Here is a 49,491-nt window from a genome sequence, read left to right on the forward strand (position 1 = left end):
TATGACAATTTTATATACTCCATAAACCCTTTAAATTAATTAGGTGGTTTATGTCGCACTTCAAGTTTTACTCTGCCGGGTTTATAAATCTTTCGTTTGTGTGGGATGTCCTAGCCGGGTTTTGTAGAGAATCTGATATTAAATTCTCATGTGATCTAGGTTGGGGGTGATTTGTAGATATGTAAACAATCTTTTGGCCAGGTTCATCAAGCTTAGTTAATAGACTTTCCTTCATGTAGCTCTCTTGATCCAAGAAATCTTTTTTTAAGTCCGTGTCAGTCGATAACCATTTATCTAAGGTTAAATGTGGTCGTGCCATTTTACAATTCATAAATATTTACTTAACATTTATATATCAGTAATTAAATATTAAGTAAATATTAATTATGCATTAACTGTTAAAAAAACAAATTTCAATTATCATTTCATGCCTATCATTATTGCTGTAAAATACATATACCCAAAGGAGAACTTGGTGTGTGGGAATTTTTAGCATGATTATTCAGGATTCTGAACAGCGCTTTTTGGCGCTATTTATGGCTTTCTATCAAAGGGTGGAGGGGCAAATTTCAGCCTATGCTTTTTGGGCATTAATCACGTTTATCAGAAATTTTGGAGTCGGAAGTACATCATTGCCACTCGGTGAATTATCAAAAGTGATCGGCATACAGGTTAAAAAATTACGGGGTGTATTGAATGAGTTGGAACAACAGGGAATATTAAAAATAGATTTTCCTGAAACTGGAAAAAGGTCTAGAGTTCGTCATTTACAACTTAATCTTACTTATATAAGGCTTGATTCAGCCACGTCTATTGAATGGTTAGAAAATAGTAATAAGCGTATGGTTAGGCAGATCCCTTTATTAAAATTAATTCAGACTTTATTTATAAAGAGTGATGGCATAAGTATTAGCAATTCACCTAAAAAAATAGAGATCGACTGCTATCTTGATTATCGAAGTTATCTTGTTTTATTACGGTTGCTTTACGGTGCAGACTCGTTTGGGGTTGTTATAGGGTGTGGAATTGGTGAAATTGAGCGAGCCACGGGTTTAAGCAAACAATCTATTTATCGCGCTATACAGCAGCTTAAAAAAAACGGATTTATCCGCTGCCAAGCGGATGGCGCAATTCGAAATAGTTTTATTCAAACAGAGTCTCCAATATACGCTTTAAACCTTTCGCATAGGTTTTGGGGGGATGCTGCGATCTACGGCAAATTTTATATTTTGAAGTACCCCCAGCCGCATGTTTTTGAAGTTCAGAAAGTGGCCTCTATTTTTACTATGCTGAATCCAAAGAGCGACTTGTTGTCAAACACTAAAAGTGAAGATTCAGGTGTTGGCTTGAAGGTGTTGAATTGCAAAAACTATTATTTGTTACATGATCCTTTGTGCTGGATGAAACCGTTTATTCTTCGGTCTCGTGATGCTGTAGGTTATGCAAATTATGTTTTGTTACAACAGCAGGAAATAATGAAGTTATATGATCATTATGTCGAGCTAAAGCGGTTACATCCAGAGAACCCATTATCAGCGACGTTTTATTTAAAGCCGCATGAAAATATTTTGAAGGATGAGGCGGTTTTGGGTCATTTAGCATCTATCCAGCATACTAAACTCAGCGGGATGAACAACCGCTTAGGTCTTTTTCAAAGCTTGCTTGAACAGTGGTGCTGCCAGATATACAGTCAGAATAAATCGCTTTTTAAAATGCTGAAAGAAGCTAACCCAGTAGTAATCGATGATGAAAGCTTTGAGCGTTTAGGGTGCACAGACTTTCTCTATCCGTATTCATTGCAAGCGACTCAAATCAAAACAATCAAAGAGGATATGACGCTAAAAAATGAGTCTGATAAAATTGAATCAATGATCACCTTCAAGTTAAATGCTGAGCAGTCCAGAATTCATCAGTTTTTAATGGCCCTTATGGATCTAATTGCATATAACCAAATTTATTTTTTTCAGCAATGTATGCGGAAACATTCTGATATTGACCAAAAGCTCAGTGCAACTAAAAGTAGTTTGGAAAGGGTGTTGGTAAATGCAACTGAAATAGTGACGCCTTTTAGGATTTTACCTCGGTCATTTATACAGAATACATACAGTTGTTGCTTTGTCCCTGATCAGCATGCGGAAACTAACAGGTATTTCTTAAGTGAATTGGCGTTTCAAGAACCCTTTCAGGATGGAACTCGCTTTGATTTTCCTACACAGCAAATAACAGAAACTTCACCAACACTGGCAGAACTTAAAGATTACGGACTGCTGCATCACCACTGTTTGTCATTATTCGAATAGTTTTTTGCGCTAAGTTTTTTTGAAAAAACCATTTTTCTGACCTAACTATCGTAACGTTAAACATATAAAAAGCCGAGCTTATCAGAAGGTTTGGAAATCGTGCTGATCGGCTGGGCTATCATTATTGCTTTTGCGCTAAGACGGTTTTATATATTATTAATATATAGAGATTAATACTAATAATAGATTAATGACTATACATCATAGAACTATAAATATTAAATATACCAATACAATTACTCATACAGATAACAAGAACCACGAGACATGTCATACAGATCTGAATACATATCCCAATATGGATGATGCTATGGATCAATAGTTCATGCAGGATGAGAGCACTATTCGATATATGCGGATAGTGGATGACTTGTCCTTACTTGAGATAAGGACTCCATTTAAAAAAATAAGTCGATTGCTTAACTATGACGTGAATCATAGTTAAGGAAGTTCAACGTGTTTCCATTAGATCTGGATCATCAAGCAGGGGTGATGTATACCATTCATCGCTTTGTAGATGTATGTCTTAATTTTGATATTTCAGACGAAGCATTCATTTTTAACTTAGAACGCTTGTATTGCGCATTTGAAGCGTTTAAACAAGAAGGGCTTGAGTATGCAGCATCAATTCGGGCCTTTATTGCAGTCACTGAATACGTCAATAGTCAGCGTGGCATGCTCAGCTTTGCTGAATATCTGACAGGGCTTTCAATAGGGGAAATTAAGGCATTAAGACGAATCCTGCATGCGCATCGAGGGCTGATACGTGATGAGATCAAAAGCTTTGCGAGACGGAAAGAATTGAATCGAGTGGCATTACTTGAGGAGTTCGAAGGCGCAATCAAGGGGTATTATTCGGTTCTAGTGATCAGAGTGGATTTGAGCTATAGCAAGGACAGCATGAGTGAAATTACAGTAAATGACTTCTATCAGCATATTGGAAAACTGCGTGATTTGATCACTGATAAGAATGGATATTTTGATGCACTTTTGACCTATGCGATCGCACTGGAGCAGGGTATAACCAAAGGCTTTCATGCTCATTTAACATTGGTGATTAATAGATCGAAGCATCAGAGTGATTATAAAATTGCTGAGGGAGTGATCGATAAGTGGAAGGAAATCACATTCGATAAGGGTTTTGGGCGGAACATCAACACGACAGCGAATAAAGACAACTACGAGAAGCAAGGTCGTTTAGGTATTGGAGATATTCGTCGAACGACACCCGAACAAGGCAACAATGCTTTGGGTGCAGTTGCTTATCTCAGTGACCCTGATAAATACGAGCAGACGTTATTGGTTAAACCACGAGGGCGTAAAACGTTTTATAAGGGGGATTATCAGCATCATGGTCGCCCAATACCTGATACAGAAGAAAATAGAAGAATCAAAGAATGGGATGCGCAGACCGCTTTAGCAAAGCTGGAAGAGGAGGTTTGGTTTAAAAAATTATGAATGTGCCAGTTCTATGAAATCAATTCATTCATAGGACAACACATGAGTCATTCAGAGTTAGAGTTTGTTACAGCACCGCGTTTAGAGCAGGATGTTTTAGAGTATTACCAAACGATTCGCTTTGCCCCGATTCCAGAAGGTGTTCATTACGAAGATCATCAAAAAAATATAGATCAGGAGTTTAAACGTAAGCTGTCTGGTTATTTTTCAGCATGGCGCAGAATGATGGCCGTTGGCATTCATGAGCATTTGTCTTTTTCCTTTTGGGCAGACAAGTTATTTCAGGCTTACTGCAGTGTATTACAGGAAGAGCAGATTCGGTTCTTTGAGGTCACGGCGCAAAGAAGCGCTGGTTTTTATATCGATAAGATCGTAAAGCGGCTGAGAGGGCTGTTTGAAAGCACCAGCTTAACTGAAGAAATGCATAAGCTGAATGAGCGCTACGAGAAGCGGATTGAAAAGCTGAGAGAATCCTACCGTAATACAAGCCAGATCTATCCCGATGCTGCGGATTTAAAGCTGGAACTAAGTCTAAATGAGGGTGGAAATGAAATTATCGATTTGCGACAGTTAGAGCGATTTTTATCAAATTTCCAAAAAAGTCTAGCGGCTGAGTATTGGTATAGAACACAAGCCATTTACCGCTTTTATCAAATTGTACGGGATGATGTTCAGCAGCGTTATGTGATCCACTTTTATCTGAGCTTTAACCGATCGCTCTATTCTGATCCTTTGGGATATTGCAATGATATCAATGAGCACTGGATGAAGGCGACTGGATATCTTGGCACATGTGTTTATCCAGAAATGCATCATCAGCTTTCCGATGCTGATGCACAAAACGCGCTGAGGATTGATCGGATCATGCAAGAAGAAGCGGGTTGTCCTTTGGGTGCATTAAATAGCATGCCGGAGAATCAAACGGGTCAGTTTGGGCTTCCGAATAGAATCTGCATTTACCCTAAAGGATTTAAATGGTTTGATGGAACACCTGTACGGCGCTGAAAATTTATATCAGAGTCCTGCACTTGCTTGACGCTCTACAGCGTGCAGATTATCCTTAGCCTGCTGACCTACATCGTCAGCGGGTTTTGACAGACCCTTACCTAAGAACATCAAAAAGTAATTTTTTGGTGGCGAACTCGTTCGTCCCTCCTGCGTTGCGGTAGGACGGGGGAGGGACGCCTTCGGGCGTGCTGATTCTTAGGTTCAGTCTGTCAACCCTTTCTCGTTCTGCCACCATCAATTGACAGTGGTTGTGGTTGAGCTCTATTACCTAAGGAGTACGCCATGCGCTTACATCAATACCGTCTTTTACATTTCTCTTTTTTCATGTTTGTGCCGTTGGGTGATTAGACCTGATGCCGTGCAGTCAATGCATAGCTGTGTCCATGACTTTCTAAGAATAAAACTTTTTCAAGTACATATTACCGATATGAAGATGAATCTCTCATGCTGTTTTGAGGGGCGTAGATTTGTGTGCTTTATCGTCTATAACACTTCAAAAAAACATAGATATTCATTCCAGCATTTATGACATGGGGAACACTGCGTCTGATTAAGACCAGTGATGCCTATAAAAAAGAGAAAATGATGATGTTTAAAACTTTCCTAAAAACGACTCTGATTTCATCACTACTTGCAGGCGCATCATTGGCGCAGGCAGGCTGGTTTGCACAAGCCAGTGAATCCTACCTTGTTCAAGCACGTCATACAGGTGGTGGGGTTTATCAATGTCTTTATAAAACCAATCCTGGCAACCGTGGTTGGCGTAATTTCACGGTGAACTTTCAAGGTGGTTGTCCACGCTTTGTTTACTTTAATGCGCAGAATGGTCAAGTCACTGTGCCCAACTAAATGAGGGGAACATTCAAATGACCCAAAAAACCATATTGGGCTTGGCGGCAATCTTAGCCCTGACCTTGATCAGCATCGCAGGCTTCTACTTCTTTAGCCCTAAACACGCAACTGAAAAAACGGTTCCAGCCAGTACGTCTGAGGTCAGCTCTGCACAACCTTTAGAATCCGCCAGTTCAGAAGCAGTATCCACTGAGATTGCAGCGGCAGAAGTGGATGGCATCGATGTCAAAGAATTGACCACGGGAAGCAAGCGTTTGAGTCCATCAGATCATGAACCTGAATTGCTGAGTTTTGAGTTTGATCAAAACCTTAAGGCGGTGGATACCTTACTGTCGATGCTGCCTTATGATGAACTGCCTGAATTTGAGCAGGACAATATAGACAAGTATCAGCGCTATATCTTTGCCAAAGCCGCAAAAGATACAGGCAAATCAGTGCAAGACTTTAGCTTGCAAGAACATGGCGCACTGGAGTCGGAGCAAGCGGGTAATCGCTACTACGTTTATAAATTTGATAACGGCACAGACTGTGAAATCCATTTGGCCAGCATTGATTTAAATACAGGCGATTATGGCGTGAGCTATAACTACTGCTAAGGATGAACTAGATGAAGCAACTTTTAAAACCCTTACTCATCGCAGTGACTACAACGACAGGCATCATGTTGAGTGGCTGTAATGCAGGTCTTGATCCAAACACGTTTACGGTCGAACTCGATGTAATTGATACCAGTAACTGGTATGCCCAAAATCAATCCGCTACGGTATTGACCATCCGTTCCAATATTGCAGAGCCTATCGATGTCAGCCATGTTTCTGTCAATCATGGACAATGTCGTTATGAAGGCTATCGTCGATCATTGGAATATCCGCAGCATTTTAAGATGGGGCAACGTTTAAGACTAAAATTAACAGACTGTAGCTACAGTAATGTGGTGCAGGTTGATGTCGAAACAGATAAAGGCACTGCAAGCTATAGCTTCCAATAGCGACTCTCCTCGACAAAGCAAAATTTAAATCAAACCGTGTCCTCAATGGGCACGGTTTTTTTATGTCCTCAATTCGCTCTTCGCACTGAATTCATTTCGCAAGGAATACCCATGTCTTTTATTCGATGTCCCTACTGTCAGTCTACCCAGGTCAGACAAACCGATTCAGGCAATGCGCATGCCAATTATTTTGAGCAACTACAACGTTGTATCTCACCAACACAGATGGCGATGTTTGGCATGCAACTTGCCAAAAAAGCAGGATTACCACCTTTTGCAGGTGCAGCCGTTGGGGTCGTGGTGGGAGGCGTACTGGTGGTGGTGAGCCAGTATGCCTTTGAAAAGTACTACAGCAATGCCGAGCAGTATCTCTGTTTGGATTGCCAACAAGCGTTTGCATGGGTGCCGTAATCGTATCTCTGACTTAACACGGTTACATCTTTCACTTTTATTTGAGGAATAATCAAAATGGCACATCAAATTGAACAAATGGCGTATGTCGGTCAAACCCCATGGCATGGTCTAGGCAATCAACTTAGCCAAAACCAACCGATTGAAGTCTGGGCACAACAAGCAGGTATGGATTGGCGTATCGAATCCTCTGATGTCAGTTACATGGCGAAAAACCAACGTGGACAAAACATCATCTTACCTTTTGAAGAACAACGAGTGCTGTATCGTTCTGATACCCATGCACCTTTATCTGTGGTGAGTCAGCGCTTTCAAGAGGTGCAACCCAAAGACATCTTAGAGTTCTATCGTGATCTGACTGAACAATCAGGCTTTGAGTTGGAAACCGCAGGCGTACTGAAAGGTGGGAAGAAATTCTGGGCATTAGCCAAAACTGGACAGACCTCAGCACTGAAAGGCAAAGATGTTAGCAATGGCTACATTCTTTTAGCGACGGCGTGTGATGGTACCTTGGCGACTACTGCACAATTCACTTCTATTCGTGTCGTGTGTAACAACACGCTAGCCATTGCACTAAAAGCACACAACAGTACATCGAATAATACGGGTGTGGTCAAAGTCCCGCACAGTACTCGTTTCGATGCTGAAAAAGTCAAACAGCAATTGGGCATTTCAGTCCGAGCATGGGATGAACACATGTATGAAATGAAGCAACTCAGTCAACGTAAAGTCACGCAACAAGAAGCAGCCGCTTACTTTGATGCAGTGTTTAATAACAGCAATCTCAGTATTGTTGAACAGGATGAAAGCATTATTCAGTTTTATCGAAATGCAGCCATGCCGAATCAAACAAACTCATCAAAAGCCGACAATAAAACCGAACCGAATGGACGCGCTATGTCTAAAGTGATGACCATGTTTAACGGACATGGGCGTGGGGCAGAACTCAGTTCAGCCAAAGATACGGCGTATGGTTTGTTATGCTCAATCACGGAATTCGTCGATCACGAAAGACGTGCCATGAGTACAGATCATCGACTGGATTCCGCATGGTTCGGAGCAGGGGCCGCGATTAAACAACGCGGTTTAGAACAAGCACTCAGAATGGTGGCATAAATTCAGTTTCAGTTAAGCACGCTATATTAGCCTAAGCAATAACACCCTTCGCCACATTCCTCAGATGTGGCTTTTTTTATGCCTGAAATTCAGCTTTTACATATTTCATAACGATAGGATCAATACACCATGCAGAGTCATACCCATATTCAGAACAGTTTAAACCATCCACCCTTATTGCCTTATGTACCTCAGCTTAATCCAAACCAAAACCCACCAACCCAACAGATCGAGGTAGGTACCCGAAGTAAACGTCATCCATCTAATCCAGCTCAAACTAAACAACCACGCAAAAGCAGAACACCTGTTGCTAAACGCTTAGTTAACACCAAGCAACTCAATTACCAGCAATGGCTTGAAGTCAGAAAGCAAGGGATTGGCAGCAGTGATGCTGCAACGGCCTGCGGACTGAATCCCTATATGTCGATGCTCGAACTCTGGATGATTAAGACAGGACGCATGCAACAAAACATTGAAGATGAAAGTGCAGGCTATGCACCACTTTATTGGGGTAAACAGCTCGAACCTTTAGTAGCTGAATACTACAGCATGCATACCAATCATAAAGTGCGTCGTGTCAATGCCGTGCTACAACACCCCGATGAAGACAAACACTTTATGTTGGCGAATTTGGATTATGCCGTGGTCGGTACCGATGAAGTACAAATTTTAGAGTGTAAAACCGTAGGGGAATATGGTGCAAAGCTATGGCGAGATGGCGTGCCTTTATATGTGTTGTGTCAGGTACAACATCAACTGGCAGTGACAGGCAAACAAGCCGCGCATATCTGTGCCTTGATCTGTGGACATGAAACCCGAATCTATAAAGTCAGTCGAAATGAAACCGTGATTCAGCACATCATCAATGCGGAACGTCACTTCTGGCAATGTGTTGAATCAGGTATTCCACCGAGTGTCGATGCTTCGGATTCCGCAGCCAAAGCATTGCAACAACTTTATCCAGAGCAGATCCCTTTAACCGTAGAAGACCTCAGCCAAAATGAACAAGCCAACTACTTATTTAATCAATTACTTGAGGAGCGGCACAAAGTTGAACAACACCAACAGTATTTCGATGAGTTAAAACATCAATTACAAATGATGATGAAAGATGCAGAACGAGCTGTGTTTACAGGTGGTTCAGTGACATGGAAGAAATCACAGGACTCAATCAGCTTAGACAGTAAAGCACTATTGAAACAACACCCTGAATACCTACAGCAGTTCCCACAAACTAAAGTAGGTACACGGCGTTTTCAGATTTATCCGAATGGTGGATAACTCATTCTTTATCCACATTTACTACCTAACACTACCAAACCAAAACCAATCGATCCCATACCCCAGCAGGTGTGGGATTTTTTATGTCCATTTTTTATTTAAAGGAATTCATTATGATTAAAGGTTTAGCAATTACACCACCCGTACTGGGTCGTATTAGTATCGGCAAGGTTGTCGAAAAGAATGGTAAACGTGTCCCTGAAAAAGATGATCAATTTACCATTACCAGCCAAATCCAAGGAAAAGATGGGTGGATTAAACACCCCTTGGATGAGCAATTGCGTAGTCAAGCACCGAATCAAAAGCTGCGTAGCATCCCTGTACGTATGATCTTCAATGACCCTGAACTCAATCTTCGAGCTGAATATAGTTTATTTGACCGACAGACAGGACGCCCGATTTGTGTGGGGAATGGTCAGACGTGTCAGCGTATGACATCACAAGGTGTAGAGCAACATCCTTGTCCATCCCCCGACTTATGCCCACTTGGACAAGGTGGACATTGCAAGCCTTATGCACGCCTGCATGTCAATTTAGGTGAAGCAGATGAGTTTGGGACTTTTATTTTCAGAACCACAGGCTTTAACAGTATTCGCACTTTGGCAGCACGTTTGAATTACTATCATGCGGCATCAAGTGGTTTGTTGTCGTGTTTACCATTGCAGCTCACCTTGCGTGGAAAAAGTACCACCCAAAGCTATCGTCAGCCCGTGTATTACGTAGATTTAACGTTACGGGAAGGTGTGGATTTGCAATCCGCGATACAGACAGCCAAGGAGATTGACCAACAAGGTAAGCAGGCAGGGTTTGATCAGGCGGCATTAGATCAGATTGCGCGGCAGGGTTTTGCCAATGCCAAGTTTGAGGTGCATGCAGAGGAGGGGATGGAATTGCTAGAGGAGTTTTATCCAAACAATGACAGTGCTGTAGATACAGAGCATTCAGCGCAATTGGGCTATGTGCATGAGATTCAGCAGGGGTTGCAGCGATCAGTCAGACCCGTCAACTAATCGATTGGTTGGAAAAGAGCAACTTTCTAGGTTGCTCTTTTCTTTACGACAGTATTAGTCGTGGGAGTTGTCAAAGTACTATTTTAGCTATAGTTATCCCGTTAAAATGATAAACCTGAATTAATCTCTATTTTTTTTGTTAAGTGCATGACTTTTAATAGGTCGTAGATATGCTAACTTAGCAACATTGTTTAACATTAAGTATAAAACCAAAGCGGTTGATCTTGGATTGAGGAAATAAAATGCATTCATTGGAACAAAAATTTCTAAATGACTTAGATGACAAGCTTTGGAAAGCCGCCGATAAATTACGCAGCAGTCTGGATGCCGCTAACTACAAGCATATTGTTTTAGGACTGATTTTCTTAAAGTACGTATCAGATGCTTTTGATGAACGGCAATCAGAACTCAAAGAATTGTTTGCACAAAAAGACGATCACAACATCTATTACATGCCGCGTGATCAGTACGACAGCGAAGAAGAATACCAACAGGCTATTGCTGATGAACTAGAAATACTGGATTACTACCAAGAAAAAAACGTATTTTGGGTGCCAAAAGCAGCACGTTGGTTAAGTATCCGTAATGCAGCAGCACAAGCGATTGGCTCTATCATTTGGCAGGATGAACAAGGGCAAGATGTCAAACTACGCTCTGTATCCTGGCTGATTGACAATGCCTTTGATGAAATTGAAAAAGCCAATCCAAAGCTTAAGGGCATTCTGAATCGTATTGGACAGTACCAGCTGGACAATGACAAGCTACTTGATCTGATCAACACCTTCTCTGACACCAGTTTTACTAATCCAGAATATAACGGTGAGCAACTCAGTCTGCACAGTAAAGATATCCTCGGGCATGTCTACGAATACTTTTTAGGACAGTTTGCCTTGGCTGAAGGCAAGCAGGGTGGACAGTACTACACGCCTAAAAGTATCGTCACCTTAATCGTTGAAATGTTGCAGCCTTATAAAGGTCGTGTGTATGACCCTGCAATGGGTTCAGGCGGATTCTTTGTATCCAGTGAAAAGTTTATTGAACAACATGCTCAGGAAAAGCATTACAAAGCCTCCGAACAGAAAAAGCATATTTCTATTTATGGGCAGGAAAGCAACCCGACCACATGGAAATTAGCAGCCATGAACATGGCGATTCGCGGGATCGATTTTAATTTTGGTAAAAAGAATGCAGACAGCTTTTTAGAGGATCAGCATCCAGACTTGCGTGCTGACTTTGTTATGGCCAATCCGCCTTTTAATATCAAGGATTGGTGGCATGCTTCTCTAGAAAGTGATGTGCGTTGGAAGTATGGTACACCGCCACAAGGCAATGCTAACTTTGCTTGGATGCAGCACATGCTGCACCATCTATCACCTACGGGCAGTATGGCATTATTACTTGCTAATGGTTCGATGAGTTCCAATACCAACAATGAAGGTGAGATCCGTAAGAACCTGATTGAAGCTGACCTGGTGGAATGTATTGTTGCATTACCAGGACAACTGTTCACCAACACGCAAATTCCAGCCTGTATCTGGTTTTTAACCAAGGATAAAAAGAATGGCTTGTCTTTAGATAAAAAGAAAGCCAATCGTGAAGGTAAAACACTGTTTATTGATGCTCGTAATTTGGGCTATATGAAAGATCGTGTGCTACGAGACTTCACTGATGCTGACATTGCCAAAATCACCCAGACCCTGCACGCATGGCAACAGGGAGATAATTTTGAGGGTGAAAAGTATCAAGATGAGAAAGGTTTCTGTTTCTCTGCTGAGTTAAAGGATATTCAGAAGCACGACTACGTACTGACTCCGGGACGTTATGTCGGTGCAGTCGAGCAGGAAGATGATGGCGAGCCATTCGCTGAGAAAATGCTACGTTTGACTGCCCAACTCAAAGAACAATTTGCTGAAAGTGCTGTCTTGGAAAGTGAGATTAAAAAGAATCTAAAGGGCTTGGGTTATGAGTTCTGATCATCCTTTATTGCAAGAAATTCAGAAGGGTGAAAGTCAAACCCTTGAATTTAAAGAGCAGTTACCGAAAGGACAACAGGTGGCAAAGACCTTGATTGCTTTTGCCAATACCAGTGGTGGTAAACTGGTAGTGGGTGTAAGTGATGACCGCCAGCTCATAGGCATCCAAGGTGATATTTTTGAGCTGCAGGATCAGATCACTTCGATGATCAATGAACTGTGTATGCCAAATATTCTGCCGTATTTCTATATCGAGAATATCCAAGGCATTGAGTTATTGGTGATTGAAGTCAGCCGTGGTTCATTGTTGCCTTACTATCTTAAGCCCCAAGGTAAGGCACAGGGAACCTATATCCGTCTAGGTGCAAGTAATCGTGTAGCATCGTCTGAGTATATCCAGCAACTTGAATTGCAGCGTCTGAACCAGACCTTTGATGAACAGCCGAATCCGCAATACAGTTTAGATGACATAGATTTACAGCCTTTAAAGCAAGCCTTTGCTGAGGTGGGTAAAGAGCTATCTTTGCAGAAGATGCGGAATCTCAAATTGATCATTCAGCAGAATGGACAGGACTACCCAAGTCATGGGCTGCTCATTTTGTTGGGGCTTTATGAGCAGGTTGAGATTAAATGCAGCCGCTTTAAAGGCACGACCATGACAGTATTTTTGGATAAAAAAGAATACCGTGGCGACTTATTTAGTCAGTTGAAGCAAACAGAGCAATTCATCAAAAACCATCTGCATCTACGTGCTGAAATTCTAGGGTTACAGCGTACAGAAAGTTATGAAATTCCAATCGCTGCTATTCGTGAAGCCTTGGTGAATGCAGTGTTGCATCGTGACTATAGCAATGCAGGGCGTGATATTAAGGTTGGCATTTATGATGACATCCTGAATATTGTATCGCCGGGTGGTTTGCCCAATGGACTGACTGAAGAAGATTTGGCACAAGGTCGTTCCGAGATCCGTAACCGTGTCTTGGCCCGTGTGTTTAAAGAGCTGGGTTATATCGAGCAGTGGGGCAGTGGTATTGCCCGTATTAAAGATCTTTGTTTACAAGCTGGTAATGCAGAACCTCAACTGAAAGCACAAGGTGATTTTGTCGATTGGGAATTTTACCGTCCTTCGATTGAGCAATTAGGTGGCCCAATAGGTGGCTCAATAGGTGGCTCAATCCAAGAAACTATGCTGACAGATCGTCAAAAAGAGATTTTAGTTTTAATTCAACAGAACCCGAAAATTTCCTATCGTGCTATGGCAGAGCAACTTGCTATTAATGAGTCAGCAGTGAAAAAGCATCTGAACCATTTAAAAAATGCAGGTTGGCTTGAGCGTGTTGGTGGTACTCGTGGCTATTGGGCGATTAAGAAAGAGTTTGGGGTAAAGTATGAGCATTGATTTTCCTAAAAATTGGAAGCAAGTAGTTTTAGAAGATGCTTTAGATGCCTTAATCGATTACAGGGGAAAGACGCCCAAAAAAGTGGATAAGGGCATTCCCTTGATTACAGCTAAGGTTGTCAAATCTGGTCGAATATTGCCAATGGATGAATTTATTGCTGATGAGGATTATGAAAGCTGGATGGTCAGAGGCATTCCTCAAATAAGTGATATTGTTGTAACGACAGAAGCACCATTAGGTGAAGTTGCACAAATTAAGAATGCAAATGTTGCTTTAGCACAGAGAATAGTTACTTTACGAGGCAAAGTTGATTTCTTAGAGAACGATTTTTTATTATTTTTAATGCAATCTGATTTTGTACAAAATCAATTAGAAGCAAGAGCGACTGGTTCAACTGTTAAGGGAATTAAGCAGTCAGAGCTTAGAAAAATTATTTTACCTATTCCTCCAATTGTAGAGCAAAAATGTATTGGAAAAATTCTTTCCGACTTAGATGACAAAATCCACCTCAACAACCAAATTAACCAAACCTTAGAATCCATTGCTCAAGCCATTTTTAAAAGCTGGTTTATCGACTTTGACCCTGTGCGTGCCAAAATAACAGCTAAGCGGGAAGGCAAAGACACTGAACTTGCTGCTATGTGTGTTATTAGCGGTAAAAGCCAAGAAGAGCTGAAGCAAATGTCTAAAGATGACTTTGCTGAGTTACAAGCGACAGCTACACTGTTTCCTGATGAGTTGGTAGAAAGTGAGCTAGGGGAAGTGCCGAAGGGGTGGGATAAATATTCGCTATCAAAAATGATCACACTAATTGGTGGGGGAACGCCTAAAAGATCTGAGCCAAATTATTGGAATGGTGATATTTTCTGGTTCTCTGTAAAAGATGTTCCAAATGAAGGTGAAGTTTTTGTTATTACTACACAAGAAAAAATTTCAGAACTTGGTTTAAATAAAAGTTCAACGAAATTACTCCCTGTAGGAACTACAATTATAACTGCTAGAGGCACTGTAGGAAAAATAGCATTGGTTGGTTATGAAATGGCTATGAACCAATCTTGTTATGGTGTTCAAGGAATAAATGGTGTAAGGCAATTTATGACCTACTATTTGATAAAAAATGCAGTAGAGGTTTTAAAGAAAAATACTCATGGTGCTGTATTTGATACCATTACTCAATCAACATTTGATACTGTTACTTCTATTAAACCAAGCATAGAAATGATGGACTTGTTTGAGTCTAAAGTTGAAAAAATTATGGGGCATATAAAAAATAATTTATATGAAAATAATAGCTTAATAGCTTTAAGGGATACCTTATTACCCAAATTATTGTCGGGTGAGTTAGATGTGTCAGGTGTGCAGGACGAGGTGGCTTGAGCGTGAGTATTTTTAATATTTATTGTGATGAAAGCTGTCATCTCGAAAATGATGGTTTTGCTGCAATGGTACTTGGTGCAATATGGTGCCCAGATTCACATCATAAGTATTTAGCAAGAAAAGTTAAGCAACTCAAAAAAGAATTTGAGATCTCTGCAAATAATGAAATTAAATGGACGAAAGTTTCTAAAAGCAAACTCCCATTTTATAAAGCACTCGTAGATTTATTTTTTGATGAACCTCTTCTTTATTTTAGAGGCGTTGTGATTCCAGATAAAAGTAAATTAAATCATGCAAACTTTATGCAGAGTCACGATGATTTTTATTATAAGCAATGGTACTTACTGCTGAATCGTTTAATTGCACCAAATCATAATTACAAAATCTATTTAGATATCAAAGATACTAAGGGACAAGAGAAAGTAACAAAGTTGCGTGAGGTTTTATGCAATGCGAATTATGATTTCGATCGCACTATTATCCATTCAATAGATTTGGTGCAATCACATGATGTTTTGTTGCTACAGCTAGCAGACTTGTTTATAGGTGCCTTATCGTATTTGCATAGAGGGCTAAAGACGAGTGAAGCGAAGCTTGAACTCATTCATTATTTACAAAATCGTTCACAGTTGAGCTTGCAGATAAGCACATTGCTTAAAGCGGAAAAGTTTAATTTGTTTATATGGAGTCCTCAATATTGAATACTCCTCCTGAACTGATTGCTTTTGCGGGATTTGATAGCTGGAATGACTATGAAAATGAAATCTATGCTGTTTATTTAGAAACAGTCGTCAATGCCAACTTATTGTTTCTAAATACACCCGTAAAAGTCAGATTTCGTCCGACAACAAAAGATAAAGCTTTTGGCTTTTGGCATTTGATTTCTGAAGCTGTAGATCAAAATAATAAAAATGAAGAGGACAGACTTCCAGATCTAAAGCGTTGTGAGAGAATTCGGTGGGTGGCTTGGTGTATAACGAATGCACATCAAGCAGGTTTTCTATATTGGGAAAATCAGCGCGGTAGAGAAACACATGTTGTTATTTGGGCGGAACATCTGGATTTTGTTGTTATTTTAGCTAAGCGTAAAACAGATTTAGATGAAAAATATTATTTATTGAAAACAGCGTATTGCCTAAGAGAGCATACAAAACGGAAACTTAGAAAAGAATATGAAAGTTTTCATACCCCTAAAAAAGGCTAAAGCCCCGATATATTGCTATATAAGGACTTCGTATACTCCTTCTACACTAGGTAGATGAGCTAGGCACATTATAAGTAAACTGATATAGGGTCGCAATAGCAGTTACAAAAGATAATGTCTATATAAATAGTAATTAGAGACCAGAATTTAAAGTTTAAATGAATAGGGGGAATCCATGAACGAAACGCAACTCGAAAATCTCTGCCTCGACTGGTTCACCGAAAATGGCTGGGAAGTCGTTCATGGTATTGATATTGCACCCGAGAGCAGTAATCCTCTACGCAAAGACTATAAACAGATTTTAATCGAAGCGGATTTACAGGCGGCTTTTGAGCGCTTAAATCCACATTTACCTGTAAGCTGTTTTGAGCAAGTTTTATTGAAGCTCAGTAAACCTGAGAGTCTGGACTTAGTGACCAATAACCGTGCATTCCATCGTATGTTATTGGAAGGTGTGCCTGTCACCTATAAGAAACAGGACGATTGGGTACATGACCATGCCTTCTTGGTGGATTTCAACCATATGCAGCAAAACCGTTTTGTTGCGGTCAATCAATTCACTATTCTAGGTACTAAGCAACCTCGACGTCCTGACATCATCTGTTTTATTAATGGTATTCCTTTTGCGGTGTTGGAGTTAAAAAGCCCAACCGATGAAAATGCAGATATATGGGATGCCTTTAACCAGCTGCAAACCTACAAAGAAGAAATCTCGGATTTATTTGTTTATAACGAAGCCTTGGTAGTGAGTGATGGCGTAACAGCACGTGTCGGTTCACTGACGGCGAATCAGGAACGCTTTTTACCGTGGCGTACCATCAAGAATGAAGATGATAAACCTGCTTTAGAGTGGGAGCTAGAAACAGTTGTTCGGGGCTTCTATGACCGAGAATTGTTTTTAGATTACATTCGATTCTTTGTGTTATTTGAAACAGATGGCGAAAAGACCATTAAAAAAATTGCAGGCTATCATCAGTTCCATGCGGTTAGGGAAGCGGTACAAGCGACCATTGCAGCAGCCAATCCGACAGGGGACAAAAAAGCAGGCGTCGTTTGGCATACCCAAGGTTCGGGTAAAAGTATTTCCATGTGTTGTTATGCAGGTAAACTATTACAGCAGTCTGCCATGCACAACCCAACTTTGTTGATCGTGACTGACCGTAATGACTTAGATGGACAGCTCTTTGAAACCTTTAGTAATGCTCAAGAATTATTAAAACAAACGCCAGTACAAGCCAATAACCGTGATGAGCTGAGAAAGTTTTTAGCTGAGCGTGAGTCTGGTGGCATTATCTTTACCACGGTACAAAAGTTTGCATTACTGGAAGGTGAGACTGAGCATCCATTATTAAATGGACGCCACAATATTGTGGTGATGTCAGATGAAGCACATCGTAGCCAATATGGTTTGAAAGCAAAACTAGGTAATGATGGCACATACAAGTTCGGCTATGCCAAGCACATGCGCGATGCTTTAAAGAATGCTGCTTTTATTGGCTTTACTGGAACTCCGATTTCGAGTGAGGATAAAGACACCAGAGCTGTCTTTGGCGACTATGTTTCCATCTATGACATTCAGGATGCCGTCGATGATGGTGCAACCGTCCCAATCTACTACGAATCACGCTTGGCAAAGCTGGACATCAATCAGACTGAAATTGAAGATTTGTCTGATCAAGTCGATGAGGTTGTAGAAGATGAAGAAGATGTCGGTAACAGGGAAAAGACCAAGAGTGAGTGGAGCCGACTAGAAAAACTGGTGGGTGCCACACCACGGCTGAAACAGATAGCAGCGGACTTGGTTGTTCACTTTGAAGCCCGTACCGAAGCAACGGCAGGCAAAGGCATGATTGTCAGTATGAGCCGCGAGATCTGTGTTCATCTTTACAATGAGATTGTTGCCCTCCGTCCAGACTGGCATGATCCTGACCCTGAAAAGGGAAAAATTAAAGTGGTCATGACGGGATCAGCCTCAGACAAACCGTTACTGCAACCGCACATTCACAACAAGCAAGTTAAAAAGCGTCTTGAGAAACGCTTTAAGGATGTCAAAGATCCTTTGCAGTTAGTGATTGTTCGCGATATGTGGCTCACAGGTTTTGATGCACCGTGCACGCACACCATGTATATCGACAAGCCAATGAAAGGCCATAACCTCATGCAGGCGATTGCACGCGTGAACCGGGTCTTTAAAGATAAGCACGGTGGTCTGGTTGTTGACTATATTGGCATTGCTAATGAATTGAAGCAGGCCTTAAAAACCTATACCGATGCCAAAGGGAAAGGTGAGCCGACCTTACGTGCAGAAGAAGCCTATGCGGTTCTTGCTGAAAAGATGGATGCAATACGAGGAATGTTCACCAAAACCAACGAGCAGGCAGGTATGGATTTGGGTGCTTATGAAACTCAGGCACACCGACTGATTATCCCCGCAGCTAACTATGTGCTGAGCTTAAAGGATGGTAAAAAGCGTTTTCTTGATTTAGTTCTGGCAATCAATAAAGCCTTCTCTTTATGCAGCACCTTGGATGAAGCGAAGAACCTGCACAAAGAAATTGCCTTTTACTCAGCCATTAAAGCAGTCATTAGCAAGCATACCTCTGTAGATCGTAAACTGTCGCAAGCGGAAAAGGACAGTACGCTAAAACAGATTCTGGACAATGCTGTCATTGCTGATGGGGTAACAGATGTCTTTGCAATGTGTGGTTTGGATAAACCCAACATTGGCTTGCTTTCAGATGAGTTCTTGGAAGATGTACGGCAGATGCCATACCGTAACTTGGCAGTTGAACTTCTGGAAAAGTTACTCAATGATGGCATTAAGGCAAAGACGCGAAACAATGTGGTACAGGAAAAACGCTTCTCTGACCGTTTGCAGGAAACCTTGAGGAAATACAATAACCGAGCGATTGAAACTTCTCAGGTCATTGAAGAACTCATTCAAATGGCAAAAGAATTTCAGGCAGAGATGCAGCGTGAAGCTGCACTTGGTTTGAATCCTGATGAAATCGCTTTCTATGATGCTTTGGCAAACAATGAAAGTGCTGTCAGAGAGCTTGGAGACGATACGCTGAAACAGATCGCACGAGAGATTACAGAGAAGCTTAGGAAGTCAACGACAGTGGATTGGCAGGTTAGGGATAGTGTGCGTGCTCAGCTGAAAATATTAGTACGTCGTACTTTGCAGCGATGGAAATACCCGCCTGATAAAGCGGCTGAAGCGATTGAGCTTGTGATGAAGCAAGCTGAGCAGTTGTCGAATGCGTGGACGACTAGCTAAAAAATCATTTATAAAGAACGTAATGTACACAAAATAATTTACATGCTCTTCTTGGGCGAAACCTTTGAAAAAATAGATAAAGTTACAATAACCAATGTATTTTGGGGGGAACAATGCGTATCGAAAAAGTTAGAGTTGAGGGGTATAGACTTCTTGAAGATATTGAGATTGTATTAGAAAAGAATTCAACTGTGATTGTAGGGCGAAATAATAGCGGAAAAACATCTTTTACTAGCATATTTGATTGTTTTTGTGGTGAGTCAGGAGCCCGTTTTAGGTTGGAAGATTTTTCTAGTTTGTCTCGTGAGAAGTTTTTAAATGCAAGAAAATTGAAAGAAGAGGGGGCAAGTCCAGAGCAGATATATAATACACTGCCTATAATCACTCTTTCTTTGACATTTCGATACGATAGTGATGCCCCGACTTTAGGGCCTCTTTCACCATTTATCATTGATTTAGATATGGACTCTACAACAGCGATTGCTTGTATTGAATATAGGCCTGTCTTAGCAAAAATGCATTTGTTGTTTGATATACCTCAACCACCAGTAGGTATGGAACCTCAAATACATTTTTTTAAGTGTTTACGTAATAACTTATCAAAAATTTACGAAGTGCATGTTAGTGCAATAGATCCGACGGATAAGTCTAATAAGAGAAATTTCGAGGATACTTCAGCATTCGCAGCATTATTACAATGTAACTTTGTTCAAGCACAAAGAACTCTTGATAAGACAAAGCTTGGTGAGGCTGATGTTATCGGAAAATTACTTAGTGAATTGTTTAAAACAGCTGCTGCACCAACGGCTACAGAATCTGATCAAGAGTTAGCTGCGAAATTAAAGAAATCTGTTGAAGATATTGAGCTTAATGTTCAAAGTGATTTTGACAAAATGCTCAAAAAGTTATTACCTGTTATGGGGGTGATGGGTTTTCCAAGTCTTAATGATACTGAATTAAGGCCTGAAACTTCATTAAATGTAGAGGCACTTTTGTCTGGGCATACAAAAGTTGTTTATAGTGGTACAGATGGTGTGCATTTACCTGAGGGATATAATGGTCTTGGTACGCGAAATTTAATCTATATGCTGCTACAACTTGAAAGCTATCACAAAATTTACCGATCTCAAATTACTCGCCCTTCAGCCCATTTGATATTCATTGAAGAACCTGAAGCTCATTTGCATCCACAGATGCAGGAAGTTTTTATTAATCAATTAAATGTTGCTATTCAAAAGCTTTCGAGTGCCTATCCAGCAGAAGACGTTTGGAATGTTCAGTTTATTATTACTACACATTCTTCTCATGTTGCTAATGCGGCATGTTTTGATGCAGTAAGATATTTCTATAACCAAAAAGATGCAGTGAAAAGTATTAGAAATACTAAAGTTAAAGATTTTAAAAAGGGTATGCAAACAATATCTGTTACTGATAAAGAGTTCTTGCATAAATACATGACTCTGACTAAGTGTGATCTTTATTTTGCAGATAAAGTGATTATGGTTGAGGGGACAACTGAACGGTTATTAATGCCTCGCCTCAGAGAATTAGTTGATAAATCCTTACCAGAACATCAAAAATTAGCAAGCCAGTATGTAACTTGTATTGAAGCTGGAGGAGCTCATGCTCATCTTTTTTATCCACTCCTCGACTTTCTTGAACTTAAGACTTTGGTAGTTACTGATTTAGATTCAATCAAAAAGGTGGAAAAAGAAAATAATAAAAAAAAGAAAATTAACGTATGGGAAAAATGCCCAGTAGCGGAAGGTACGCGAACCTGTAATACCGCAATAAGATATTGGTTTGCTCCTAAGGATATTAAAAAGATAGAGGATTTTCATTTATCCCCAGTAGAACTTTCAGGCAAATCTCGCCACTGAATGCCTGTGCGCATACGATAAAGTATGCCTTCCAGTGTATTTCGGTGTTCATATTTATTGTAAACACGCCCTGTCTCTTTAAGTATTTGCTTTAGGGCTTCCTAGGCGTTATCTGTTAGCATTGTCCTTGGCATAGCAACGTCCGTTCTCGGTGGTATTTTTGATTTTTGGCGAAACCATTATACCTTGTTGCTATGCCGTTCATTTTTCACTCAAAGATCAACAGCCTCTAGTAAGGCACGTACTTGAAGCACTTAAAAGATAAAAATAAAGGCTCTCTAATGTGTTTAGGAGCCATCTAACTTATAGTTGTTTCGGGTGAGGCTTATTTGTTTTTGTGCTCCAGTGCTGTAAGTGATGTACCTACGATAAATATAGACACGACAAACAAGCCTAAATCTTTTAGCAAAAACTGGCCAGGAACCACAGAGATCGCAGGAAACCCAAGAGATGCCTCAAAAACACCGGGTGTAGTCAGCATGAACGACAATGTCGTAAAAAAGAGTCCGGTTGAAAGTACACCGCCCAAGATTGCGAGCTTAGGGGAGAAAACTCGTGCAGCGATTAACAGGCCAACTGAAATTTCAAGCACACCCAGAAAATTTGAGAATCCTTGAATGCTGAGGAAGCTATACATCCACGAAAGCAGAGGGCTATTACTAACAAAACCATGTATACCGTTTGCTTCGTAGCTAGTGAATTTCATGCCACCAAACCACAAATATATTATCGTCATGGCAACGTAGATGCCACCTATACCAAACTTAGTGATTTTTGCACCGAGATTATTACTAAGGGTATTGGTAGTCTGGACACCATTTTCAATTTCGGGAATAGTCATCTTATATCTCCAATTATTTTTAGCCATGTGGACTCACTCTATGTAGCCCACTAAAATGATATGACTCTTGAGAAAAACTATATGTTTACTCGAGTCGAACCTAACTTAGGTAATTGCTGTAGTTGAGCACCAATGGATTAGACATCAATGCCTAGTGGTTGAACGGCCGGGAAGTCGACCTCGGTCTGTGTCACTTCGTTAACGTAGTTAGTGAAAGTGTTCAGGGCAACAGCCAACAGAATATCCACTACATGTGCATCACTGTAGCCAGCGTTCAGCACCGCTTGGACCTGGTCATTGCTGACTTGCCCGCGCTGGCGGACTACGGCGGCAGCAAAACGCACGGCTGCGTCGGCCTTAGGGTCATTTGATGCACCGCTGCGGTTGGCAGTGAGTTCAGCATCATCAAGCTTGGCCACCTTACGGCCTAGGAAGGAATGGGCAGCAAGGCAATAATCGCAGCCGTTGATCTCAGCGACGGCTAGGGCAATACGCTCAAGAGTCGCTGTACCCAAGCCGCCCTGTGCTGATGCTGCGCTCAATTGCAGGTAGCCAGTCAGCGCAGCAGGGCTGTTGGCAACGACGCGGAACATGTTAGGAACGCGGCCCAGTTGTTTTTCCACAGCCTTGAGTGAGGTATGGGTAGCAGTAGGCGCGGCGTCGATTGTGGTAGGGGTGTTCAAACGTGACATAAATTTCTCCTAGTGATTTGAAAGACAGCACGCTGTATTGGCGTGGAATAAATTGTATTTAAGAAGGTTCTGCTTGATAATCCGTTGCTATCAGACAGCTCATCTTCACGTCTTGCGCAGTCGCCATTTCAGTGCCACTACACACCTTCGTTGACGTCACGCCGTCCTGATTTCTAAGGAGGTCTTCGAGACCCCAAAAACACCCTCAGGCAACGATCACATAATCTAGTTTCATAAAGCCTCCTTAGTTTTCATCCACTTACTGATTAGACTGACTTTACAGCATGTAAAATAGATATAATATGTTCAATAGTTCGTATAACATGACCTATTGGACAGTTTACGTAGGAGCTATATATGGATGCAGACTTTGGATATCAGATTAAAAGAGTTGTGAAATTAAGGGTTCACGAAAAACTGCAAATATAGGGCAAATCAGATTGTCTATACCCATAATTTAGAGCGCCCGAGCATCAGGAACTCACTGAAAGCAGACGTTTCTGAAAATAAACAAGGCACAGCGCTTGAAAATTTCGAGACATCAACGTTTTGCCAAAAGGCTAAAAATGCGTGCACTACTCATTTCGCATTTAAAGAGAGCATCGGTTATTAGGCAATAACGATGTGGCCAAAATTTGTCGACCACTACACTATCTCGTAAACGAGTTTGATAGACGTCAACTAGTACGTATTTTTAGTGTAAGGTCATATTAATGCACGATGCTAAACTCTGCTGTGAGCTAGGTAGGATGTATAAATACCATAAATATTTCAATGCTTTACTTTTTAAAGCTCAAGTGAGTTACTCAGTTCCGACTGTTGGTGGCAGATTTGGAATCTCGCGATTTGTCTTAAATGTCAGCCAAGCAAGTCTCTCGCTAATAAAGTGTTGACTATCCCTGACAAAGTAACAATTTCTTGCCATAATCAGACTTAAGCACTTTACTTAGAGTGTATGTGCGCCGCTTAATGCATCAATGCTGCTAATTCCCTGATTGACATCAATCACTTTGTTTCCTGTTTGATACTCTGAGATAAACAAGATCGAATGATGCAAAAGGGGACTATTTAAATACTGAGGGAACAAATGGCAGTAGATTTGAGCATAGAAACCGCTCTGCTCCTAGAGCGCTGGCAAGGCATTGTAAACTCGATGGCTCAAGTCGCGGAAGTGCCTTGTGTGCTGATTAATCGATTAGATAAAAACGAAATTTGTCAGGCTGTTGGCAGTGTGTCAGTACCAACTTTTTATTGCGGTGAACCTGTTCCATTGGCACTTAACACTTATTGTTCCCAAGTCATTTCCAGTAACCAGCCATTACTAGTTGAAAATGCAATCGGTACCCGATATGAAAACAATAACCCAACATTTGCAGCAGGCTTTAGTTATTACTATGGCCTGCCATTGCTTTGGCCTAGCGGAAAAACTTTCGGTACTTTGTGTATGTTGGACTTTTCAAGCCCAGATCGGGCATCACAACACTGTTCCTTACTCACACTTTTTAAGCAGGCCATTGAATACGATTTACAGATGCTTCAACAACAGCAAGATCTGCTAAAGCGTGAGCAACAAGCAGACAAAAAATTTATACAACTATTCAATGAGATGTCAAATAGGATAAGACCGGTAACTAATAATAAGTTGCTTCAATCTGAGTTGTTTGTACTTTTGACAAGCCAATACCAATACTGGCATCAGGAACTGGATAAGCAGCTTAATCAAACCGTCCTGACTGATGAAAACTCCATTCATATAGCGGCACTGGTTCGAATTTGGTCAAATTTGTTGGCGATTGCCCATGAAACAGAATGGTTGAGAGCTACGGCAGTTCTAGAACCTTATAGTTGTGATGCTGTTGCGTCACTGGTCAATGCAACTCCATTATTAGAACAAGCAGTGTATAAAACAGCGCTGACCCTTGGTGCTGATCTCGTTTTGAGGAGTCATTTGCCTAATCCACTGTTACTAAGTGGGAAACCAGAGTTATGGTCTCTGATAGGACTAGCTATCACGAGCTTTTTAGTTGTTGGCGCCAGCGGTACAAGTATAACTATTTTTGTCAGTAACCGATTAAAAGGTAAGTACAGAGTTTTGGAATGGTCCCTTCTTGTAAAAGGCCAGACGATGCCGCTGCGTTTTACCCGCGATAATCAAGCGCTTTATGGTTTTGCAACAGTATGTGCCGAGTTAGCGGGTGCTGTTCTTGAATCTGGTGAGTGGCAATTAACTGAGAGTCTTCAGCAACAGAGTCGTTATCTCAACTCAAATCGTGATCACGTTGACGACATTGAAAGCAGGAATGCTTCAAGAACTGCTAATGGCATAACCAGGCTTATCTGCTTATCGATACCGGTGATGGGAGACGATTTATAAACACTCAGCGATGATCAGCGAAGTTGTGTTTTAGTTTTCTTGTTGGCACTACATCCGGTATGGCGGCCTTTAATCTGAGAGTGACACTTGGGATAACTGAAAAACTGGCTGTGATTCTGCTGAACGGAGCTTGGTGCTAAGCATGTTGGCGTCATTCAAAGCAAGGTCAACACTGCTATTAACGTTTACGATTATCTGACGGACGTGCTGCTGCGCGTCAACCAACATCCAGTAAGCAAGGTACATGAACTAATGCCGAAGTTACGGAAAGCTCAGTTCGAAAGCGCATTACAGCGTTCAGCTCTATTTAGCAATCCCGATGCTTCGGTAAAATAAGCCACGGAAAATGCTCCGGAGGCCGCATGCACACTAAATAGATGACGTTAGACGAAGAGTTGGATTTAAACGAGCAAATTATAGAGCCTGCGACCGGAAAAGCCAAAAGTTTATAAATACAGCTAAAACTCAAATCAAGCAGGTAACTATTGTACAAAACAACACCAATGCTACAGGGATAACTTCAAGTCTGACAGATCTATGCTAGAGTTAAATCAACGGCTTAATTCATTTTTCCATGCAGGATCTTTGAAAAATGCAGCAGAAAAACGGAGAAGCATATGACCATTAGTTTAGCTCCAACAGCTATTGCAGAAACCACACTAAAAGATCCTGCTGAAGCAGATCAGAACCTGCGGGATATCACTGAACTGGCGCGTTATATCTGCGATGTGCCGGTGGCTATAGTGACGCGAATCGATGACACAAAGCTGAATTTAATTGCCAAAGTTGGTATTTCAGGTACCTCTGTATTAATTAAAGAGTCCTTTTGCGTGTATGCCATGGAAACACCTGATGCGGTAATGGTGGTCCCTGACGCGACTTTAGATCCCAGATTCAGTACTAATGCGATGGTGGTTACTGAGCCTGGCTTCCGATTTTATGCTGGCTCGCCGCTGATTGATCCCGAAGGTGTAGTGATAGGTACAATTTGTGTCTATGATCATGTGCCTAAGCAGCTGAATCAGCGGCAGATAAGCTCTTTACAGGCTCTGTCCAGGCAAGTGATCGCCATACTTGAACTGAAAAAAGTCGGCGAACAACTACACAAAACCAGCATGACAGATGCATTGACAGGGGTAAACAACAGACGAGCATTTGACCTCAGGTTTGAAGCTGAATTTGCTCGCAGGCAAAGAACAGGCCAGTCATTTGTGTTGGCGCTGATTGATATTGATCACTTTAAAAGTTTTAACGACAGCTATGGACATGCCGAAGGTGATCAGGCACTGAGCCTGGTAGCAGGTCTGTTTCAGCGCAACAGCAGGAACTATGACTTTTTCGCCCGTTATGGTGGTGAAGAGTTTGTGCTGATCTTGCCAGGCACAGACATCGTGTCGGCCAATAAAACACTGGAAAAATTAAGGCTGGTAGTGGCTAACCATGAATGGCCATTACGACAATTAACGGTCAGCATCGGTTTGGCCAGCGCTGATTTATTTAACGACAAAAAGCAGTTGCTCGAAGCCGCCGATCAGATGTTATACAAAGCTAAAGCCCAAGGCCGCAATCAAACCAGTGTGTTCTGTTAATTTGAGGGGGATCACCTAACAACTGGTAGATAAGCTGGTCTCATATGGGCAATAATTAGTCCGTTTAAATACATCGGTAAAATGCCACTTGCACAGCTTCTTTGTACACTGTGGGACTCTATTTAAAGTTGGCCGGCACATTGATTGCGTAGCGAAAATAGAGTGCTTTAGCCAGCACAATTTCAGATTAGCCGATTCGGTAAGCTTTCTGCATTTGCGGAGACAACTTTTTTAACCAGTTTGAAAGACTGAAGCCTTTTCTGTCGGTACTATTCAATTTAGTAAAATACAGATGTTCATCCCAGCGAGGACCGAAATCTACTTCAGCAAGACTTACAAGCTGTTTGTTTCTGCGAAGACGATGCTTTTGATGGTAATCTTCGGCTGGCCAAAAATAACCATTTTGTTGTCCGGCTTCAATCACCTCGGGAGACTTATCCTTTCCAATCGCTTGGATCAGTTCTTCAGTGACTTGTTTTTGCTCCTGATCAAAGACAAAAAGTATCTGGCGATACTGACCCTGCTTTCTGACATGAACAAACCATGACTCAAAACCTCCAAGAAGTTCTCTATAGCTAATTTGGTCTTTATCGTAGATCACTCTGACGACTTCGGCGTGTCCCTTGATGTTGCGGTAACTCGGATCCAGAGTTGATGCTCCAGCGTAGCCAACACGTGTTTGCACTACTCCCGGCGTCCCTCCAAAATTTGAATCCGGTCCCCAAAAGCAGCCCGTGCCAAAAACCGTTTGACTAAGTTTTCCGGTTTTCAATGCTTCTTCGATAGCTTCAGGGGTCGCAAATTCATAGCTTTCAACATCGTCTTCTTTATTCATTTTTAGATCCGACATATTTTTCACCTAACTTTTTAAGAATTGTAGCCACTCCCATTCGCAGATCAGCAGCAGCCGACGGTCGTCTTCATGAACATCCAAAAAACAAACTGGATCCCTTTTTCTGTCAAGTACGAATGGTAAATCTTGGTTTTATGGCAGTCTTTATGACCGAACAGCTTGATCAACACACAACGGCTTCTTTTTCCAAAAGGTTCACTTTCATAAAACTCCTCAATTTAAAAATTATTCTACAAACTTCAATGACTCAGAGTTAATGCAGAATCGGACCCCTGATGGCTCAGGGCCATCTGGAAAAACGTGCCCCAGATGGGCTTCGCACACATTGCATAACACTTCGATTCTGCGCCCGTACGTCGTATCCAGTTCATATTGAATTACGTTGTCGGCGACAGGCTCAGAAAAACTCGGCCATCCCGTTCCCGAATCGAACTTTAGGTTCGAGTCAAAGAGTTCGGTGTCGCAGCCAACACAGGCGTATCTACCTGCTTCATAAAATGAACAGAGTCCTCCCGTGTGCGGGCGTTCGGTGCCTTTCATTCGCATAACCCGAAATTGCGCGGGCGTCAGAATTTCTTTCCACTCTTCCTCGCTCCTTTCAACTTTTCTGGGAGGTGCTGGAGTGCCGTTATCGAGGTAGCTGTAAATGCTTTTCCAATTGAACATATATTTGATCCTTTATTTTAGGGCTTGCTCTTTAGCCATCAATCCACGAGAAGAAGTCTGTAGCACTGCCAATGAATTCTCCATCCACAAAAACTTGCGGAACAGTTTGAAGATTTGTTCTTTCCTTCAACTCCAAGTAAGTCTTCGGATCGTCGTCTACGCGAATTTGTTTGAAATCAACCTTTTCAGAAGTTAGGTAATTCTTTACGCGTGCGCAAAATGGACAATGGTCTTTCGTATAGATGACAACATTCTTAAGTGTTTTCATAATTTCCTCTTTCATTTGGTTTATGGTTTAGTCTCTTTCAAAATGGCAAGAGTATCCGTTGGGATTCCTTTGCAAATAGTTTTGATGATATGCCTCAGCGTCGTAGAATTCTTTTTCCAAGGCGACGGTCGTAACTACTTCATTCTCGAAGCGACCGATCTCATTGACCTCCTCAATCACGTTTTCGATAATCGCTTTCTGGGCATCGTCACGATAGAACGCAGCAGAGCGATACGAAGATCCAACATCATTCCCTTGGCGATTCTTCGTAGTTGGATCATGGATCTTGAAAAAGTAATGTAGAATCTCTTCGAGAGATATTTCGTCTGGGTCGTATTCCACGCGAACAGCTTCGGCGTGACCCGTTTTCCCTGTTTTAATATCGGCGTAGGTAGGATCATCAAAATCTCCGCCAGAGTAGCCCACCTTTGTTGACGTCACGCCGTCCAGATTCCTAAGGAGGTCTTCAAGACCCCAAAAACACCCTCCGGCAACGATCACATAATTTAGTTTCATAAAGCCTCCTTGGTTTTTATCTATTTACTGATTAAACTGACTTTACAGCATGTATAATAGATATAACATGCCCAGTAGTTCGTATAATGTGACTTATTAGACAGTTTGCGTAGGAGCTAAGTATGGATGTTCTCAGTGAGATTTTAGATAAGGTAGAGCTTACTAGTAGCTACTGGTATAGAACATCATTTGCAGGAGACTGGGGCATCAGTCTCCCGCAGGAAGAGAATCTAGCGAGATTTCACATCGTGACCCATGGCGAGTTTTGGTACGAGGTGCCAAAACTTAAACTTAAGGCTTTGGCGGAGCAAGGCGATATTTTGATTTTATTCAAAGGGATGGAGCACACCATGACCAGTGCACCAAAAATCAAGGCCGAGCCCGCGGTCGAATTTAGATCCAAGGCCAACCTCACTGAAACTCAAGTTCTGGAATATGGTGATCAGAGCAAGCTCAAAGCAAACGTCGTTTGCGGACATTTTTGTTTTGATGGCGGACCCGATCATCCATTCTTAAATTCGCTGCCAAACGTCGTGCATATCAAGAGTACTGAGAACTCCCACTCGCCTTGGCTTACCATGCTTTTAAGTATTATAGAGCAGGAAGCAAAATCAGGGCTTCCTGGAAGCAACACGCTAGTCAGGAAGCTGACCGAAATTATCTTCGTGCAAGCGTTAAGAATTCACATGTACAAATCCAACAAAAATGTAGGATTTTTCAAATTGATCGAAAATCCGCAACTCAGCAAATCCTTGGAAGCTATCCATCATAGTCTCGATAAAAAATGGGGTCTTGACGATCTCGCTGAGATTGCTGGAATGTCGCGTACGAACTACAGCGTTAAGTTTAAGAAACTGTCTGGCATGACACCTCTTGATTATTTAACCTATTGTCGGCTTGAAAAAGCGAAGCAGCTGCTTAAAGAAACCGGTAAATCTGTTCCTGAAGTGAGTGAAGCCATTGGGTATCCGGCACATGAACACTTTCAAAAATTATTTAAGAAAAAAATTGGCGTAACTCCTAGTGCGTACAGAAAAGAAAATTCTGAAAAGGTGTAAAAATGAATATCTATAACTCTCCTGTTACCAAAATAGCTTTCTGGGTCATAGTCATTGGTGGTGCGGCTTGCCTGCTTATCCCTTTGTTTGCACCTCTTCTTCCGCTGCAATATTTGAAAGGTTATGGCGAAATAGGAGATGTTCTTGGAGGTATTTCAAGCCCATTTCTACAAATTCTGGGTTCAGTGCTTCTCTTTCTGGTGTTAAAAGCTCAGATTGACGCTAATGGCATCCTCCATCAGCAAATCGAAAAGGAATATACGAAGGAGCAACTGAGGCACGAGTTGAATCAGCTTCACGAACTTTATATGTTCGTCGAAAGAAACATTAAAAATTTTAGCTACGATCAGGAAAAGATGATTGATGGCAAGTCGCAAATGATCCTTTTGCATTCCCGGCGAGCGATTAAATGTTTCATTGAGGATCTAGAGAGCTTAGATGTTGATATTCACAAAGATGACGACATTTTAAGGTTCGACGGGGTTAAAGAAATTATGAGCATTTTGAACAGCGTTGACCTATATTTCGACAAAATCAAAGACAGCGAGATTGCACCTTATCATAAGAGTTTTTATAAAACGCTTATGCAGCACGAACTTCTCTTCAGCGTTTTTCCTTATCAAGATCTCGACAATCAAGCGTACCTAAAACAAGAGCATTGCCCAGAGTGTGGTGAATATCATGCAAATTATCCGCCACTGATTTATGACCGGTTACAGAAAATTAAAAAAAGTTTCTCCTGATGTATTATGGATATTTATTCGGTATCGGTCCTACCAAAAAGCTATTTGTAGTATCTCGAGTACGTGCTGTGGTGTAGTAATTCCAATCTTAGAAAACTCAAAGCTTATTCTGAAACTATCGGAATTGTCGGTTGGGTGAGACTTAGTCGCCCCGTAAAGCCTTATCGGGGCGGCAAAGATAACTTTTTATATCACTGCTATTGATGACGTCCTTTGTTTACTAAAGTTGTAAGCCCTTATTCTTTGTTTTAGACCTTCAACCACTCCGGGCTTGTCACTAGGAGAGTCCCCTTGGCTAACCTTAGCCGTCAGATCGTATTCAGCGATTTCTAGCCGGTCCCCCTGAATCATTTTACGCCAACCGTTCCACAACTTAGGGTCAAGCTCTTCGGTACGCCAACCATCGGTCGGTTCGCTCCGACTCGCTAAAGCCAGATCCCTGATTTGGTTCTGGAGCGTTAGATCGTCAATCATTGTTTGGGAGTGAGAATGTTGAGGGATTAAGTTTTGATACAAAAGATTAAACTTACACCAATTTTACGCCATGGAATTTTAATATTTTTATAAATTATTGATATTTAATATATATTTTAAATTTATTGTCCAATCCATCATGGGTGCAACACTGATTCGTGGTGTCTGAGTTTTTTCAATATTCATAAAAAATCATGCCTTTATTCAGTGTTAAACAACCTAATAAAATGATTGAGCGGATTAGAAAATAGACTATTTATGACAAATAGTGGGAAATAAACTTAAAGTAACAATTCATCACTGATGTATGTCCAAACATTTTTAGGCAAAGCGCAACCGATTGATCTGATCGAACAGATGCTATGACTAAATATTTGGATACATTGAGCGTGAGCATCAAACAACGAAACTCTTCTAGCTTGATTAAGAGATTTCCAATTGCGCGCAATACTACCACAAATATTTAATCTATACATTTCGGACGGTATTGATGCTGCCCACCCGTTGGGGTTTTCTTTAAATGCTATTTAGCATCGTTCAGGTGTTAACTCATTGGAATGACTTTAATTCTGTTCATTGTGTCTACAGTGGGCGTAGTCTCTATTTTCATCTATTTAATAAGAGTTAATTGGGTTTAAGTTCGTGTTTTGAGATTACTGTCTCAAATTTTAATGTCTTGGTGTATAGAAGCCGAACTAGATTACGTGAATGTCTAGAAAATAAATGGTTACTTAAGGGGGATTGCGCATGCTAACTTGCCGACAAGCAACACAATTAATTTCCGAGAAACAGGATAGACCACTTCAGTTTATAGAGCAGAGCAATCTACAATTACATTTATTTGCTTGTCGTTCTTGTCGCCGTTATGGAAAACAAATCAAAACACTTCGTCAGCTTTCAAAAGCATTGAGCAAATACGAGGGTTAAATGTTATTAAGTATTTGGATGTTAGCTTTAAATCATAAGACTGAAATTTAAAAGATAAAAAATACCAACTATCTGAATAATTGGTATTAGATGCTTTAATTTGAAAATAGATTGTTAATGTAACGTACTTTGATGAGCAAGCTCAATTTGGTTCAGGATATGATGGCTCATATTCTTCGCCATTTCTTCTTTCGCATAGAAAACTTCACCAATATTTTCATCGCGAATAACAGCAGCCTCTTCCTTGCTTTCAGCACAGATCAAGACCTGAATCTCAGGATTCAATTGCTTTGCAATATCGACAATACGATGAATATCTAAAATATCCATAGGGGAAATAACCAATAAGCGTGCATGCTGAATATGGGCTTGTATGAGTACATAAGGTTCAGTCGCTTCACCGCTTACGGCAGCCATTCCTTGGGCACGCAGTTTTTCAACAATCTCACGATTTTCTTCAGCAATCACGACCTTGATATTCTGTTGCATCAGGTTTTCACTAATGCGGCGTCCTACGCCACCATAGCCAATGATCACCACCTGATCACGTAAATAAGCTTGATCAACTTCATCTGGAAGCATGGCAAGCGGGTCGCCACTGCGTTCTAATAAGCGAGCTAAATGTGAGCGTTCTCGTATCCAGCGTTGAGCGGGTTCAATCGCTGAAAATACAAATGAATTTAAAGTTATTGAAAATAACGCACCAGCAAGAATCAAGTTTTGTGCATCTGGGGTGAGTAGACCGAGTGACAAGCCCAATGTTGCTAAAATGAATGAAAACTCCCCAATTTGTGCCAAACTAGCGCCTACAGTGAGAGCTGTGTTAATTGGGTAGCGGAAGAATAAAACTAAAGCCATTGCTGCTAAAGTCTTACCAATCATGATAATGGCAACGACAGCTAAAATATGTAAAGGTTGTTCAATTAAAATTTTTGGGTCGAATAACATTCCCACTGAAACAAAAAATAAGATCGCAAAGATTTCACGCAATGAAAGCGTCTCTTCTTCTGCTCTATGGCTGAAATCGGATTCTTTTACGACCATGCCGGCAAAGAAAGCACCTAATGCCATTGAGACACCAAAGATCGCATAAGAACCATAAGCAATCGAAACGGCAGCAGCAACGACGGTAAGTGTAAATAATTCACGAGAACCTAAACGAGCAACCAATTGCATAATTTTCGGGATTAAGCGCTTCCCAATAATCAGCATGAAGGCGATAAAACCTGTTACTTTCAGTAATGTTAGGCCGATGGTGATCCAAATATTTTGAGAGGTATCCGTTCCAGCTAATGGGTGTCCACCAAGTAGAACAGCTATTGCAGGTAATAAAACTAAGACCAAGACCATAACAAGATCTTCAACCAAAAGCCAACCCACTGCAATTTTGCCATTGACAGAATCGAGTAAACCACGATCACTCAGTGCTTTGAGTAATACTACGGTACTTGCACACGATAAACTTAAACCAAAAATCAGTGCAGAACCAAAACTCCAGCCCCAAAACATAGATACAGCGGCACCTAAGAGTGTTGCTACAGCGATTTGTAAAATCGCACCGGGCAGGGCGATACGACGAACAAGTAATAAATCATTGAGGGAAAAATGCATCCCTACGCCAAACATTAAGAACATTACCCCGAGTTCGGCAAGTTGATTGGCGAGATGTATATCTGCCACGATACCTGGGGTGTTAGGGCTTATAATAATACCTGCTACCAAATAACCAATTAATGGTGGTAGACGTAAACGTGCTGCGATATAGCCAAAAATAAGGGCCATACCAAAACCAACAGCAAGTAATATAATTAAATCAACATCATGAGGCATCGAAACTCCTTAATCATTGCGGTTAAGGTACAAATAATTCAGCATAAAACATGCCAAGAAAACAGCGAATAAATTGTAACAAGTAAAATCGGATTTGTTGATGACAATTTTTTTATTTATCAAAAAAAATTATGAAATAGTGATTCATTTTATTTTAGCTAAAACATTTTTTTAGCAAAAAAAAACGACTTCAGTTGAAGTCGTTTTTTTAAGAAAACTAAAATTATTTAATTTTAGCTTCTTTGAAGATTACGTGTTGACGGATTTTTGGATCAAATTTTTTGATTTCCATTTTTTCCGGCATAGTACGTTTGTTCTTAGTAGTGGTATAAAAATAACCTGTACCAGCTGTAGAAACGAGGCGGATTTTATCACGCATTGTTCAGACTCCTTAGATCTTTTGACCTTGAGCACGGAGATCAGCAACAACTTTCTCAATACCCAATTTATCAATAATACGCATACCTTTAGTGGTTAAACGAAGACGTACAAAACGCTTTTCGCTTTCTAACCAAAAACGGTGGTGGTGCAGGTTCGGCTCGAACCGGCGTTTGGTTTTGTTGTTTGCGTGCGATACGTTGTTACCAACGATAGGACGCTTGCCGGTAACTTGGCAAACCTTAGACATGGTGAACTCCATTGCTAGTTTATATAGCACCGTTTCGTGCAACTAGCCATTCAAGTAAACGGATGAAATCATTCAAGGGGCGTTTTATACCAAAAATACGATTAAAAGACAAGCGAATTTGGTAAAAACAGGACATGATCTAGTGTGATAGATCATGCCTTGATCAGCTTAACGGAATAGTGTTTTCAAAAGCAGTTTATGCGTTGGTTTGTTGTACGGCGGCAGAATGAATTTTAAACTATAAAGTTTAGGGTTAACAGGGTTAGACATCACTGAACGTTCGTTAGAGAAGCTGAAGAAGCCTTCTTTACCATGATATTTGCCCATACCCGATGCACCTATACCACCAAATGGTAGATCATCTTGTGCTACATGAGTGAGGGTTTGGTTAATACCAAAATGTCCAGAATGAGTACGTCCTGCAACATAATCCGCACGAGCCATATCAATATCAAAATAGTAGAATGCGAGTGGACGTGGTCGACTATTGATAAATTGAAGTGCATCTTCAATATGTTCATATTCTAGAATAGGAAGAATTGGACCAAAGATCTCATTCTTCATAATTTCCATTTCTGTGGTTACACCTGTGAGTAACGTTGGTGCAATTTTACGAACTTCAGTTAAAGATTCTTTCTTGTTGTTTAACTCGACGATCGTCGCACCTTGATCACGTGCATCTTCTAAATAGCCTTGCAGACGATTGTATTGTTTGTCATTCACAATTGAGGTGTAATCTTTATTGTCACGTAGCGTTGGGTACATCGTATTCACAAAGTCGTTATAGTGCTTGGTGAATTCTGCCGTTTTGCCTTTAGGTAGGAACATGTAATCAGGTGCAACGCAAGTTTGACCTGCATTCCAAAGTTTACCTACCGCAATACGTTGTGCCACATCACGAATATTCATTGCCGAATGTACAAGAGCAGGCGATTTTCCACCTAGCTCTAAAATTACAGGGACTAAGTTCTGTGATGCTGCTGCCATCACGGTTTTGCCGACAGAGGTTGAACCTGTAAAAATCATTTTGTCGAAAGGCAGATGGCTGAACGCATCCGAAATGGCACCACCACCATTGACCACGGTCACCAATTCCTGTGGGAATGCTTCAGAAAGGGCATTTTCAAGCATATAACCGAAGTTTGATGATGCACTTGAAATCTTGATCATGGCATGGTTGCCCGCAGCCAATGCACAGATCAGTGGGCCAACTGAAAGCAGCAGTGGATAGTTCCACGGTGCAATAATGCCGATCACGCCCAATGGCTGATACTGTACCCAGCCTTTTGCAGGTTGGTGTAACATGCTGATATGGCGCTTAGAGGGCTGCATCCATTCAGTCAGGTTCTTGCTATAGTACTTGATATGCTCTAAACAGGTAAGAACTTCACCAATCTTGGTTTCCATAATGGCACGGTTGCCATAATCCTGACTGATTGCGTTCGCAAATTGATCTTGATATTTTACCAAGATGTTTTTAAGTCGGGCTAAGCGTTCAATACGTTCTTTTGCGCTTGGTACAGGATGGCGTTGGTAGGCTGCTTGCTGCTGCTCAAGCAAATCATGTAACCGTTGCACATCGACACGAGGTGTCATCGCGGTTGTTTTTGTTTGACTGTTCATAGGAGTGGACCAAAAGAAAGCTTATTATTTTTTAATTTTTAGAGTAAATACTCTAAAGTGTCAAGTCGCTTTATAGGTTTGTTTTATAACCTATTGATAATATTATAGATGGTTAAAATCAATGTCGCATGCTAAACCGAACAAAACCAAAGATCGAATTTTGCAAATCAGTTTGCAGTTGTTTAATGAGCGTGGCGAGCGTTCGGTCACAACTAACCACATTGCGGCTGAACTTGGGATCAGCCCTGGCAACCTGTACTATCACTTCCGTAATAAACAGGAAATTATTAAAGAATTAGCACAGCAATATCAGGCTGAAACCTTGGAGATGTTGGCCTTGCCAACGGATCGACCTTTAAATGCCAATGATAAAATTAGTTATTTCCAAGTTTTGAGTAATCAGTTGTGGGCTTATCGCTTTATTCACCGTGATGTCTATCATCTTGTTGAAAATAATGAAGACTTCAGAAAAATCTATCCTCGTTTTGCAGGACAGGTGATGCAGCAAGGGCAAAAAATTTATCGTGCCTTTGTGGATGCCGGTTTGATGAAGATGACTGATTCAGAAATTGAAGCTTTGATTATCAACTTGTGGATTGTACTGACCAACTGGACTAACTTTTTGTATATGTCTGGTCATATCAGTGACAATAACCATTTGGAAGAAAAATGGGTATGGCAAGCTTTACGACAAATGGTATTTTTAGAAGGTCCTTATTTAATGGGCGAAAGTCGTCAAACGTATGAACAATTATTGAAATCTTTGGGGCCGTCAGACTTATTTGCTAGTTTATCTAATCTTAAAAATGATGATGATGAATAAGTAGGTATTTAGTCATAAGCAAAAAAGAGCTAGAATGCTCGGCTTGATTTTTAATTTTGATTCCAATAAGTGATATTAACCACATGAACACGACGACCGCCCACACTGCACGATTATTGATTACTTGCGAAGACAAGCCGGGAATCGTGCAAGCCGTATCGAGCTTTTTGTATCATCAGGGAGCAAATATTACCGCACTTGATCAGTATGCTACAGAAGCTCAAGGCGGACGTTATTTCATGCGTGTTGAGTTTGAACTTGATCATTTGCAATCTCGTAAAGAAGCATTAATGCAAACCTTTGCTGCCAACGTTGCTGAACGTTATGAAATGCAGTGGAAACTCACTTTTGTAGGTGAACTAAAGAAAGTGGGTATTCTGGTTTCTAAAGTGGACCATGCTTTATTGGAATTGTTATGGCGCCATGCACGTGGCTCATTGCCATGTGAAATTACCCAAGTCATCTCAAACCATCCAGATTTGCGTGAATCGGTTGAAAACTTTGGTATCCCATTCCATGTAATACCAGTCAATAAAGACAATAAAGTCGAAGCTTATGCGCAAATTGATGAAATGATGCAGGGCAATGATCTATTGATCTTGGCGCGTTATATGCAGATTTTGAGTGAAGACTTTGTTGCCAAGTGGGAAATGAAGATTATCAATATTCATCATTCATTCTTACCTGCTTTCGTAGGTGCAAATCCTTATAAGCAAGCGTATGAGAAAGGGGTGAAGTTGATTGGTGCAACAGCACATTACGTGACCGCTGATCTCGATCAAGGTCCAATTATTGAACAAGATGTTGAACGTGTTAGCCACGATTACAATGTAGAACAGTTACGTGAGTTAGGCGAAGACGTTGAGCGTAATGTATTGGCTCGCGCTGTAAAATGGCATTTGGAAGATCGTATTATTGTAGATGGTAATAAAACAGTTGTTTTCTAACTAAAACTAAATTTTCTAAAAGCATGTTGGTTCGCATGCTTTTTTTATATTAAAATTGTTATGTTATAACATTTTATTTTATTAAGTGTATATTTATCAATTTGTTGAGCATGATTCACAAAAAAATAGTTGCAAATGAAAACACTTCTCATTTATTATTATGCCACTTTAATTGTTCTATCCGATGACTGAAATCGTTTTTCACTTTGTAAGGATTTCACCATCTATTAGGTACTTAGATTCTTATGAGTCAATCTCCTGCGATATTGAATATGCCACACTCGATGAAAAAGAAGATCATCACTGCACTTGTTGCGGTTGTGATTGGACATGCAGGAGTTCTGTGGGCAGTTAGCCACATGAAGCCAATTGAGTTAAAACCAATTGAGAAAAAGCCACTCAAGGTTAAGTTTGTTAAAATTACGGAACCACCTAAACCAGAACCACCTAAGCCGAAAGAAAAGCCCAAACCACCAGAACCTAAAAAAGAAGTGAAACAGGTCAAGGTGGTTGAAAAGGCATTACCACCACCTAAAAAAATAGAAAAAATTCAGCAGGTTAAAAAAGCCGAGGCACCGAAACCTGTGGTTGAAAAAGTTGAGCCAAAGGTTGAGTCGGTTGTGGTGAACACGACTGTCACAGAAAAAGTGATTGAGAAACCTCAGCCTGTTGTCGAAGCGCCTAAACTCGCAGCACCGCCAGCCGATCCATCGCCAAAACGAGTTTCTATAGGGGGGACAGGTATTCAATGGAGTAGATCTCCAAGAGTATCATTTACTCCGAAAGATTTAGAAAATCAGACACGCTTAATTACGATCTATATCGAGGCAGATGAAAAAGGTAAAGTAACCAATGCTCGAATTACTCGTAGTAGTGGTTTACCGAGTCTTGATGAAAAGGCTTTACGCGCTGTTAGAAGTTCAAAGTTTAAACCGTATATGGAAAATGGTATTGCTTATCCAATCAAAACAGAGCAACCGTTTGAATTTAATCCTTAATAAATTTGCGTCCTAGTGACAGATTAAATCAGGAGTTCGTATATGAACTTTTCAGTTTATTGGCAACATGCAGATGCAGTGAGTAAAACCCTGTATTTCATCCTTTTAGCAATGTCGATTGCAACGTGGACGATCTTTATTCTACGTCTATTAGGAACACGCCAGTTGAAGCAACAGGCCTATGCCCAGCTTGCCCAGGCCTTGGCCACGTTGAAGTCTAAACTACAGCCTTTAACCTTTGAACAGCGTAAGGCGGTTGCGGAACAGGCATTGCTTCGCCAGATTTCTGCTGAAAAGTCACAGGCAGAAAAAGGTGTATCTGTTCTTGGAACAATTGCTTCGCTTGCGCCATTTGTGGGTTTGTTTGGGACTGTTTGGGGTATTTTCCATGCACTTGTCGCTGTAGGTACGAGCGGTCAGGCGGGTTTAGCCCAAGTTGCAACTCCTGTTGGTGAAGCATTGATCATGACTGGCTTGGGTTTATCTGTGGCGATTCCTGCGGTATTGGCTTACAACATTTGTGTACGTTTCAATCGTGGTTTAGCACATGATTTACAAGATCAAGCACATAGCTTGTTAATCGATACGATGTTGCAGCAAGAAACACCTGCAAAGACAGAAACTAAAGCGACTCAACAAAGTTTAGTTGGAGGTCAAGCTTAAGATGGGCTTTCAATTGGGTGAAGACCACGACAGTGGCATGAATGAGATGAATCTCATTCCTCTGATCGACATTATGTTGGTATTGATGATTATCTTTTTAGTCACAGCAACGGTTGCTAACCCATCAATTCCATTAGCTTTACCAAAAACAACCGCTGACATTGTAGACCCACCACCAAAAGCAATCACCATCAGTATTAATGAAAAAGGTGAAGTGGCATGGGATGCTCAAATTATTAGTTTGGATGAGTTACAGACGCGTTTCCAAGAAGCAGCAAAAGCAGAAGCAAAACCGACAGTACAGTTACGTGCTGATAAAGAATCAAAATACGATACAGTAGCGCAAGTCATGTCACGGGCGAGTGAAGCAGGGTTGAGTGATATTGCATTTGTGAGTGAAAACTAAAATTTGTTTCATAAAAAAAGCAACTCAGTGAGTTGCTTTTTTATGCTTACTCTGTTTTGAGTAGTTCGAGATATTTTGAACGCAATTTTGACAGTTTTGGTGGAATGCTAAAATTGCAGTAACCTTGTGATGGATTACGGGCATAAAAATTTTGATGGTATTCTTCAGCAGGGTAAAATGTTGGTGCTGGGCTAAGTTCAGTTACGATATTGAGACCACCATTTTCTAAATCGTGAATAATTTTCTCCGCTTGCTGCTTTTGTTCATCATTAAAATAATAGACAACAGAACGGTATTGGGTGCCAACATCATTACCTTGACGATTTAAAGTAGTTGGATCATGGGTGGTAAAGAAAACATTTAGGAGTTGAGTATAATTGATTTGCTGTTCATCAAAGTCAATCAATACAACTTCTGCATGTTGAGTATTACCTTGGCAAACTTGATCATAACTTGGATTGTGAACGATACCACCTGCATACCCACTCACAACTTTTTCGACGCCTTTAAGTTGTAGAAAAACAGCTTCTACACACCAAAAGCAACCTCCACCGAATAATGCTTGTTGCATAAATTTTCCCAATTTTTAATTCTAAGAATACTCATAAAGTATACGAAGTCAATGAAAAGTAAAAGCCCATCATCAATCAGGGATTTAGCTTTTTATGTCAAAAAATCAAATAACTGATTCAGTATCCCTTATAAATTTCATAAAAATTCACCTAAGCCTGAGCATATTTTTCCTATGTATTCATGATGTGGCATTTCTATCCACGATCTTGCAATAATTTGCGAGGATGATTGTGGATTCGCGATCATCAAGTGAATGCATATATCTTGATTGATTTAAATCAATCAAGATGGACTATAGAAGGAGATTGAGTATTGTTTTGTTAAAAAGCGAAATGGACTAATTTGCTTTTGGTAATCCATGTCGAATGATTTTCGAAAAATATTCACTGGATTGATCTGGTTGTTGTTCATATTTTTCAGCACGTGTATTGATCCATGCCAATTGATACCATTCTTTCATACTATAATTTTGATTAAGTGCTTGTAGATCAAAAAGATAATTGGGCAAATAGCCTGAAGCCAGTAAACGATAATCTTTAGGTAAAGTTTGTGGGTTGATCGCTTGGACCATATCAAAAATGAGCGTTGTACAGTTACTGGTAAGCGTGTTGTACCATTTTGCTTCAGCACGTAACTCATCTGCTTTATGTAGATATTCGATAAATAGCGCTTTACGTTCAGTCTGAGGCATTGTTATTGGAAATAAATAAACTTGTTCATGACGAATATTACTTCGCGTATAAATCAGATCTTTTTCATCAGAAGCCACTAAACTGAGTTCATATTTACGGAAGAATCCACCAATCGCGGAAAATTCTTCTCCTTTTTCTTTGCGAATCTCGATAGAAAAAACCAAAGGTTTTTGATCTGAGAAATCGAAACTCACTAACGTATGCGCGATTTGAGGTCCCATCCAATAGGATGTGATGACATTGACGCCTGTAATTTTATCTAGGTCAATTGTACGATTTTCCCAGCGAATGTCATAAGTGCCGTCTTTATGCCAATTAAAATTACGCACATTATGCAGCTGTACTAGATTGCCTTGCTTTTGGTAAGTAAGCTGCTCAGCGACTTCAGGGTTCCAGTCACGATCTTGGCGAGCCTCTAATGAAAAATACCAGACCAGTGAACAGGCGAAGGCAACACAGTAAATTAAAATATCAGTGCGGCGAGTAAAAATATGCCCACTGACATAAACACTAAGCAAGCTGAGCGCAAACAGTGCCCAAAAAATGATAGTGATTCGACTGAAGATTGTTCCAAAAGGATGTTGAATCCAGAATGCCAGACATAACCAGATACTTGAGAGGATCACAAATAAGGCAAAAAAACTGTGTAATAGCCCAATGCCTAGCGCCAGTAAAAACTCACGTGATCCAATATTATGCATGATGACGCGCGATCCATTTTTTATTTTTGGTAGGTCGCAAACTCGAAAGCAATATTTGATTTTTCATCAATGTGTTGTTCTGAGTTTATTTTGCGAAAATCTTCAGAGATTTTTGGGTAATGTGCATCACCTTGTACATCTAGATCAACATGGGTTAATTCAAGACGATCAGCAATTGCGAGGGTTTGAGTAAAAATCTCTCCACCCCCAATAATAAATAAAGATGCTTTTTCAGCGTGTTGTACGTCTGTAAGTGCATGTGTCAAAGCATCTTCAATGCTATGTGCTACTTTAACGCCCTCAAATTGCCATTCAACATCACGCGTGATGACCCAATTCACACGATTTGGAAGTGCGCGTCCCATTGACTCTAAGGTTTTACGCCCCATCAGGACAACACCGCCTTGGGTAATTGCTTTAAAGTGTTTAAGATCAGCTGAGATATGCCACGGTAAAGCATTGCCCTTGCCAATACAGTTGTTTTTATCCATTGCGACTACGTGGACAACTTCTATACCTTGCCATGCCATTTTATATTCTCTCTGATCGATTTAAACTGCGACGGGTGCTTTAATAGCAGGGTGTGACTCATAGCCAATAATTTCAATATCCTCAAATTTGAAGTCAAAAATATCAGTGATCTCAGGATTGAGTTTTAATTGACACAACGGTAGCGGCTCACGCGTAAGCTGCAATTGTGCTTGCTCAAAATGATTGGCATATAAATGAGTATTTATGCCCCTGAATTTTTGCACAATATGCTTTCCAATAAGGGTTTTACCATCAAATTATAACTGTGCATTATTTATTTTGCACATTTGGTAAGCCCAAGTATATTCTAGAACGGTTAATTAGAACCAACTACTCATCTAAGTGTAATTAAATAAGTTTTTCCTAGAAAATTAATTATAGATATAGTTAATGCTTTTAGCCATCCTTTAATTCAAAAAATTGAATCTCATAGCCAAGTTGTCACTTAAACTTGAGTAACCAAGAAATGCTCTATCTTGACTTTGTTGCACAAACCTATGTCTAAAGGCTGATTCCACAATATAATTTTCAAATGAAGAAGCCTACACCTAAAATTTATCGTACAACCAATTGGTCTTCATATAACCGAGCACTCATTAATCGTGGAAATATTTCCATTTGGTTTGATCCTGCTACGCAATGGTATGCTCCATCAAAAGGCAAACAAGGACGAAATCAAACCTACTCCGACGTAGCCATCCAATGCTGCTTAATGATTAAATCCTTATTCCGCCTGTCTTTACGTATGGTCACTGGCTTTGTGCAAAGTCTGATTAAACTTTGCGGATGACATTGGACAGCGCCAGATTACACCACGCTTTGTAGAAGACAAAAACATATTGATATTACAATTAGCTACCAAAAAAGTAGCGATGGACTGCATCTACTCGTGGACTCTACAGGCTTGAAATTTCTAGGTGAAGGTGAATGGAAACGCAAGAAACATGGATCTGAATATCGTCGCCAATGGCGTAAGCTCCATATTGCTATAGATGCTGAAACCCTTCAAATACGTGCAGTACAACTTACCACAAATAATGTCAGTGATTCACAAGTACTCGAAGATTTACTTGATCAAATCCCACCTGATGAACGAATTGATTCAGTCTATACAGATGGTGCTTATGACACAAAGCACTGCCGACAAGTCATTTTAGATCGAGATGCACATGCAGTCATTCCACCTAGGAAGAATGCAAAGCCTTGGAAAGATAAGAAATTGAGATCTTTAGAGAGGAATGAATTATTAAAAACAGTCAAACGACTAGGTAGATCTCTTTGGAAAAAATGGTCTGGTTATCATCGTCGAAGTGTAGTGGAAACCAAAATGCATTGCATCAAATTATTAGGCGATAAATTAACAGCAAGGAGTTTTCCTAGTCAAGTCAATGAAATCCATGCACGTATAGCCGTGCTAAATAAATTTACAGAATTAGGCCGACCTCATACCCAAGTTGTCACTTGAATTTTAGCTCAATTAGGGGAGCTCTATTTTTCAAACCTTTGTGCAATAAAGCCCTCTATCTTTAGAATTTTATGTAACAATGCCTCATGTAATTATAACTTCCCGTACATTACTATGTAAAAAATCTATAATTTATGAGTTAGAAAAGTTGTAATATTTTCATCTAAATGCATTAACCAATCATGTAGCTCAATAAAGTCTAATCTTCTCTCACAGTTTTCAACTTTAGCAATATAGGACTGTGGCTTGTTTAAGGACAAGGCTAGTTGTACCTGCGTCATATTTTTATATTCACGCAGTTTAATCAATTCTGTAATAATTTTCCTATACCTAGGATCGTGTATTGAGCTCATAGCTCAAAATGGTGTACTATTTCAATAAATATACCAAAATGGGATATTTTATTTGTAAGTAAGACGCTGAGTTTTTTATGCCTAAAAATCATAAACTTAATTATTGTTTAATCAAGTTTTTATCAAGTCACAATTTTTTAAATAGTGAGTTTAAAACAATATTTGATGGTTTTACGAGTGAGTATCCTGAATTTTGTGGCTATCACGGTTACCAGAGAACCTATAATATAATCAGAAGCTTAGCTAAAATTAATTTGATTACAATTATTCGTCGTAAAAATCAAAGTTATGAATATTCATCAAATTATACAACGTCAGAACTTAACGCATATTTATTGAATAAGGGTATAAAATTTGATTTTCAAATTGAATTTGAGAAAAAGCTCAACATTTTGAAAGTAACGATGGAGAAGACACAGTTAGAAATTCAGTTTTTTGATCAATATATAAAAGAATTTCCACTGTTAAGAGATACTCTTATTGTATTTAAAAAAAATAGTGAACAACAGCTTAAGAAGCTAGAGTCTGAAATCAGTGTTCTTAATAAGATAAGTGCTCATATATAACATGAGTGCTTATTTGAAATCACATCCAAATTCAGTAGGGTCTGTTTGCAAATACTCTGCAAAAAATAGCGAGAAATTAGAATTCAATTGACAAACTAGATTCACTCCACGCTATACCTCGTACAATTCTCAAAGATCAAAAATTGTCTAAGTTGAAATCGATTCTCTCCAATTTCGGTATTTATCTCAAATATAATTTATGGTTGTTTATCGAAGCTATCCTTTATCGGATTAGAACTGGATGTCCTTGACATGATTTACCTTATTTTTTGGTTAGCCGCACTCTATTTTTAAGAAATTTAGTCGATGGATTTTAGGTTGTAAGTATTTGAAATGTTTAGGTTGTTTTGTGGTGGTGAATATTTGAAGTTGATCTTTATTGATGCGAGTTAATTTAACTCATTTGTAGACAAGTTTAATAAGTTCATCTTTGTGCTGACTTATTACATGATTAACGGCATGCATCACAACACACTTTGAGGCTTCATCATCTCCGAATTGCATTGGCACAACTCGACTCATTGAAGGTGAACGAGGTTTACGATTTTCAGTCGTAAAGTATTTAAGACGTTCAACCGTACTGCATCTCACAGAGTTTCTTAACATTCACTACATAACTGATGTGTGCTGAGAAAACAGGAGGTTTTAACTTGGTAAACTATAGACACTCATCAGGAGTTTACCATGAGCAAGAAACAGAAGACTTACACCGCAGAATTTAAAGTTGAAGCAATAAAATTGATTGAAGCCAATCAAGGCAATGTATCGGAAACAGCCAGACAACTTGGCATTTCAATGCAAACTCTTTCAAATTGGAATAATAAAGCAAAGACTGGCACCTTAGCAGGCACTAAACAATATTCACCTGATCTAAATGCCTTACTCGAAGAAAATAAAAAGCTCAAACAACAGCTCAAAACAGCTGAAATGGAACGTGAATTTCTAAAAAAGGCAGCAGCGTACTTTGCGAAAGAAAGTCAGTAAGGTACGCCTATATGAAACAGCAAAGACATTTATTCCCGATTAGCTTTATGGCTAGATTACTTCACGTTTCAGTGTCACGATTTTATGATTGGCTAAAACGAGGCATGAATAAAAGATTGGTTCAGCGAAATCAACAGACAATTTTGGTCAAAATAGCTCATGAGGAAACTAAACAAAGCTATGGCTATATTCGATTAACTAAGCATTTACAAGCGCAAGGTATCAAAATCAGTACGTATGCTGTACGTCAAATAAAAAAGCTCAACCAGCTGTATTGTAAGCGTCATAAGCGTTTCAAAAGAACTACGAAGAGTGATCATAATCGAGCGATCTACGCAAATTTACTAGAGCAACAGTTTTCAATGACTAAGCCCAATCTTGCATGGTCAAGCGATATTACATACATTTGGACTGCTGAAGGTTGGTTATACTTGGCAGCAGTAAAAGACCTGTACACGAAACAAGTGGTTGGCTATAGCTTAAATGAGCGTATGACCGCACAACTTGTTTGCAATGCACTGACTATGGCGATTCGTAATCAAAAACCAACGAAAGGCTTAATTGTTCATTCGGACAGAGGCAGCCAATATTGCAGCCATGAATATCGAAAGATACTGGAAAAATGTGATTTTCAAGGTTCAATGAGCAAACGTGGGGACTGTTACGATAATGCACCGATTGAAAGTTTCTGGGGCATACTCAAGAATGAATTAGTGCATCATTGCAACTATAAAACCAGAGATGAAGCTAAAGCAGATATTACAAAATACATTGTGTTATTTTATAATCAGCGAAGAATTCAAAAGAGTTTGGATTTTAAAACGCCAAATCAAATAGCAGAGAACTTTTATCGGTTAGCTGCCTAGCATATCCCAAGTGAAAGTCTCCTGCTAATTCAGCACATATCAAAAGGAAAGAAGATGAAAATTAAGTTTTTAACAGTTTCATTGATGCTTATTCTGCCATTTTCTGTTTTTGCAGCAAATACTGTAGTAGAAAAAGCGGTCATTGAATCAAATAATACATATAAGGCGAAGTATAACTTAGAGGATATGACTGAGTTTAATCAGGCTCAAAAGGGCTTTATTGCCAAGCCAACAGGTCAAATTAAAAGTGAGAAAGGCAATGTTATCTGGGATTTTGATGCATTTAGTTTTTTACAAGATCAAGCACCAAATACCGTTAATCCCACTCTATGGCGACAAGCAAAATTAAACAACAATGTTGGGCTATTTAAAGTAACAGATCGAGTTTGGCAAATTCGTGGTTTTGATTTGGCAAATATGACCATCATTCAGGGTGATACTGGCTGGATTATTGTGGATACATTAACCTCTAAAGAAACGGCTGAAGCAGCACTTAAATTTGCTAGACAGCATTTAGGTGAGCAAAAAATTTCAGCCATTATCTTTACCCATAGCCATATCGATCATTTTGGTGGTGCATTAGGCGTTCTTTCTAGCGAAGAAATTAACGCTAGAAAAACTCCAATTATTGCGCCAAAAGGCTTTATGGAAGAAGCGACCAGTGAAAATGTGATGGCAGGTTCAGCCATGATACGTCGTGCGACTTATATGTATGGAACTTTTCTACCTAAAAATGCGGAAGGATTGGTGGATACAGGTTTAGGTAAGGCTGTTGCTGTGGGAAAAATGGGCATCCTTGAGCCTACACAACTGATCACTCAACCAGAACAGAAAATGACGGTTGATGGCTTGGATTTTGTGTTTTATAACGTGCCGGGTTCAGAAGCACCAGCAGAATTAACGTTCTCTATCCCATCATTGAAACTTTATAACGGCGCAGAAATTCTATCTCATACCATGCATAATCTTTATACCCTTCGGGGTGCTAAAGTCCGTGATGCCTTAAAATGGGTGGGCTATCTAGACCAAGCAATGCAGCATGCCAAAGCATCCGATGTATTGATTGCACAGCATCATTGGCCTGTCTGGGGCAATGACAATATTCAAGATTTTATTAAAACCCAGCGAGATGTTTATAAGTTCACGCATGATCAGACGGTGAGATATATGAACTCTGGTTTTAATGGCGCTGAAATTGCCGAAAAAATTAAGCTTCCAGCGGCACTTGATCAAAAACTATATGCTCATGGCTATTATGGAACCCTAAAACATAATGTAAAAGCAGTATACCAATATTATATGGGATGGTTCGATGCCCATCCTTCCAATTTAGATCCATTACCCCCTAAAGCTGTTGCAAAAAAATATATTGAGTTAGCAGGTGGGGAGAACAATGCATTGAAAAATGCGCGGGATGCCTACGCTCAAGCTGACTATAGATGGGCTGCCGAGATTTTAAAACATATTGTGTTGAATAACCCTCAAAACCAACAAGCAAAAGACTTATTGGCGAATACTTATCGTCAATTGGGCTATGCTGCTGAGGCTTCAACTTGGCGTAATTTCTTTTTGGTGGGCGCTCAAGAGCTACAAAATAATGTACCCCTACAAAATACTTCTGATCCGAGTGATTTATTGATTCATACACCAACTGAAAGATTTCTTGAAGCTATGGCGACAAATTTAGATGTGGAAAATTTAAAAAATGAAAACCAGTGTATCAATCTGGTTTTGTCGGATACCAAAGAGCATTTTTCATTATGGGTTGAAAACTCAGTCATGCAGTTTAAGCGTTATGATGAAAGTAAAGATTTGGCATTGGATTGCCCTACATTAACCTTAACCAAGCCCTTATATCTAAAAATGATTACAGGTCAAATAGAAGGGGTAAAAGTCCTGCTTTCTAAAGACAGTAAAGTCAAAGGTAATCCACTGAAAATTGGAAAATTCTTTGCAATGTTTAAACGTCCAGATTCAATTTTCCCGATTGTGACTCGACCAAATGGCTAAGCTCAAATAAGTAAAGTCGAAACTTAAATTAATAGATCCAAAGAAATGGGTGAAATTATCAACTTGGTTCTCCCAATCTTATAACAGGAATACAAGAAATTATTTCTTGTATTCCTCTTTAAAATTAAAAGTAAGCTATATGTATTTTAACTCTATTGATACTTTATTAAATGGTTTTTGAATTTTTATACTTTATTTTCGATGGAGATATTTTTATTAGGGTGTGTTGACACTTTTAGCTTAAAAAAATAGCGAAGTAGTAAAATCAAATCGCCGAACCCAATTTTACTATT

46 protein-coding genes and 5 pseudogenes are annotated in these 49,491 nt (G+C 40.1%); 33 read left to right on the top strand and 18 right to left on the bottom strand.

The window, feature by feature from the left end; genetic code table 11:
• Positions 1–494: 494 nt before the first annotated feature.
• The 17 genes from NO346_RS04185 (at position 495) to NO346_RS04265 (ending at position 21,538) form a co-directional block, all read left to right on the top strand.
• Entirely contained in the window at positions 495–2,300 is a 1,806-nt protein-coding gene (locus tag NO346_RS04185) for a hypothetical protein (protein WP_136143700.1), read from the top strand.
• A gap of 456 nt (positions 2,301–2,756) precedes the next feature.
• Positions 2,757–3,758 carry an inovirus-type Gp2 protein gene (locus tag NO346_RS04190; protein ID WP_241336477.1) on the top strand — a complete coding sequence of 334 codons (1,002 nt, stop codon included), beginning with the start codon at positions 2,757–2,759 and terminating at the stop codon, positions 3,756–3,758.
• Between the two features lie 42 nt (positions 3,759–3,800).
• The gene (locus NO346_RS04195) at positions 3,801–4,763 is read left to right on the top strand and encodes a hypothetical protein (RefSeq protein ID WP_256414372.1); all 963 of its coding nucleotides are present in this window, start codon (positions 3,801–3,803) and stop codon (positions 4,761–4,763) included.
• A gap of 591 nt (positions 4,764–5,354) precedes the next feature.
• On the top strand, positions 5,355–5,615 hold the full coding sequence (locus tag NO346_RS04200; RefSeq protein WP_075400249.1) for a hypothetical protein: 261 nt from the start codon (positions 5,355–5,357) through the stop codon (positions 5,613–5,615).
• A 17-nt stretch (positions 5,616–5,632) separates the two neighbouring features.
• Positions 5,633–6,214, top strand: a complete 582-nt coding sequence (locus NO346_RS04205) for a hypothetical protein (protein ID WP_075399982.1) — start codon at positions 5,633–5,635, stop codon at positions 6,212–6,214.
• Positions 6,215–6,225: 11 nt separating this feature from the next.
• Complete coding sequence (locus tag NO346_RS04210) at positions 6,226–6,606, top strand: hypothetical protein (RefSeq protein WP_201897704.1); 381 nt, start codon at positions 6,226–6,228, stop codon at positions 6,604–6,606.
• A gap of 111 nt (positions 6,607–6,717) precedes the next feature.
• Complete coding sequence (locus NO346_RS04215) at positions 6,718–7,017, top strand: hypothetical protein (protein WP_065388149.1); 300 nt, start codon at positions 6,718–6,720, stop codon at positions 7,015–7,017.
• 57 nt (positions 7,018–7,074) lie between these two features.
• Positions 7,075–8,133 carry a DUF932 domain-containing protein gene (locus tag NO346_RS04220; RefSeq protein ID WP_256414374.1) on the top strand — a complete coding sequence of 353 codons (1,059 nt, stop codon included), beginning with the start codon at positions 7,075–7,077 and terminating at the stop codon, positions 8,131–8,133.
• Positions 8,134–8,262: 129 nt separating this feature from the next.
• A complete protein-coding gene (locus NO346_RS04225) occupies positions 8,263–9,414 on the top strand; it encodes a YqaJ viral recombinase family protein (RefSeq protein WP_256414375.1) in 1,152 nt (383 codons plus the stop codon).
• Positions 9,415–9,527: 113 nt separating this feature from the next.
• Complete coding sequence (locus NO346_RS04230; RefSeq protein ID WP_256414376.1) at positions 9,528–10,424, top strand: hydrolase or metal-binding protein; 897 nt, start codon at positions 9,528–9,530, stop codon at positions 10,422–10,424.
• Between the two features lie 242 nt (positions 10,425–10,666).
• Positions 10,667–12,397, top strand: a complete 1,731-nt coding sequence (locus NO346_RS04235; RefSeq protein ID WP_256414382.1) for a class I SAM-dependent DNA methyltransferase — start codon at positions 10,667–10,669, stop codon at positions 12,395–12,397.
• Entirely contained in the window at positions 12,387–13,796 is a 1,410-nt protein-coding gene (locus NO346_RS04240; RefSeq protein WP_256414384.1) for a helix-turn-helix domain-containing protein, read from the top strand. The genes NO346_RS04235 and NO346_RS04240 overlap by 11 nt, the downstream gene beginning before the upstream one ends.
• Positions 13,786–15,174, top strand: coding sequence for a restriction endonuclease subunit S (locus tag NO346_RS04245; RefSeq protein WP_256414385.1), 1,389 nt, complete (start codon positions 13,786–13,788; stop codon positions 15,172–15,174). Before NO346_RS04240 ends, NO346_RS04245 begins: the two co-directional genes overlap by 11 nt.
• A 2-nt stretch (positions 15,175–15,176) precedes the next feature.
• Complete coding sequence (locus NO346_RS04250; protein ID WP_004960779.1) at positions 15,177–15,875, top strand: DUF3800 domain-containing protein; 699 nt, start codon at positions 15,177–15,179, stop codon at positions 15,873–15,875.
• A complete protein-coding gene (locus tag NO346_RS04255; protein ID WP_042891682.1) occupies positions 15,872–16,378 on the top strand; it encodes a hypothetical protein in 507 nt (168 codons plus the stop codon). The genes NO346_RS04250 and NO346_RS04255 overlap by 4 nt, the downstream gene beginning before the upstream one ends.
• A 175-nt stretch (positions 16,379–16,553) precedes the next feature.
• Positions 16,554–19,658 carry a type I restriction endonuclease subunit R gene (locus NO346_RS04260; protein WP_256414389.1) on the top strand — a complete coding sequence of 1,035 codons (3,105 nt, stop codon included), beginning with the start codon at positions 16,554–16,556 and terminating at the stop codon, positions 19,656–19,658.
• A 113-nt stretch (positions 19,659–19,771) separates the two neighbouring features.
• Entirely contained in the window at positions 19,772–21,538 is a 1,767-nt protein-coding gene (locus NO346_RS04265) for an ATP-dependent endonuclease (RefSeq protein ID WP_002115233.1), read from the top strand.
• Here NO346_RS04265 and NO346_RS04270 read toward each other — a convergent pair.
• The 3 genes and pseudogenes from NO346_RS04270 to NO346_RS04280 form a co-directional block, all read right to left on the bottom strand.
• Positions 21,517–21,624: pseudogene (locus NO346_RS04270) on the bottom strand (transposase); the annotation flags it as partial. The gene NO346_RS04265 and the pseudogene NO346_RS04270 sit on opposite strands and share 22 nt — an antisense overlap.
• A gap of 239 nt (positions 21,625–21,863) precedes the next feature.
• Entirely contained in the window at positions 21,864–22,379 is a 516-nt protein-coding gene (locus NO346_RS04275; protein ID WP_004911234.1) for a YkgB family protein, read from the bottom strand.
• A 137-nt stretch (positions 22,380–22,516) separates the two neighbouring features.
• Entirely contained in the window at positions 22,517–23,071 is a 555-nt protein-coding gene (locus tag NO346_RS04280) for a carboxymuconolactone decarboxylase family protein (protein WP_000088799.1), read from the bottom strand.
• A gap of 1,087 nt (positions 23,072–24,158) precedes the next feature.
• On the opposite strand from NO346_RS04280, the gene NO346_RS04285 reads away from it, so the two are divergent.
• Positions 24,159–25,445: a GAF domain-containing protein gene (locus tag NO346_RS04285; RefSeq protein WP_000257537.1), complete on the top strand. Its 1,287-nt coding sequence runs from the start codon at positions 24,159–24,161 to the stop codon at positions 25,443–25,445.
• A 69-nt stretch (positions 25,446–25,514) separates the two neighbouring features.
• Here NO346_RS04285 and NO346_RS14890 read toward each other — a convergent pair whose 3' ends face one another.
• Complete coding sequence (locus tag NO346_RS14890; RefSeq protein ID WP_153310265.1) at positions 25,515–25,691, bottom strand: hypothetical protein; 177 nt, start codon at positions 25,689–25,691, stop codon at positions 25,515–25,517.
• A 371-nt stretch (positions 25,692–26,062) separates the two neighbouring features.
• On the opposite strand from NO346_RS14890, the gene NO346_RS04295 reads away from it, so the two are divergent.
• On the top strand, positions 26,063–27,034 hold the full coding sequence (locus tag NO346_RS04295) for a sensor domain-containing diguanylate cyclase (RefSeq protein WP_005028453.1): 972 nt from the start codon (positions 26,063–26,065) through the stop codon (positions 27,032–27,034).
• Between the two features lie 187 nt (positions 27,035–27,221).
• Here the strand turns inward: NO346_RS04295 and NO346_RS04300 are convergent, their stop codons facing one another.
• The 4 genes from NO346_RS04300 to msrA (NO346_RS04315) form a co-directional block, all read right to left on the bottom strand.
• Positions 27,222–27,884, bottom strand: a complete 663-nt coding sequence (locus NO346_RS04300; RefSeq protein WP_005028456.1) for a peptide-methionine (S)-S-oxide reductase — start codon at positions 27,882–27,884, stop codon at positions 27,222–27,224.
• Between the two features lie 228 nt (positions 27,885–28,112).
• Positions 28,113–28,553: a peptide-methionine (R)-S-oxide reductase MsrB gene (gene msrB / locus NO346_RS04305; RefSeq protein ID WP_005006253.1), complete on the bottom strand. Its 441-nt coding sequence runs from the start codon at positions 28,551–28,553 to the stop codon at positions 28,113–28,115.
• Positions 28,554–28,584: 31 nt separating this feature from the next.
• Positions 28,585–28,821 carry a glutaredoxin gene (locus NO346_RS04310; protein ID WP_005006251.1) on the bottom strand — a complete coding sequence of 79 codons (237 nt, stop codon included), beginning with the start codon at positions 28,819–28,821 and terminating at the stop codon, positions 28,585–28,587.
• A 27-nt stretch (positions 28,822–28,848) separates the two neighbouring features.
• Positions 28,849–29,337, bottom strand: coding sequence for a peptide-methionine (S)-S-oxide reductase MsrA (msrA, locus tag NO346_RS04315; protein ID WP_005006250.1), 489 nt, complete (start codon positions 29,335–29,337; stop codon positions 28,849–28,851).
• A gap of 122 nt (positions 29,338–29,459) precedes the next feature.
• On the opposite strand from msrA (NO346_RS04315), the gene NO346_RS04320 reads away from it, so the two are divergent.
• From NO346_RS04320 to NO346_RS04335, 4 genes and pseudogenes are all read left to right on the top strand, one after another.
• The gene (locus NO346_RS04320; RefSeq protein WP_256414392.1) at positions 29,460–30,395 is read left to right on the top strand and encodes an AraC family transcriptional regulator; all 936 of its coding nucleotides are present in this window, start codon (positions 29,460–29,462) and stop codon (positions 30,393–30,395) included.
• Positions 30,396–30,397: 2 nt separating this feature from the next.
• Complete coding sequence (locus NO346_RS04325; protein ID WP_005403709.1) at positions 30,398–31,138, top strand: hypothetical protein; 741 nt, start codon at positions 30,398–30,400, stop codon at positions 31,136–31,138.
• 1,129 nt (positions 31,139–32,267) lie between these two features.
• A pseudogene (locus NO346_RS04330) lies at positions 32,268–32,366 on the top strand (RNA polymerase subunit sigma); the annotation flags it as partial.
• On the top strand, positions 32,360–32,539 hold the full coding sequence (locus NO346_RS04335; RefSeq protein WP_005162460.1) for a zf-HC2 domain-containing protein: 180 nt from the start codon (positions 32,360–32,362) through the stop codon (positions 32,537–32,539). The pseudogene NO346_RS04330 and the gene NO346_RS04335, both read left to right, overlap by 7 nt.
• Positions 32,540–32,653: 114 nt before the next feature.
• On the opposite strand, the gene NO346_RS04340 is transcribed toward NO346_RS04335, so the two are convergent.
• From NO346_RS04340 to NO346_RS04355, 4 genes are all read right to left on the bottom strand, one after another.
• On the bottom strand, positions 32,654–34,369 hold the full coding sequence (locus tag NO346_RS04340) for a cation:proton antiporter (protein ID WP_256414393.1): 1,716 nt from the start codon (positions 34,367–34,369) through the stop codon (positions 32,654–32,656).
• Between the two features lie 223 nt (positions 34,370–34,592).
• Positions 34,593–34,748 carry a 50S ribosomal protein L33 gene (gene rpmG, locus NO346_RS04345; RefSeq protein WP_003654787.1) on the bottom strand — a complete coding sequence of 52 codons (156 nt, stop codon included), beginning with the start codon at positions 34,746–34,748 and terminating at the stop codon, positions 34,593–34,595.
• 12 nt (positions 34,749–34,760) lie between these two features.
• Positions 34,761–34,997: a 50S ribosomal protein L28 gene (gene rpmB, locus NO346_RS04350; RefSeq protein ID WP_004649871.1), complete on the bottom strand. Its 237-nt coding sequence runs from the start codon at positions 34,995–34,997 to the stop codon at positions 34,761–34,763.
• Positions 34,998–35,165: 168 nt separating this feature from the next.
• The gene (locus NO346_RS04355) at positions 35,166–36,620 is read right to left on the bottom strand and encodes a coniferyl aldehyde dehydrogenase (protein ID WP_256414394.1); all 1,455 of its coding nucleotides are present in this window, start codon (positions 36,618–36,620) and stop codon (positions 35,166–35,168) included.
• 121 nt (positions 36,621–36,741) lie between these two features.
• Here NO346_RS04355 and NO346_RS04360 point away from each other — a divergent pair, with 121 nt between their 5' ends.
• The 5 genes from NO346_RS04360 (at position 36,742) to NO346_RS04380 (ending at position 40,457) form a co-directional block, all read left to right on the top strand.
• On the top strand, positions 36,742–37,443 hold the full coding sequence (locus tag NO346_RS04360) for a TetR/AcrR family transcriptional regulator (protein ID WP_256414395.1): 702 nt from the start codon (positions 36,742–36,744) through the stop codon (positions 37,441–37,443).
• Between the two features lie 83 nt (positions 37,444–37,526).
• Positions 37,527–38,390 (top strand): formyltetrahydrofolate deformylase, encoded by an 864-nt coding sequence (gene purU / locus NO346_RS04365; RefSeq protein ID WP_004680545.1) that lies wholly within the window; start codon positions 37,527–37,529, stop codon positions 38,388–38,390.
• Positions 38,391–38,635: 245 nt separating this feature from the next.
• Complete coding sequence (locus NO346_RS04370; RefSeq protein ID WP_256414396.1) at positions 38,636–39,388, top strand: energy transducer TonB; 753 nt, start codon at positions 38,636–38,638, stop codon at positions 39,386–39,388.
• Positions 39,389–39,430: 42 nt separating this feature from the next.
• The gene (locus NO346_RS04375; RefSeq protein WP_256414397.1) at positions 39,431–40,051 is read left to right on the top strand and encodes a MotA/TolQ/ExbB proton channel family protein; all 621 of its coding nucleotides are present in this window, start codon (positions 39,431–39,433) and stop codon (positions 40,049–40,051) included.
• Position 40,052: 1 nt separating this feature from the next.
• A complete protein-coding gene (locus tag NO346_RS04380) occupies positions 40,053–40,457 on the top strand; it encodes a biopolymer transporter ExbD (RefSeq protein WP_087542789.1) in 405 nt (134 codons plus the stop codon).
• Positions 40,458–40,503: 46 nt separating this feature from the next.
• Here the strand turns inward: NO346_RS04380 and msrA (NO346_RS04385) are convergent, their stop codons facing one another.
• From msrA (NO346_RS04385) to NO346_RS04400, 4 genes and pseudogenes are all read right to left on the bottom strand, one after another.
• Positions 40,504–41,028, bottom strand: coding sequence for a peptide-methionine (S)-S-oxide reductase MsrA (msrA, locus tag NO346_RS04385; RefSeq protein ID WP_256414398.1), 525 nt, complete (start codon positions 41,026–41,028; stop codon positions 40,504–40,506).
• 339 nt (positions 41,029–41,367) lie between these two features.
• Entirely contained in the window at positions 41,368–42,423 is a 1,056-nt protein-coding gene (locus NO346_RS04390; RefSeq protein WP_256414399.1) for a DUF4105 domain-containing protein, read from the bottom strand.
• A 20-nt stretch (positions 42,424–42,443) separates the two neighbouring features.
• The gene (locus NO346_RS04395) at positions 42,444–42,953 is read right to left on the bottom strand and encodes a dihydrofolate reductase (protein ID WP_178883072.1); all 510 of its coding nucleotides are present in this window, start codon (positions 42,951–42,953) and stop codon (positions 42,444–42,446) included.
• Positions 42,954–42,974: 21 nt separating this feature from the next.
• Positions 42,975–43,163: pseudogene (locus NO346_RS04400) on the bottom strand (thymidylate synthase); the annotation flags it as partial.
• 323 nt (positions 43,164–43,486) lie between these two features.
• Here NO346_RS04400 and NO346_RS04405 point away from each other — a divergent pair.
• Positions 43,487–44,419 (top strand): annotated as a pseudogene (locus tag NO346_RS04405) (IS5 family transposase).
• Between the two features lie 125 nt (positions 44,420–44,544).
• Here NO346_RS04405 and NO346_RS04410 read toward each other — a convergent pair.
• A complete protein-coding gene (locus NO346_RS04410; protein WP_025467336.1) occupies positions 44,545–44,772 on the bottom strand; it encodes a helix-turn-helix domain-containing protein in 228 nt (75 codons plus the stop codon).
• Positions 44,773–44,849: 77 nt separating this feature from the next.
• Here NO346_RS04410 and NO346_RS04415 point away from each other — a divergent pair, with 77 nt between their 5' ends.
• Both NO346_RS04415 and NO346_RS14895 read left to right on the top strand, forming a co-directional pair.
• Positions 44,850–45,338 (top strand): hypothetical protein, encoded by a 489-nt coding sequence (locus NO346_RS04415; protein WP_004668582.1) that lies wholly within the window; start codon positions 44,850–44,852, stop codon positions 45,336–45,338.
• 113 nt (positions 45,339–45,451) lie between these two features.
• Positions 45,452–45,728: pseudogene (locus NO346_RS14895) on the top strand (transposase); the annotation flags it as partial.
• Between the two features lie 9 nt (positions 45,729–45,737).
• Here NO346_RS14895 and NO346_RS04425 read toward each other — a convergent pair.
• Positions 45,738–45,944, bottom strand: coding sequence for a hypothetical protein (locus tag NO346_RS04425; protein ID WP_025467338.1), 207 nt, complete (start codon positions 45,942–45,944; stop codon positions 45,738–45,740).
• A gap of 78 nt (positions 45,945–46,022) precedes the next feature.
• On the opposite strand from NO346_RS04425, the gene NO346_RS04430 reads away from it, so the two are divergent.
• Positions 46,023–47,188, top strand: a protein-coding gene (locus NO346_RS04430) for an IS3-like element ISAba21 family transposase (protein WP_085940850.1) whose coding sequence is annotated in 2 segments (ribosomal slippage) — positions 46,023–46,281 and positions 46,281–47,188 — 1,167 coding nt in all. Because the reading frame shifts where the segments join, the coding sequence is not laid out codon by codon here.
• A gap of 54 nt (positions 47,189–47,242) precedes the next feature.
• Positions 47,243–49,198 carry an alkyl/aryl-sulfatase gene (locus tag NO346_RS04435; RefSeq protein WP_000693745.1) on the top strand — a complete coding sequence of 652 codons (1,956 nt, stop codon included), beginning with the start codon at positions 47,243–47,245 and terminating at the stop codon, positions 49,196–49,198.
• Positions 49,199–49,491 lie beyond the last annotated feature (293 nt).

This window comes from Acinetobacter sp. 5862 (genome assembly GCF_024494585.1).
Taxonomy (GTDB): domain Bacteria; phylum Pseudomonadota; class Gammaproteobacteria; order Pseudomonadales; family Moraxellaceae; genus Acinetobacter.

Bases quoted from the DNA above. Each gene is read 5' to 3' on its own strand.
- NO346_RS04225 (WP_256414375.1), top strand. From the start codon at position 8,263: ATGCAGAGTCATACCCATATTCAGAACAGTTTAAACCATCCACCCTTA.
- NO346_RS04360 (WP_256414395.1), top strand. From the start codon at position 36,742: ATGTCGCATGCTAAACCGAACAAAACCAAAGATCGAATTTTGCAAATC.
- msrA (WP_256414398.1), bottom strand. From the start codon at position 41,028: ATGCAACAAGCATTATTCGGTGGAGGTTGCTTTTGGTGTGTAGAAGCT.
- NO346_RS04395 (WP_178883072.1), bottom strand. From the start codon at position 42,953: ATGGCATGGCAAGGTATAGAAGTTGTCCACGTAGTCGCAATGGATAAA.
- NO346_RS04310 (WP_005006251.1), bottom strand. From the start codon at position 28,821: ATGAAAACACTTAAGAATGTTGTCATCTATACGAAAGACCATTGTCCA.
- NO346_RS04340 (WP_256414393.1), bottom strand. From the start codon at position 34,369: ATGCCTCATGATGTTGATTTAATTATATTACTTGCTGTTGGTTTTGGT.
- NO346_RS04205 (WP_075399982.1), top strand. From the start codon at position 5,633: ATGACCCAAAAAACCATATTGGGCTTGGCGGCAATCTTAGCCCTGACC.
- NO346_RS04435 (WP_000693745.1), top strand. From the start codon at position 47,243: ATGAAAATTAAGTTTTTAACAGTTTCATTGATGCTTATTCTGCCATTT.
- NO346_RS04215 (WP_065388149.1), top strand. From the start codon at position 6,718: ATGTCTTTTATTCGATGTCCCTACTGTCAGTCTACCCAGGTCAGACAA.
- NO346_RS04220 (WP_256414374.1), top strand. From the start codon at position 7,075: ATGGCACATCAAATTGAACAAATGGCGTATGTCGGTCAAACCCCATGG.
- rpmG (WP_003654787.1), bottom strand. From the start codon at position 34,748: ATGCGTGATAAAATCCGCCTCGTTTCTACAGCTGGTACAGGTTATTTT.
- NO346_RS04260 (WP_256414389.1), top strand. From the start codon at position 16,554: ATGAACGAAACGCAACTCGAAAATCTCTGCCTCGACTGGTTCACCGAA.
- NO346_RS04295 (WP_005028453.1), top strand. From the start codon at position 26,063: ATGACCATTAGTTTAGCTCCAACAGCTATTGCAGAAACCACACTAAAA.
- NO346_RS04380 (WP_087542789.1), top strand. From the start codon at position 40,053: ATGGGCTTTCAATTGGGTGAAGACCACGACAGTGGCATGAATGAGATG.
- msrA (WP_005006250.1), bottom strand. From the start codon at position 29,337: ATGAAACTAAATTATGTGATCGTTGCCGGAGGGTGTTTTTGGGGTCTT.
- NO346_RS04185 (WP_136143700.1), top strand. From the start codon at position 495: ATGATTATTCAGGATTCTGAACAGCGCTTTTTGGCGCTATTTATGGCT.
- NO346_RS04425 (WP_025467338.1), bottom strand. From the start codon at position 45,944: ATGTTAAGAAACTCTGTGAGATGCAGTACGGTTGAACGTCTTAAATAC.
- rpmB (WP_004649871.1), bottom strand. From the start codon at position 34,997: ATGTCTAAGGTTTGCCAAGTTACCGGCAAGCGTCCTATCGTTGGTAAC.
- msrB (WP_005006253.1), bottom strand. From the start codon at position 28,553: ATGTTCAATTGGAAAAGCATTTACAGCTACCTCGATAACGGCACTCCA.
- NO346_RS04235 (WP_256414382.1), top strand. From the start codon at position 10,667: ATGCATTCATTGGAACAAAAATTTCTAAATGACTTAGATGACAAGCTT.
- NO346_RS04265 (WP_002115233.1), top strand. From the start codon at position 19,772: ATGCGTATCGAAAAAGTTAGAGTTGAGGGGTATAGACTTCTTGAAGAT.
- NO346_RS04195 (WP_256414372.1), top strand. From the start codon at position 3,801: ATGAGTCATTCAGAGTTAGAGTTTGTTACAGCACCGCGTTTAGAGCAG.
- NO346_RS04320 (WP_256414392.1), top strand. From the start codon at position 29,460: ATGGATGTTCTCAGTGAGATTTTAGATAAGGTAGAGCTTACTAGTAGC.
- NO346_RS04370 (WP_256414396.1), top strand. From the start codon at position 38,636: ATGAGTCAATCTCCTGCGATATTGAATATGCCACACTCGATGAAAAAG.
- NO346_RS04240 (WP_256414384.1), top strand. From the start codon at position 12,387: ATGAGTTCTGATCATCCTTTATTGCAAGAAATTCAGAAGGGTGAAAGT.
- NO346_RS04410 (WP_025467336.1), bottom strand. From the start codon at position 44,772: ATGAGCTCAATACACGATCCTAGGTATAGGAAAATTATTACAGAATTG.
- NO346_RS04335 (WP_005162460.1), top strand. From the start codon at position 32,360: ATGCTAACTTGCCGACAAGCAACACAATTAATTTCCGAGAAACAGGAT.
- NO346_RS04245 (WP_256414385.1), top strand. From the start codon at position 13,786: ATGAGCATTGATTTTCCTAAAAATTGGAAGCAAGTAGTTTTAGAAGAT.
- NO346_RS04285 (WP_000257537.1), top strand. From the start codon at position 24,159: ATGGCAGTAGATTTGAGCATAGAAACCGCTCTGCTCCTAGAGCGCTGG.
- purU (WP_004680545.1), top strand. From the start codon at position 37,527: ATGAACACGACGACCGCCCACACTGCACGATTATTGATTACTTGCGAA.
- NO346_RS04280 (WP_000088799.1), bottom strand. From the start codon at position 23,071: ATGTCACGTTTGAACACCCCTACCACAATCGACGCCGCGCCTACTGCT.
- NO346_RS04275 (WP_004911234.1), bottom strand. From the start codon at position 22,379: ATGACTATTCCCGAAATTGAAAATGGTGTCCAGACTACCAATACCCTT.
- NO346_RS04325 (WP_005403709.1), top strand. From the start codon at position 30,398: ATGAATATCTATAACTCTCCTGTTACCAAAATAGCTTTCTGGGTCATA.
- NO346_RS04355 (WP_256414394.1), bottom strand. From the start codon at position 36,620: ATGAACAGTCAAACAAAAACAACCGCGATGACACCTCGTGTCGATGTG.
- NO346_RS04415 (WP_004668582.1), top strand. From the start codon at position 44,850: ATGCCTAAAAATCATAAACTTAATTATTGTTTAATCAAGTTTTTATCA.
- NO346_RS14890 (WP_153310265.1), bottom strand. From the start codon at position 25,691: ATGTACCTTGCTTACTGGATGTTGGTTGACGCGCAGCAGCACGTCCGT.
- NO346_RS04230 (WP_256414376.1), top strand. From the start codon at position 9,528: ATGATTAAAGGTTTAGCAATTACACCACCCGTACTGGGTCGTATTAGT.
- NO346_RS04210 (WP_201897704.1), top strand. From the start codon at position 6,226: ATGAAGCAACTTTTAAAACCCTTACTCATCGCAGTGACTACAACGACA.
- NO346_RS04300 (WP_005028456.1), bottom strand. From the start codon at position 27,884: ATGTCGGATCTAAAAATGAATAAAGAAGACGATGTTGAAAGCTATGAA.
- NO346_RS04390 (WP_256414399.1), bottom strand. From the start codon at position 42,423: ATGCATAATATTGGATCACGTGAGTTTTTACTGGCGCTAGGCATTGGG.
- NO346_RS04200 (WP_075400249.1), top strand. From the start codon at position 5,355: ATGTTTAAAACTTTCCTAAAAACGACTCTGATTTCATCACTACTTGCA.
- NO346_RS04375 (WP_256414397.1), top strand. From the start codon at position 39,431: ATGAACTTTTCAGTTTATTGGCAACATGCAGATGCAGTGAGTAAAACC.